The sequence below is a fragment of the Pseudomonas sp. W5-36 genome (assembly GCF_046540455.1).
GTDB lineage: Bacteria > Pseudomonadota > Gammaproteobacteria > Pseudomonadales > Pseudomonadaceae > Aquipseudomonas > Aquipseudomonas graminis_B.
Map to the genome: position 1 here is coordinate 568,511 of NZ_JAXCIQ010000002.1, position 56,748 is coordinate 625,258.

The 56,748-nt window shown below is 54.7% G+C and carries 48 protein-coding genes and 10 pseudogenes (2 of these 58 only partly in view); 28 read left to right on the plus strand and 30 right to left on the minus strand.

What is annotated here, in order from left to right:
* The 4 genes from SLW74_RS05550 to SLW74_RS05565 form a co-directional block, all read left to right on the plus strand.
* Positions 1 to 124: the final stretch of a flavodoxin gene (locus SLW74_RS05550; RefSeq protein ID WP_410928341.1), read on the plus strand. The gene continues 467 nt to the left of window position 1, outside the view; 124 of the gene's 591 nt are visible here — the last part of the coding sequence; its start codon lies beyond the left edge, outside the window; it ends in the stop codon at positions 122 to 124.
* A gap of 76 nt (positions 125 to 200) precedes the next feature.
* A complete protein-coding gene (locus SLW74_RS05555) occupies positions 201 to 1,193 on the plus strand; it encodes an aldo/keto reductase (protein ID WP_369317922.1) in 993 nt (330 codons plus the stop codon).
* 78 nt (positions 1,194 to 1,271) lie between these two features.
* A complete protein-coding gene (locus SLW74_RS05560) occupies positions 1,272 to 2,045 on the plus strand; it encodes an SDR family oxidoreductase (protein WP_369317923.1) in 774 nt (257 codons plus the stop codon).
* 181 nt (positions 2,046 to 2,226) lie between these two features.
* Positions 2,227 to 3,279 carry an aldo/keto reductase gene (locus SLW74_RS05565; RefSeq protein WP_369318161.1) on the plus strand — a complete coding sequence of 351 codons (1,053 nt, stop codon included), beginning with the start codon at positions 2,227 to 2,229 and terminating at the stop codon, positions 3,277 to 3,279.
* A gap of 48 nt (positions 3,280 to 3,327) precedes the next feature.
* On the opposite strand, the gene SLW74_RS05570 is transcribed toward SLW74_RS05565, so the two are convergent.
* The 3 genes from SLW74_RS05570 to SLW74_RS05580 all read right to left on the minus strand — a co-directional run bounded on the left by SLW74_RS05570 (position 3,328) and on the right by SLW74_RS05580 (position 6,204).
* Positions 3,328 to 4,380, minus strand: coding sequence for an alpha/beta hydrolase (locus tag SLW74_RS05570; RefSeq protein WP_369317924.1), 1,053 nt, complete (start codon positions 4,378 to 4,380; stop codon positions 3,328 to 3,330).
* Between the two features lie 36 nt (positions 4,381 to 4,416).
* Positions 4,417 to 5,169, minus strand: a complete 753-nt coding sequence (locus tag SLW74_RS05575; protein WP_369317925.1) for a YkgJ family cysteine cluster protein — start codon at positions 5,167 to 5,169, stop codon at positions 4,417 to 4,419.
* A 129-nt stretch (positions 5,170 to 5,298) separates the two neighbouring features.
* On the minus strand, positions 5,299 to 6,204 hold the full coding sequence (locus SLW74_RS05580; protein WP_410928342.1) for a LysR family transcriptional regulator: 906 nt from the start codon (positions 6,202 to 6,204) through the stop codon (positions 5,299 to 5,301).
* 101 nt (positions 6,205 to 6,305) lie between these two features.
* Here SLW74_RS05580 and SLW74_RS05585 point away from each other — a divergent pair, with 101 nt between their 5' ends.
* Together SLW74_RS05585 and SLW74_RS05590 are read left to right on the plus strand one after the other, a co-directional pair.
* Positions 6,306 to 6,782: a cupin domain-containing protein gene (locus SLW74_RS05585; RefSeq protein WP_369317927.1), complete on the plus strand. Its 477-nt coding sequence runs from the start codon at positions 6,306 to 6,308 to the stop codon at positions 6,780 to 6,782.
* Positions 6,779 to 8,182, plus strand: coding sequence for an MFS transporter (locus tag SLW74_RS05590; protein ID WP_369317928.1), 1,404 nt, complete (start codon positions 6,779 to 6,781; stop codon positions 8,180 to 8,182). Before SLW74_RS05585 ends, SLW74_RS05590 begins: the two co-directional genes overlap by 4 nt.
* A 15-nt stretch (positions 8,183 to 8,197) precedes the next feature.
* Here the strand turns inward: SLW74_RS05590 and SLW74_RS05595 are convergent, their stop codons facing one another.
* Genes SLW74_RS05595 through paoA form a run of 4 tightly spaced genes read right to left on the minus strand, consistent with a single transcriptional unit; the run spans position 8,198 to position 12,757 of the window.
* Positions 8,198 to 8,974 (minus strand): carboxymuconolactone decarboxylase family protein, encoded by a 777-nt coding sequence (locus SLW74_RS05595; protein WP_369317929.1) that lies wholly within the window; start codon positions 8,972 to 8,974, stop codon positions 8,198 to 8,200.
* An 8-nt stretch (positions 8,975 to 8,982) separates the two neighbouring features.
* Positions 8,983 to 11,184: an aldehyde oxidoreductase molybdenum-binding subunit PaoC gene (gene paoC / locus SLW74_RS05600; protein WP_369317930.1), complete on the minus strand. Its 2,202-nt coding sequence runs from the start codon at positions 11,182 to 11,184 to the stop codon at positions 8,983 to 8,985.
* Positions 11,181 to 12,137 (minus strand): FAD binding domain-containing protein, encoded by a 957-nt coding sequence (locus SLW74_RS05605; RefSeq protein WP_369317931.1) that lies wholly within the window; start codon positions 12,135 to 12,137, stop codon positions 11,181 to 11,183. The genes paoC and SLW74_RS05605 overlap by 4 nt, the downstream gene beginning before the upstream one ends.
* A complete protein-coding gene (paoA, locus tag SLW74_RS05610) occupies positions 12,134 to 12,757 on the minus strand; it encodes an aldehyde dehydrogenase iron-sulfur subunit PaoA (RefSeq protein WP_369318162.1) in 624 nt (207 codons plus the stop codon). Before paoA ends, SLW74_RS05605 begins: the two co-directional genes overlap by 4 nt.
* A 476-nt stretch (positions 12,758 to 13,233) precedes the next feature.
* Here paoA and SLW74_RS05615 point away from each other — a divergent pair.
* The 3 genes and pseudogenes from SLW74_RS05615 to SLW74_RS05625 form a co-directional block, all read left to right on the plus strand.
* Positions 13,234 to 13,425, plus strand: a pseudogene (locus tag SLW74_RS05615) (hypothetical protein); the annotation flags it as partial.
* Positions 13,426 to 13,876: 451 nt separating this feature from the next.
* Positions 13,877 to 15,070, plus strand: coding sequence for an MFS transporter (locus SLW74_RS05620; RefSeq protein WP_369317932.1), 1,194 nt, complete (start codon positions 13,877 to 13,879; stop codon positions 15,068 to 15,070).
* Between the two features lie 97 nt (positions 15,071 to 15,167).
* Complete coding sequence (locus SLW74_RS05625) at positions 15,168 to 16,355, plus strand: MFS transporter (protein WP_369317933.1); 1,188 nt, start codon at positions 15,168 to 15,170, stop codon at positions 16,353 to 16,355.
* A 390-nt stretch (positions 16,356 to 16,745) separates the two neighbouring features.
* On the opposite strand, the pseudogene SLW74_RS05630 reads toward SLW74_RS05625, so the two are convergent.
* Both SLW74_RS05630 and SLW74_RS05635 read right to left on the minus strand, forming a co-directional pair.
* Positions 16,746 to 17,025: pseudogene (locus SLW74_RS05630) on the minus strand (IS3 family transposase); the annotation flags it as partial.
* Positions 17,026 to 17,103: 78 nt separating this feature from the next.
* On the minus strand, positions 17,104 to 18,201 hold the full coding sequence (locus SLW74_RS05635; protein ID WP_410928343.1) for an alpha/beta hydrolase: 1,098 nt from the start codon (positions 18,199 to 18,201) through the stop codon (positions 17,104 to 17,106).
* A 405-nt stretch (positions 18,202 to 18,606) separates the two neighbouring features.
* On the opposite strand from SLW74_RS05635, the gene SLW74_RS05640 reads away from it, so the two are divergent.
* Positions 18,607 to 20,634: a TonB-dependent receptor gene (locus SLW74_RS05640; RefSeq protein WP_410928344.1), complete on the plus strand. Its 2,028-nt coding sequence runs from the start codon at positions 18,607 to 18,609 to the stop codon at positions 20,632 to 20,634.
* Between the two features lie 193 nt (positions 20,635 to 20,827).
* On the opposite strand, the gene SLW74_RS05645 is transcribed toward SLW74_RS05640, so the two are convergent.
* The 5 genes from SLW74_RS05645 to SLW74_RS05665 all read right to left on the minus strand — a co-directional run bounded on the left by SLW74_RS05645 (position 20,828) and on the right by SLW74_RS05665 (position 22,768).
* Positions 20,828 to 21,367 (minus strand): hypothetical protein, encoded by a 540-nt coding sequence (locus tag SLW74_RS05645; RefSeq protein WP_065986131.1) that lies wholly within the window; start codon positions 21,365 to 21,367, stop codon positions 20,828 to 20,830.
* Positions 21,364 to 21,729 carry a hypothetical protein gene (locus SLW74_RS05650; RefSeq protein ID WP_346631558.1) on the minus strand — a complete coding sequence of 122 codons (366 nt, stop codon included), beginning with the start codon at positions 21,727 to 21,729 and terminating at the stop codon, positions 21,364 to 21,366. The genes SLW74_RS05645 and SLW74_RS05650 overlap by 4 nt, the downstream gene beginning before the upstream one ends.
* A gap of 68 nt (positions 21,730 to 21,797) precedes the next feature.
* Positions 21,798 to 22,145, minus strand: coding sequence for a type II toxin-antitoxin system ChpB family toxin (locus SLW74_RS05655; RefSeq protein ID WP_083232973.1), 348 nt, complete (start codon positions 22,143 to 22,145; stop codon positions 21,798 to 21,800).
* The gene (locus SLW74_RS05660) at positions 22,142 to 22,396 is read right to left on the minus strand and encodes an AbrB/MazE/SpoVT family DNA-binding domain-containing protein (protein ID WP_110946599.1); all 255 of its coding nucleotides are present in this window, start codon (positions 22,394 to 22,396) and stop codon (positions 22,142 to 22,144) included. The genes SLW74_RS05655 and SLW74_RS05660 overlap by 4 nt, the downstream gene beginning before the upstream one ends.
* Before the next feature lie 99 nt (positions 22,397 to 22,495).
* Positions 22,496 to 22,768 carry a hypothetical protein gene (locus tag SLW74_RS05665; RefSeq protein ID WP_346631566.1) on the minus strand — a complete coding sequence of 91 codons (273 nt, stop codon included), beginning with the start codon at positions 22,766 to 22,768 and terminating at the stop codon, positions 22,496 to 22,498.
* A gap of 477 nt (positions 22,769 to 23,245) precedes the next feature.
* Here SLW74_RS05665 and SLW74_RS05670 point away from each other — a divergent pair.
* Positions 23,246 to 23,461, plus strand: a pseudogene (locus tag SLW74_RS05670) (integrase); the annotation flags it as partial.
* 305 nt (positions 23,462 to 23,766) lie between these two features.
* Positions 23,767 to 23,952 carry a hypothetical protein gene (locus SLW74_RS05675; RefSeq protein WP_065986125.1) on the plus strand — a complete coding sequence of 62 codons (186 nt, stop codon included), beginning with the start codon at positions 23,767 to 23,769 and terminating at the stop codon, positions 23,950 to 23,952.
* Positions 23,953 to 24,317: 365 nt separating this feature from the next.
* On the opposite strand, the gene SLW74_RS05680 is transcribed toward SLW74_RS05675, so the two are convergent.
* Positions 24,318 to 26,435, minus strand: a complete 2,118-nt coding sequence (locus SLW74_RS05680) for a putative bifunctional diguanylate cyclase/phosphodiesterase (RefSeq protein ID WP_410928345.1) — start codon at positions 26,433 to 26,435, stop codon at positions 24,318 to 24,320.
* A 108-nt stretch (positions 26,436 to 26,543) separates the two neighbouring features.
* Here SLW74_RS05680 and SLW74_RS05685 point away from each other — a divergent pair.
* Positions 26,544 to 26,693: pseudogene (locus SLW74_RS05685) on the plus strand (integrase); the annotation flags it as partial.
* Between the two features lie 83 nt (positions 26,694 to 26,776).
* Here SLW74_RS05685 and SLW74_RS05690 read toward each other — a convergent pair.
* Positions 26,777 to 27,127, minus strand: coding sequence for a hypothetical protein (locus SLW74_RS05690; protein WP_065986122.1), 351 nt, complete (start codon positions 27,125 to 27,127; stop codon positions 26,777 to 26,779).
* 697 nt (positions 27,128 to 27,824) lie between these two features.
* Here SLW74_RS05690 and SLW74_RS05695 point away from each other — a divergent pair.
* Positions 27,825 to 28,091 carry a hypothetical protein gene (locus SLW74_RS05695; protein ID WP_065986121.1) on the plus strand — a complete coding sequence of 89 codons (267 nt, stop codon included), beginning with the start codon at positions 27,825 to 27,827 and terminating at the stop codon, positions 28,089 to 28,091.
* Positions 28,092 to 28,376: 285 nt separating this feature from the next.
* On the opposite strand, the gene SLW74_RS05700 is transcribed toward SLW74_RS05695, so the two are convergent.
* Positions 28,377 to 29,963, minus strand: a complete 1,587-nt coding sequence (locus SLW74_RS05700) for a putative bifunctional diguanylate cyclase/phosphodiesterase (protein ID WP_410928346.1) — start codon at positions 29,961 to 29,963, stop codon at positions 28,377 to 28,379.
* 771 nt (positions 29,964 to 30,734) lie between these two features.
* On the opposite strand from SLW74_RS05700, the gene SLW74_RS05705 reads away from it, so the two are divergent.
* The gene (locus SLW74_RS05705) at positions 30,735 to 32,303 is read left to right on the plus strand and encodes a diguanylate cyclase (RefSeq protein WP_410928347.1); all 1,569 of its coding nucleotides are present in this window, start codon (positions 30,735 to 30,737) and stop codon (positions 32,301 to 32,303) included.
* 130 nt (positions 32,304 to 32,433) lie between these two features.
* Here SLW74_RS05705 and SLW74_RS05710 read toward each other — a convergent pair whose 3' ends face one another.
* The 4 genes and pseudogenes from SLW74_RS05710 to SLW74_RS05725 form a co-directional block, all read right to left on the minus strand.
* Positions 32,434 to 32,658 carry a hypothetical protein gene (locus SLW74_RS05710; protein WP_192175169.1) on the minus strand — a complete coding sequence of 75 codons (225 nt, stop codon included), beginning with the start codon at positions 32,656 to 32,658 and terminating at the stop codon, positions 32,434 to 32,436.
* 74 nt (positions 32,659 to 32,732) lie between these two features.
* Positions 32,733 to 32,909, minus strand: coding sequence for a hypothetical protein (locus SLW74_RS05715; RefSeq protein ID WP_407073279.1), 177 nt, complete (start codon positions 32,907 to 32,909; stop codon positions 32,733 to 32,735).
* A 36-nt stretch (positions 32,910 to 32,945) separates the two neighbouring features.
* A pseudogene (locus SLW74_RS05720) lies at positions 32,946 to 33,239 on the minus strand (methyl-accepting chemotaxis protein); the annotation flags it as partial.
* Between the two features lie 30 nt (positions 33,240 to 33,269).
* Positions 33,270 to 34,121: pseudogene (locus SLW74_RS05725) on the minus strand (PAS domain-containing protein); the annotation flags it as partial.
* Between the two features lie 349 nt (positions 34,122 to 34,470).
* Between SLW74_RS05725 and SLW74_RS05730 the strand changes: the two are divergent.
* Complete coding sequence (locus SLW74_RS05730) at positions 34,471 to 36,693, plus strand: putative bifunctional diguanylate cyclase/phosphodiesterase (protein ID WP_244656079.1); 2,223 nt, start codon at positions 34,471 to 34,473, stop codon at positions 36,691 to 36,693.
* Between the two features lie 132 nt (positions 36,694 to 36,825).
* Here SLW74_RS05730 and SLW74_RS05735 read toward each other — a convergent pair whose 3' ends face one another.
* The 3 genes from SLW74_RS05735 to SLW74_RS05745 form a co-directional block, all read right to left on the minus strand.
* A complete protein-coding gene (locus SLW74_RS05735) occupies positions 36,826 to 37,077 on the minus strand; it encodes a hypothetical protein (RefSeq protein WP_282372395.1) in 252 nt (83 codons plus the stop codon).
* A gap of 264 nt (positions 37,078 to 37,341) precedes the next feature.
* A complete protein-coding gene (locus tag SLW74_RS05740; RefSeq protein WP_346631552.1) occupies positions 37,342 to 37,710 on the minus strand; it encodes a hypothetical protein in 369 nt (122 codons plus the stop codon).
* Between the two features lie 52 nt (positions 37,711 to 37,762).
* The gene (locus tag SLW74_RS05745; protein ID WP_192174996.1) at positions 37,763 to 38,071 is read right to left on the minus strand and encodes a putative quinol monooxygenase; all 309 of its coding nucleotides are present in this window, start codon (positions 38,069 to 38,071) and stop codon (positions 37,763 to 37,765) included.
* A 362-nt stretch (positions 38,072 to 38,433) separates the two neighbouring features.
* Here SLW74_RS05745 and SLW74_RS05750 point away from each other — a divergent pair, with 362 nt between their 5' ends.
* Together SLW74_RS05750 and SLW74_RS05755 are read left to right on the plus strand one after the other, a co-directional pair.
* Positions 38,434 to 40,596, plus strand: a complete 2,163-nt coding sequence (locus SLW74_RS05750) for a PAS domain-containing protein (RefSeq protein WP_192174995.1) — start codon at positions 38,434 to 38,436, stop codon at positions 40,594 to 40,596.
* Between the two features lie 212 nt (positions 40,597 to 40,808).
* Complete coding sequence (locus SLW74_RS05755) at positions 40,809 to 41,066, plus strand: hypothetical protein (RefSeq protein WP_192174994.1); 258 nt, start codon at positions 40,809 to 40,811, stop codon at positions 41,064 to 41,066.
* Positions 41,067 to 41,495: 429 nt separating this feature from the next.
* Here SLW74_RS05755 and SLW74_RS05760 read toward each other — a convergent pair whose 3' ends face one another.
* Positions 41,496 to 41,855 carry a response regulator gene (locus SLW74_RS05760; RefSeq protein ID WP_192174993.1) on the minus strand — a complete coding sequence of 120 codons (360 nt, stop codon included), beginning with the start codon at positions 41,853 to 41,855 and terminating at the stop codon, positions 41,496 to 41,498.
* A 283-nt stretch (positions 41,856 to 42,138) separates the two neighbouring features.
* Positions 42,139 to 45,609: a response regulator gene (locus SLW74_RS05765; RefSeq protein WP_192174992.1), complete on the minus strand. Its 3,471-nt coding sequence runs from the start codon at positions 45,607 to 45,609 to the stop codon at positions 42,139 to 42,141.
* Between the two features lie 314 nt (positions 45,610 to 45,923).
* On the opposite strand from SLW74_RS05765, the gene SLW74_RS05770 reads away from it, so the two are divergent.
* The 7 genes and pseudogenes from SLW74_RS05770 to SLW74_RS05800 all read left to right on the plus strand — a co-directional run bounded on the left by SLW74_RS05770 (position 45,924) and on the right by SLW74_RS05800 (position 50,654).
* A complete protein-coding gene (locus SLW74_RS05770; RefSeq protein ID WP_192174991.1) occupies positions 45,924 to 46,148 on the plus strand; it encodes a DUF6555 family protein in 225 nt (74 codons plus the stop codon).
* Positions 46,149 to 46,310: 162 nt separating this feature from the next.
* A complete protein-coding gene (gene tnpA, locus SLW74_RS05775) occupies positions 46,311 to 46,628 on the plus strand; it encodes an IS66-like element accessory protein TnpA (protein WP_410928348.1) in 318 nt (105 codons plus the stop codon).
* Positions 46,625 to 46,960, plus strand: coding sequence for an IS66 family insertion sequence element accessory protein TnpB (gene tnpB / locus SLW74_RS05780; protein ID WP_044310765.1), 336 nt, complete (start codon positions 46,625 to 46,627; stop codon positions 46,958 to 46,960). The genes tnpA and tnpB overlap by 4 nt, the downstream gene beginning before the upstream one ends.
* A 51-nt stretch (positions 46,961 to 47,011) precedes the next feature.
* On the plus strand, positions 47,012 to 48,538 hold the full coding sequence (tnpC, locus tag SLW74_RS05785) for an IS66 family transposase (protein ID WP_410928349.1): 1,527 nt from the start codon (positions 47,012 to 47,014) through the stop codon (positions 48,536 to 48,538).
* A 92-nt stretch (positions 48,539 to 48,630) separates the two neighbouring features.
* A pseudogene (locus SLW74_RS05790) lies at positions 48,631 to 48,853 on the plus strand (transposase domain-containing protein); the annotation flags it as partial.
* 160 nt (positions 48,854 to 49,013) lie between these two features.
* Positions 49,014 to 49,796, plus strand: a pseudogene (locus SLW74_RS05795) (MCP four helix bundle domain-containing protein); the annotation flags it as partial.
* Entirely contained in the window at positions 49,791 to 50,654 is an 864-nt protein-coding gene (locus tag SLW74_RS05800; RefSeq protein WP_407073271.1) for a methyl-accepting chemotaxis protein, read from the plus strand. The pseudogene SLW74_RS05795 and the gene SLW74_RS05800, both read left to right, overlap by 6 nt.
* A 751-nt stretch (positions 50,655 to 51,405) precedes the next feature.
* On the opposite strand, the gene SLW74_RS05805 is transcribed toward SLW74_RS05800, so the two are convergent.
* Both SLW74_RS05805 and SLW74_RS05810 read right to left on the minus strand, forming a co-directional pair.
* Complete coding sequence (locus SLW74_RS05805; protein WP_192174990.1) at positions 51,406 to 51,819, minus strand: response regulator; 414 nt, start codon at positions 51,817 to 51,819, stop codon at positions 51,406 to 51,408.
* Complete coding sequence (locus SLW74_RS05810) at positions 51,810 to 53,786, minus strand: ATP-binding protein (RefSeq protein ID WP_244656078.1); 1,977 nt, start codon at positions 53,784 to 53,786, stop codon at positions 51,810 to 51,812. Before SLW74_RS05810 ends, SLW74_RS05805 begins: the two co-directional genes overlap by 10 nt.
* 570 nt (positions 53,787 to 54,356) lie before the next feature.
* On the opposite strand from SLW74_RS05810, the gene SLW74_RS05815 reads away from it, so the two are divergent.
* From SLW74_RS05815 to SLW74_RS05825, 3 genes and pseudogenes are all read left to right on the plus strand, one after another.
* Positions 54,357 to 54,863 carry a GAF domain-containing protein gene (locus SLW74_RS05815; RefSeq protein WP_197984230.1) on the plus strand — a complete coding sequence of 169 codons (507 nt, stop codon included), beginning with the start codon at positions 54,357 to 54,359 and terminating at the stop codon, positions 54,861 to 54,863.
* An 18-nt stretch (positions 54,864 to 54,881) separates the two neighbouring features.
* Positions 54,882 to 55,436 (plus strand): annotated as a pseudogene (locus tag SLW74_RS05820) (sensor histidine kinase); the annotation flags it as partial.
* Positions 55,437 to 55,586: 150 nt separating this feature from the next.
* Positions 55,587 to 55,718 (plus strand): annotated as a pseudogene (locus SLW74_RS05825) (integrase); the annotation flags it as partial.
* Between the two features lie 397 nt (positions 55,719 to 56,115).
* Here SLW74_RS05825 and SLW74_RS05830 read toward each other — a convergent pair.
* A complete protein-coding gene (locus SLW74_RS05830) occupies positions 56,116 to 56,544 on the minus strand; it encodes a hypothetical protein (protein ID WP_192174989.1) in 429 nt (142 codons plus the stop codon).
* A gap of 8 nt (positions 56,545 to 56,552) precedes the next feature.
* On the minus strand, positions 56,553 to 56,748 hold the 3' portion of the coding sequence (locus SLW74_RS05835; RefSeq protein WP_244656077.1) for a hypothetical protein. It continues 59 nt past the right edge of the window; the window shows 196 of its 255 coding nt (coding positions 60–255); its start codon lies beyond the right edge, outside the window; the stop codon is at positions 56,553 to 56,555.

The window sequence follows — 56,748 nt, forward strand, 5'->3', positions numbered from 1 at the left end:
CGTACTCACGCGTCATGCCCCTGGAGCGCTGCTGCAAAAAGGATTTGAGATGCAGGCTGATCAAGAGCGCAGGACCATGGACCAAGTCAACGGCTGGCTTGAAGATATACAACTACCCGCTTGAGCAAGGCAATGGCAGTGCGAGCTGCAAAGCTGTGTCTGCTACCCAAGCTCAGAGAGCTTTGATTCGAGGAGTCATTATGAAAACCCGCATGCTCGGTAACGGCCTGGAAGTCTCAGCCATTGGCCTTGGCTGCATGAGTATGACCGAGGTCTATGGTCCGGCTGCCAACAGCAAGGACATGATCGAACTGATACGCAGTGCTCACGAGCGCGGCGTCACCCTTTTCGACACAGCAGAAGCCTATGGTCCGCTCACCAACGAAACGCTGTTAGGTAAAGCCCTCGCGCCCATCCGGGACCAAGTCGTCATTGCGACAAAATTTGGCTTCAACATTGATCCGCAGACAGGCGCACGCGGCGCGGGCACCAACAGCAAGCCGGAACATATCAAGGCTGCGGTTGAGGCAAGCCTTAAGCGCTTGGGCACCGATCACATCGATCTGCTGTACCAACACCGGGTCGACCCGGAAGTGCCAATCGAAGATGTCGCTGGCACTGTCAAGGAGCTTATTGGGCAAGGCAAGGTCAAGCACTTCGGGCTCTCGGAAGCTGGGATTCAGACTATCCGTCGGGCTCACGCAGTTCAGCCCCTCACCGCCGTACAGAGCGAATATTCACTGTTCTGGCGGGGACCGGAGCTTGATTTGTTGCCGTTGCTTGGAGAGCTCAATGTTGGCTTCGTGCCCTTCAGCCCACTTGGAGCAGGTTTTCTAACCGGGCAGATTGACGAACATACGGTTTTCGCACCCAACGATTTTCGTAATCACGTACCGAGGTTCTCCGTCGAAGCGCGTAAAGCTAACAGCGTTCTGGTAAGACTCCTTACGGAGTTGGCAGAGCGCAAACAAGCAACCCCGGCTCAGGTGGCTCTGGGTTGGCTATTAGCACAGCAGCCATGGATCGTACCGATTCCAGGCACCACTAAGCTTCACCGACTGGAAGAAAATCTGGGTGCCGCAGAGTTGCGTTTAACTCATGAGGAATTGGCGGTAATCAATTCGGCTATATCGAAAATCGAGATCCTAGGCGACCGTTTGCCTGAAGCTGCAATGAAAATGGTTGGGCATTGAGCAACCGTCCCGGGTCAGCCTGCCCGCTGCTGCTTTCGCTCTACCCCAGCAAACGCTGATCTCGAAGGTGATACAGCTATGAATACCGATAATCCTATCGTGCTGGTCGTTGGAGCAAGCGGTAGCATCGGTCAGCCGACTGTCGCCGAGTCGCTGCGCAGAGGCTACCAAACTCGAGCACTGGTCCGTGATCCCTCTCAGGCCGAGCTGTTCGCCGAAGAGGTGGCCGTTGTGGTGGGCGATTTGACGCGTGCTGAGACCCTGGCTGAGGCTGTTGCCGGGGTAACAGGCGTCATCTTCACCCACGGCATCAGTGGTAATGATGCAAAAGGCGCAGAGTCGGTGAACTACGGGGCCATACTTAACGTGCTTACTGTGCTCAAAGCGCCGACTCGCATCGCCTTGATGACCACTGTAGGTGTGACAAAGCCGTCAGTAGGTCACGACTGGAAACGACGAGGTGAGCGGCTCGTCCGCGCCAGTGGACTGCCCTACACCATCGTGCGACCAGGCTGGTTCGACTACAACTCGCCCAATCAGCAGAAACTGGTGATGCGTCAGGGGGATACGCATTGGACTGGATCGCCCGCCGACGGCGTTGTTTCACGTAAACAAATTGCTCAGGTGTTGGTTGCTTCGTTGACCTCTCAAGCGGCAACACGCAAAACGTTTGAGCTCGTAGCTGATCCGGGCCTGGCTCAGACGGATCTGGAGCCGTTATTTTCGACCGTACCAGCAGACCTTTCAAGTGGGCAGGACGCCATAGGCGACCGGGACAGTCTTCCTGCGGCTAAAGAGCCGGATTCGGTGCTGCAGGCGCTTGCGGATATCAAGACCCGGTTCGCGCACTGATCGTATTCAAACTTCTTTATCTCCCAAGGGACCGCTCGCTGAGCACGGCTTGCTCGCAGGATTTTTGAGGATTACCCGAATGGTTTCTAAGGTTGAACTGAGTCGTCGCTTATTGCTGGGTGCAATGGGCGGCGTTGCCATAGCGCCGGCCTTCGCGAGCGCAGCGACGGCGCTTGGCGCGATGACTTCCGCGAGCGGGGATACCGTGCCTAGCAGCCAGCCTACCCTTGGAAGACGAAAGCTGGGCTCTTTGGAGGTCTCCAGTATTGGATTGGGCGTACAAAACATGAGTCGTACCTACCAGACGACCATCCCTAACCGTCCCGAGATGATCAACATCATTCGCACGGCTCATGACCATGACGTGACCTTCTTCGATGCGGCAGAAGCGTATGGTCCGCTCGAAGTGGAACGCATTTTAGGCGAGGGGTTATCCCCTATTCGAGACCAATGCGTCATTGCCTCCAAGTTCGGCTGGAACATCGACCCCATAACCGGGGAGCGTCGTCCTGGTCTGAATAGTCGCCCCGAGCACATCCAGAGCGCCGTTGAGGGTATGTTAAAGCGGCTGCGTACCGACCGAATCGATTTGCTTTACCAGCATCGAGTGGACCCTCAGGTCCCGATCGAAGATGTCGCAGGGGCTATCAAGAACCTGATGGCACAAGGCAAGGTCCTTCACTGGGGACTGTGCGAAATGGGGCTCGACACGCTACGTCGAGCACATGCAGAGCAGCCGGTGAGCGCCGTTCAAAGCGAATACTCGATGCTTTGGCGGGGCCCTGAGCAAGATGTTTTATCGACCTGTGAAAAGCTGGGGATTGGCTTCGTACCGTGGAGCCCTCTGGGGGTAGGCTTTTTGACAGGTGCAATCGATGCAAAAACCCGGTTCGCTGAGGGTGACATTCGCGGCATCGAAGGACGGTTTTCCACCGCAAATTTGGCACACAACATGGCTTTGGTAGACTTGCTGAACGCCTGGGCGCAGCGCAAGCACGCCAGCCCCGGGCAGATTTCGCTGGCGTGGCTGCTCGCCCAGAAGCCTTGGATCGTACCGATTCCGGGCACGACACAGATGGCTCATATGCTGGATAACGTGGGTGCGGTCAGTGTGCAATTCACGCCGGCGGAGATCGCCGAGCTGGATCGATCCGTGCGAGCGATTGAGGTCAAAGGTTCACGGTTACCCGATGCAGTACTGGCATTCTCTGGAGTGGAGGCACCTGTCAAATAGTCCGCTTCAACGAACGAAGCGGACGGGGGGTTACTTAACTCCGGGACCTTAGAGGGTACGCGTATAGAAGGTGTTGAGTTTATCGATGGCGGCACTCACGTATTTGGGAACCCAGTAGGTTTCGATGTGAGTTGCGCCGTCGAGTTTGAACAACTCCTTATCCTTAGTACCAGTCGCTTTGGTAAACGCATCCTCAGTCATGTAAAGACTGTCAGCCTTCGTGCCCGCAATCATTAGCAGAGGTTGCTGAATTAGCGCTATCTGGTCCGTGGCGTCGAAGCGCATCAAGTCAATCAGGCTGCTCGTCGTGTACTTGAATGTTGAGTTTGGGTGGGCATGGGTCTTCCAGTAGTACTCGTAGCCCTGACGATACAAGTCGAAGGGTAGTTTAGCGATTTGTTCATCGCTGAGATTGGCATCCCCTGAATACATAACAGCCCCGCCTGCCGCCTCTTGGGCCCTGGCCGCAGAAGCTTGCTGCAGCCGTACTTGTACCGAGTCAAGCTGTGAGTCGACATAGCCATTGCGGCGCACACGTCCCGAATTGAACATGCTCACCGTGGCAACCGCTTTGAATCGTTTGTCCGTTTCGGCGGCGGCCAACGAGTATCCGCCACCACCGCAGATGCCTAGCAGGCCCAGGCGCGTGCTATCGGCGCCATCATACCGAGTGATGAAGTCGGCCATGCCATGAATGTCTTCGATTCGGTAGGCAGGCTTGTCAACGCTTCGCGGCTCACCGCCGCTAGCACCCTGGTAAGCTGCATCGGCGGTGATGGTGAGGTAACCCACTTCAGCTAGACGTTGCGCGTACAGACCTGCAACCTGTTCCTTGACGCCGCCGTTTGGGTGCGCCACTACAATAGTTGGATAATGACCTTTAGGGTCATAGTTAGCCGGAATGTAGACGTTCGCTGCTATATCTAATCCATTAAGTTTATAGCTGACAGGGCGGATATTGACTTTACCCGGTTCGTTTTTAGTAATCGCACCGTCGTAGGCTAACGTGAATGGGTTCTTCTTGTAGTCGGCCGCAAGCAGATCTCCACTTGCTACACCCACCAGCGCTGCAAGCGCAGTATGTCGAAAAAGTTTGCTCATATACACTTTCTCCTTTTCAAGTATGCAGGATTGAAGTCATTTCAGGGCATGAAAGATATAGTTGGGATGTTCGGCCTCATCCAACGCAAGTTGCCCATTCTTCAGCTCATTGCAAAGCGCGGGGCTCGCTACCCGGAGCATCCATGCCCCTAGGTCGCTCTGGTCGCCTTGAAAACTAGACGTTTGGCCATTAACGGCTTCGAGGAACTGATCACGTTCGGGAAAGTGGATGACGAAGGCTTCGGCCTTCCATGCAGCGACATTGATGCCCATCTGATTACAGATCGATATCTTCAGGCCTGCGTCATTCTGGTCTGCCAGCCGAGATGCCTGGATCAGCGAGCTCAGCGCAGGATCTGCGGATGCATCGCTGATAATGATTGTGTTCGGTTCCCACGCTTCGGGCGGGCAATCTTTGGCTTGCGGCTCAAGCTCGATGAAAGGATTGATCTCCATCGGGTAAATACGGCACACGAGCGGGCGATTTTCGTAAATACCGCAAAGGTCATCACGTTGTAGATTGGGGCACTGGGTAAGAGCGTGGGCAGCGAAAATGGCTGTGACCTGCACCTGCGTAGCGCCACATGACACCTGTGCCGATCGCAGCAGACTGTGCTGGTATTCCTGTTCTGAAACCGGCCAATGCGGACGGCTAAAGGCCTCAAGCAGGATTGCCACATCATCGCCACGCTCAAGCCATTGCCTGGTCTCCCCCAGCGTGAGAGGAATGAAGCGTCCTTTGCAGCATGCTCCGCAACCGACACAACTAAAGCGGGTTGGATAGTGCATGTGGACTCTCCGCGAAATAACGATTTCCTAGTACCTCTGGTACCTGTGCAGGAACCCTACGGCATACTAGGGCCAGTAGCATCGTTTGATTAGCCGCTGCGCTGCGCTAGGAGTTATGAGTCGACATCATTAATCAACCAAAGTAGGTCGATAGCGCAACGCTTCGACTAGTAAAGCAAAAGCGGGCGACGCTTGCCGTCTACTTGGGTAGTACAGATGAAATCCTGAATACCAAGGGCTCCAATCTTCAAGCACTACCTGCAGTTGCCCACTGGCGATATATGGCGCTGCTATGTCCTCAGGGATGTAGCTCAGACCGAAGCCATCCAACGCGGCATCCAGCAGTTGATAAACGCCGTTATACGTGATCTGTCCGGCTACACGCACATTCAGTGTTTCCTCATCCTTCTCGAACTCCCATGCATACACTCCCCCGTTAGTCGGCAGGCGCAGGTTGTTGCAAAGATGCTTGGGCAGACAGCGAGGTGTGATGGGTTTTTCCCGATCAGCGAAATAGGCTGGTGAGCCTAAGACCAGCATGCGCAGATCGGGGCCGATGCGCGTCGCAATCATGCCGTCGGCAACCGCCTCGCCGAGTCGTACGCCTGCATCGAAGCCCTGCGCAGCAATGTCGACAAAGCTGTAGTCGCAGCAAACCTCGACCGAAATATCGGGATAGTTGGGCAGAAAGTTTTTTAGAACAGGGCGAATGACCAGCTCCAATGCATGGTCCATGGCATTGATACGAATGTTACCCGCAGGTCTGTCACGCAGATCGCTAAGCGCTGCCAAGGCAAACTCAATCTCCTCAAAGCTAGGCCCTACCGTACTGATGAGTCGCTCTCCTGCCTCAGTCGGTGACACGCTTCGCGTGGTCCGGGTCAACAGCCTCAAACCTAATCTCGCCTCCAAGCCGCGAATCGTATGACTGAGGGCCGACTGGGACACGCCTAGCTTGCCGGCGGCCTTCGTGAAACTGCGTTCCCTCGCTACCGCCAGAAAGGCGAGCAGATCACTAGCATTTTCGCGAAGCATTAATGAATCTCACTCATTGATTTATGTGGATTCTAGTGACTAATAGAATTTACATGTAACTGATAGATTACAAATCTTTGCAAAAGCCTCGGAGATTCGTGATGAAGACACTTGCCGCAGCAGCGCTCTCACTGTCTCTGCTTACCGCTGAAAGCGAAGGTGCCCAGCCCATAAACGTTGTCGTGACACCCGCAGGTTCTCAGCCGTCGGTCGTAGGACCGGCGGAATATTTTACCGGGAAGGTCCGCGTTGATACGCCTTTCAAAGGCACCGGCGGCGCACGTGTAGGTGGCGCAACCGTGACGTTCGAGCCGGGTGCTCGAACTGCCTGGCACACCCATCCGTTGGGTCAGACGCTGATTGTGACTGCAGGAGCGGGGTATGTGCAGCAGCAAGGGCAGGCGCCACAGCGGATCCGTCCGGGCGACACTGTCTGGATACCCCCGCATGTTAAGCATTGGCATGGTGCAGGGCCGGATACCGGGTTGAGCCATATCGCGATTGCCGAGGCATTGGACGGCAAGACCGTCGACTGGCTCGAACAGGTCAGCGATGCGGATTATGGTCAGGCGCAATGATTCCACTGTCTCGCAGCCAGTGGAGAATCCTGCTGGTCATCTTGTGCAGCTATCTGATGATCGTACTGGATACCTCCGTGGTCATTACCGCGTTGCCGCAAATTCGCCAAACGTTCGCGATGAGCACCACAGGCCTGTCATGGGTGCAGAATGCCTACACCCTGGCCTTTGGCGGCTTATTGTTGCTCGGCGCACGTGCCGGGGACATACTCGGTCGCCGCCGCATGTTCGTCACGGGCCTGGGCGTGTTCATGCTCGCCTCGCTGCTGGTGGCAATGGCGCAAAGTCAGTGGTTGCTGGTTTCTGCGCGGGCTCTACAGGGCGCGGGTGCAGCGATTCTTGCGCCGTCCTCTTTGGCGTTGTTGCTGGTCAATTTTGAAGGGCAGCAACGTACCCGTGCGATCGCCTGGTATGGCGCTACCGCCGGCGTCGGCTCAAGTGTCGGCCTGCTTATCGGTGGCGTTCTGACCCAATGGGCATCATGGCGTGTGGGCTTCCTGATCAACCTTCCGCTTGGCTTGGTACTGATATGGGTAACGCTGCGCGTCGTCCGCGAAACGCCTGTGCAACCAAGCACATTCGATTTGGCGGGTGCGTTGCTGTCGACGGTGGGCATGACCAGCCTGGTCTTCGGCATCGTCACTGCCGCCCATGCAGGGTGGAGCGATAAGCACACAGTAATAGGGCTGATCGTTGGCCTCGTTCTACTGTCGATTTTTAGCTTTCATGAAGCGCGAACCCAAGAGCCGATATTGCCGCTGCGTCTGTTCCAGCACCGGGTACGCGCCGGTGCGTACAGCGCTCGACTGTTGTTCCTGGGTGCGATGATGAGCTTTTACTTCTTCACAACTCAGTACCTGCAGGAGGTGCTTGGCTTCAACGCCAGCGAGGCAGGGTTGGCCTTTCTACCGACTACCTTAGCAAACTTCTCCGCCGCCTTGGCCATACCGCGGCTAACCCGCCTGTTTGGAAACGGAGCGTTATTGGCAGGCGCGGTGGCTATGGGATGTGTCGGCATGGTGTGGCTGTCTGGAATACGCGCCGACAACCATTACCTTAGCGTCGTGGTACCGCTGCTACTGATCGGCCTGAGTCAAGGTGCCTGCCTCAGTCCGTTGACCACTGCAGCGATGACCGATGTGCAATCGGCCGACACTGGCGCAGCATCAGGTTTAGTCAACGTCAGCCATCAACTCGGTGGCACCTTAGGGCTCAGCGTGCTAACCGTTGCCTACAGCTATGGAGCGCGTTCCTCGGACTCAATCGAAGCGGTAACGGCGGGTATTTCCATGGCCTTCGTTTGGAGCGCTGTCTTGCTGGTATTGGCGTTGATCGTGGTGCTTGCTCTCATCGTGCGACAAACCCCTGCAAGCGCTGCAGTTGTTCAGGAGCGCGGATAGCTTATAGCCGTATGCTCAGCTCTTTGCCCGGAACTCGAAGACTTCCTTGAATACCGGCACTGCCGACATTGCTTTTGGCCAGCCGACGTAGAACGCCAGGTGTGTCACCACTTCAGAAGCCTCGGTCTTGCTCAGGCCATTGTCCATCGCGCGGTTCAAGTGGAACGGCAACTGTGCGGTCTGGCCCTGTGCGACAAGGGCGGCGACGGTGACCAAGCTACGGTCTCTAGCCGTCAGGCTCGGATCACGCCAAAGGTCTGCGAACAAGACATCGTTGGTGTAATCGCCCAGCTTCGGTGCTACTTCCTCGGTCGCCGATCGCACAGCGGCACGCCGTTTGGCTTCGCTATCTGCGTCCAGACTTAGGGGCTCGGTGATTGCCGGCACGATTTGGTCATGGGCAATGTTGCGCTCGGTAAATACCTGATGGGCCACCCCCGCTGCTGACATCGCGTTCGGCCAGCCTGCGTAAAAAGCAAGATGGGTAATGAGGGCGCTGATCTCGCTCGGCTTTAGACCGTTGTCCAAGCCTAGCTTGATATGGCCAGTCAGCTGTGCACTCTGGCCGTTTGCAATAAGGGCAGAGAGGGTGATCAGACTCCGGTCGCGGCTCGCCAATTGCGGACGCTTCCAGACTTCCCCAAACAGCAGCTGCGTGGTGTAGTCATAGAGCTTTGGCGTGACCTCCTGCACATGGGGCGCAGGCTTGGGGTCCGGCTTGGCTGAGCTAGCTCCAGCCTCGGTCACGGCAGCAAGACACAACGTCGCGAATACGGGTGCAATCAGTCTCATGGTGCCTCTCAGGTGATAGCAATCGGTGGCAGGTGATCAAGGAATTTGTCCAAGGTGATTGGATATTCCCGAACCCGAACTCCAGTGGCGTTATAGACAGCGTTTGCAATGGCCGCAGCGACACCTGAGATGCCAAGCTCCCCTACGCCCTTGGCTTTCATCGGTGATGAGTAAGCATCTACTTCGTCGATGAAAATGACTTCCTGATGCGGAATGTCGGCGTGCACCGGTACTTCATACCCGGCAAGATCGTGGTTAACGAAGAAACCGTGACGCTTGTCGACCACTAATTCCTCCATCAGCGCCGCGCCGGCACCCATGGTCATGGCGCCAATGATCTGGCTGCGCGCGGTCTTGGGATTGAGTATGCGACCGGCAGCGCAGACGGCCAGCATGCGGTCAATACGCACCTCCCCGGTTGCAGCATCGACTCGGACTTGAACGAAATGCGCGCCAAAGGTCTGGTGCTCGCGCTCTTCACGGGCCTTGCCGAACTCCAGGATATCTTCGGCCATCAACGTGCCGTGGCGAGCGACTTCTGCAAGAGACATGCTTTTGCCGCCGCCTCGCACCTGGCCATCCGTGAACTGCGCAGTGGCGGGGTCGATACCGATCGTTTCGGCAATAAGCGTGCGCAGCTTCATGCTGGCGGCATACACTCCGGAGGTGGATGAGTTAGCACCTCGCTGGCCAGCGGAGCCTGCCGACGTAGGGAAGTTAGAATCACCCAGGCGAACCACCACCTTGTCCAGGCTAACACCCAGAGTCTCGGCGGCTGTCTGCCCGAGGATGGTGTAGCTGCCAGTACCGATGTCGGTCATGTCGGTTTCGACTGTGATGAGGCCATGAGCATCCAAATGCACGCGCGCCGCGGAATCGCGGATGGGATTACCGCGAATCGCCGAGGCCATGCCCATGCCTATCAGCCAGCGACCATCGCGCTGGCTGCCTGGAGCGGACGAACGCTGATCCCAGCCGAAATGCTGCGCGCCTATCTCCAGACACTTGATCAGCTCGCGTGTCGAGAATTGCCGGGAAGGTTCTCCCGGCACCACCTGCGTGTCGTTCAAAATGCGCAGTTTGACTGGGTCAATATTCAGGGCCACTGCTAATTCATCCATGGCGCCCTCGAGGGCCATCATTCCAGATGCCTCTCCTGGTGCACGCATCGCATTGCCTTCAGGGAGGTCCAGCACGGCCAAGCGAGCGCGGGTCATGCGGTTGGCACCGGCGTATAGGACTTGGGTCTGAGTGACCGCCTTTTCGTACGGTCCGCCTGGGAGATTGCCGGACAGGGTTTCGTGGCCGATCGCTGTGATAAGTCCTGAGCTATCGGCACCCAAGCGCACGCGCTGGATCGTGGCAGGCCGGTGAGTGGTGTTGTTGAACATCATGGGCCTGGTGAGCGCAACCTTAACCGGCTTGCCGAGCTGACGTGCCGCAACCGATGCCAAGACCGCGTCTGCCAGCACCGATGCCTTTCCCCCGAAACCGCCACCGATGTAAGGCGAAAGCAGGCGGATGTTTTGTGGTGGCACGCCGAGGATCTTCGAAAGGTCGCGCTTGCTCCACGACAGCAGCTGAATCGAGCACCATAACGTCAACTGGTCCCCCTGCCATCGCGCAACGGATGCATGAGGCTCCATCATCGCGTGGGCTTGGTCAGGCGTGGTGTACGTCACGTCGACTTGCACGGTCGCCTGGTTGAAGGCCTGATCGAACTGGCCGATGTCCGTATCGGGCCCGCTTTTAGGAATCTGGGCATTAGGGCGTTCAGCCTCCAGGTCAAATCGGCCTTGGCCTGGTGCATATTCCACTTCGATCAACTGCGCGGCCGAGCGCGCCTCCTCGAAAGTCTGTGCGACCACCATCGCAATTGCCTGATGGTAATGGTCGATGTCCGGGCCACCAAGCGCCCTGGCAGCATTGAACTCACTTTTCCCGAGGGGGCCGGCATTTGCTGCGGTAATGACAACCAGCACGCCCGATGCTTCCTGCGCAGCGTCTGTCTGTATTCGGGCTATACGACCTTTGCCAATACCAGCACCTACGATATAACCGTACACAGCGTCCGGGACCGGCTCATGATTCTCGTAGGCATAGCGAGCAGCGCCCGTAACCTTCAACGGTCCTTCGATTCGATCAAGGGGCTGGCCAATGACTTTCAACTGGTCTATCGGATTGTCACCCGTCGGCGAATCGAACTTCATGACTGAGCCCTCGCTTGGGATAGTACCGACGCCAGTGTTCGTTCCGCCAAGACAATCTTGAAGGCATTGTCATGAGCAGGAGCGGCACCGGCGAGCAGTCTGTCCATGACCGCCTTGGCACCTTTTGGCATCAGCGCGTCAGCAGCTTCCATGCGCCATGGCTTATGAGCGACACCGCCCAGCGCTACCCGGCCGGTTCCGTCGGGCTGAACGATGGTCGCCACCGAGATCAGGGCAAACGCGTACGATGCGCGGTCGCGCACCTTGTGATACAGATGCGCGCCACCTAGCGGCTTGGGCAGCGTAACAGCGGTCACCAGCTCATCTGGGAAAAGGGCTGTTTCGATATTCGGCGTGTTGGCGGGCAGCCGATGGAAGTCGGCTATTGGAATGGAGCGGACACGACCGTGAGCCCGAACAGTCTCAACCGTGGCATCCAGCAAACGCATCGCTACCGCCATGTCGCTTGGATGGGTGGCAATGCAGTTACTGCTCGTGCCGATGATAGCGAGTTGGCGGCTAACCCCCCCAATGGCTGCGCAGCCAGTGCCGGGCTTGCGTTTGTTGCACGCCATGTTGGTATCGTAGAAATAGGGGCAGCGTGTGCGTTGCAGTAAATTGCCTGCCGTCGTCGCGACGTTGCGAAGTTGTCCCGAGGCACCTGCTAGCAGGGCTCTAGAGAGCACCGCGTAATCTTTTCTTACGCGAGCGTCGGCAGCCAGATCGGTGTTGCGTACCAAGGCCCCAATACGCAGCCCGCCTTCGGACGTGGGCTCAATGGTGTCCATCCCCAGTCCGTTCACGTCAATCAAATGCGTGGGGGCTTCGATCTCGAGCTTCATCAGATCCACTAAATTGGTACCCCCGGCAATGAAGCGTGCGCCTTCAAATTGGGCGGCCTGGGTAGCCGCTTCTGCCGGAGATCCGGGGCGCAGATAATTGAACGGCCTCATACGGTCTCCTGCGCGACTTCGGTAATCGCCTCGATAATGTTCGAATAGGCGCCGCAACGGCAGATGTTGCCGCTCATGCGCTCCTGAATCTCCCGGGCGACAAGTCGCGGCGCTTCGGTGAGGTTTTCACTGACATGGCTGGGAATGCCGGCGCGAATCTCTTCAAGAACCGCTACCGCTGAGCAAATTTGCCCTGGCGTGCAATAACCGCATTGATAGCCATCATGTTTGATGAAAGCTGCCTGCATGGGGTGTAGTTTCTCGGTACTGCCCAAGCCCTCAATGGTGGTAATCCTGGAACCTTGATGCATAACGGCCAGCGTCAGACATGAATTGATCCTGGTGCCGTTGGCGATGACGGTGCAAGCGCCGCATTGACCGTGGTCGCACCCTTTCTTGGTGCCGGTCAGGTGCAAATGATCGCGCAATGCATCCAGCAACGTCGTTCGGGTATCAAGTACAAGCGCCTGTGTCGTGCCGTTGATATTGATAACGAGCTGCGATTTGTTTGGTTGCGCGGCGTTGGCGGCACTGGCCTTTGCAGTGATAAATGGGGGCAGAGTAATGGTCGCAGAGGTGACTACCCCTACGATAAGGAATTCGCGCCGGGTCAACGGCATCCTGTCGATCGTATCCACGGTCAGTATTCCTCAGGAAAGCTGTATGGCCTGTTCATGAACAGAGGGGCACGCGTAAAATCGCTCGCCATTGCATCGGTTTCATAGGTGCGTATATCTACCGAACTTAGCGTCTTGTGTGGCTAGCGACTATGCCGTAACCGCGTATAGGCCCATGAGCACCGTTCATGAATGGTTGATGACGCGGTTTAAGCTGGCAATGTGCATGAGATAATTGGGCAAAGTACCGGGCGCGGTCGAGTGATCTGGACACTTCCCAAACACGACATGCATTGAGAACAAAACCACCTAGTTAGGGTTTCACTTAAACCCCACTAGGTCATGGCGCGCCGTCGCTTAGGACAATCATCTAGCCGCATCGGGCGATTGAGCGATACGATTACGGCATAGTGCTATCTGTAACTGGACACGAGCACTATCGGCAAGAAGCCGTTAAGCATGGCCAACAAGGAGAGAACATGAGTCAGCCTTGGCCATACGCCGGCGCCCGCTGGTAGAAATTCGATTTTCATACGCATACCCCAGCATCTAGGGATACGAGTGCTTGGCAAGCTGCGATTAGCCCCCTAACAAGCTGCCCCCCTGAAAAATGGCTACTTAAGTACATGGCCGCCGAAATGGACTGTGTAGCTGTCACCGATCACAGTAATCGGGCGTAAACAGAATGCGACTTCGCAAGCTAGGCAGGGCGAAGCCATCCGGATATTCCACTTACGGCCAATGGCGCGGCACTCAGTGCCAGCTGTTATCTGATTTGGCAACCCCCTACGCTGGTCGAACAGATGAGGTGAGTTGCTATATTTCCATTTGTCGCAGCCGTTATGAATTCCCGAATCACACATTCAATGTCAAGGTTCAGAGATAATCAATGCGCCGTAGTGACCGAGCCTAGAGGTCTCCTTGAATACAATCCGTACACAGGTTGGAGAATAGGGGGCTTGACGCCAAGTCCTGCGGCAAATTGTTCCATGGCTTGAAGCAGATGATGTCGTTTGGGTATATTCCCCAGTAGACATTGTGCTCTACAGCGCTTTGCGTAAGCGTTAACGTCAACCAACGCAACCATAGGGCAAATCCGTCCTTAAGTTGTGAGTGGTCTCTATGACGTCTTCCTCGTCGGCCGTTCGGGCCGGTACATCTGTATTAGCATCATCCTTGCTGCTCGGCATTCTGCTGATCGCTGCCAATTTGCGAGCGCCTATTACGTCGCTTGGCCCAGTATTGGATCAGGTGCAACATTATTTTTCTTTGAGTGCGGCTGCCGCGGGTTTCCTGAACGCGCTTCCACTTCTGATGTTCGCTTCTGCGTCGCCACTGGCTCCATGGCTCACGAGACGCTTCGGCCTTGAACAGGCTTTGTTTGGTGCGCTGTGTCTCATTGCTATGGGCTGCCTAATCCGGTCTAGCGGTACAGCTACCGGACTATGGGTCGGTACGCTTCTCATCGGCGGAGGTATCGCTACAGCCAACGTGCTCATTGTGCCCCTTGTGAAACGGGACTTCCCAACTCACGCAGCGCTGTGTATCGGTCTTTATGCTGCAATTATGGCGTTGATGGCTGCGCTTGCGAGTGGACTGTCAGCGCCTCTGTCCTCGTTATCAGGCTACACGTGGAAGGTATCCTTGGGAGTGTGGTTTGTCCTCGCCCTCGTAGCTATCGTTTGCTGGTTACCTCATCTCCGGCAGGCCCGCGGGCGTGTGGCGATACCAGCGCCACACGCCGCAAAGTCAGTCTGGGGAAGCACGATCGCATGGCAAGTCTCGATGTTTATGGCTTTACAGACTGTGACTTTCTACACCGTGATTGACTGGTACCCCGCGATGGCAAATTCAATAGGAATAGGGGCATCACAGTCGGGCTTGCACCTCTTTGCTTATCAAGCGGTCGCTGTCGTGGCTAACCTTTCCACTTCCGTCGCAATCAAGCGAATGAAAGATCAACGCCTAATGGGATTTCTATGCTCGCTGGCGGTGGCGATCGGTATGGCAGGGCTTGTGTGGGCTCCTTCAATGTCTTTGGTATGGCTGTTGTTTGCAGGCGTCGGGGCAGGTGCGTCTATGGTCACATGCCTGACTTTATTTGGTCTGCGCGTTCGTGATCACCACCAGGCAAGTTCGCTTTCGGCTATGGCACAGTGCGTAGGCTACGGTTTGGGGGCCGCGGGCCCATTCTTGGCAGGCTGGCTTCACAGCGTTTTCGGCACCTGGCAGGAATCGCTTTGGATGCTTTTGGTGGCGGCAGTTCTACAAATCTTCTTTGCCGTAATGGCGGGCCGTAATCGATTCATTGAGTAAAAGCATCACTGGTGCGGGGAGAGGGTTTCAAGGCTCTTCCGGACCGTGGATCCGCGCTCATTTTTCCTATTCTTTCTTCAAGATCAGAGCACTTCATATGTCTATCCAGCAAACACCCGCTTATGTTTTGCCTGTGCGTGCCGCGGTCAAGATGGAGGCTGCCATGGCGTTGGGCAGTTTCGCCATTGGTACGGGTGAGTTCGCCATTATGGGGTTGATGCCAGACATCGCCAGCAATTTGCATCTCAGTGAGCCTCAAGTGGGGCATGCCATCAGTGCCTACGCGTTGGGCGTAATGGTAGGGGCACCGTTGTTGGCGATCCTTGGTGCCAAGATGTTGCGTAAGCATCTTTTAATCCTGCTAATGGTTCTCTACGCGGTGGGCAACCTTGCCACTGCGTATACGCCGACGTTTGGTAGCTTGGTTGCATTTCGATTCATCAGCGGATTACCACACGGAGCGTATTTCGGTATTGCAGCAGTGGTGGCTTCAAGTATGGTGCCGGCGAATAAGCGTGCTGGAGCTGTAGCGCGCGTGATGATGGGGTTAACCCTAGCGATGCTACTTGGTAACCCTGTAGCTACATTTCTGGGGCAGTTCTTCGGCTGGCGTTCGGCGTTCGCGCTCGTAGGCGTCATTGCAGTTGCTACCATTGCCTTGGTGTGGCTCTTTGTTCCTGATCGTCGAGACGAAGTCCGTAGTGATCCACGTAAGGAGTTACAGGCGTTCAAGAAACCTCAGGTTTGGATGGCTCTGTCCATCGCTGCAATCGGCTTTTCAGGTATGTTCTCGGTTTTCAGCTACCTAGCGCCGACGATGCTTGAAGTAACCCGGACGTCCCCAGAGATGATTCCATTTGGGCTCGCAGCATTCGGCTTGGGCGGTATCATCGGCAATATCGTTGGCGGCAAATTGTTTGACCGTTTGCAATTCCGTGCGGTAGGGGTTGTTCTCGTATGGTCTATAGCCGTATTGATGTTCTTCCCTTTAGCCGCAGAATCGACCTGGGGGGTGATGCTGGGTGTTGGTCTAGTCGGGACAATGATTGCTTTAGCCGCTCCGCTTCAGATTCGGTTAATGGACATAGCCCACGAAGCGCCTAGCTTGGCGGCAGCGTCTAACCATGCTGCATTCAATCTTGCAAATGCGTTAGGCCCGTGGTTAGGGGGAATGGCGATCACAGCTGGCTTTGGCTGGACGAGCACTGGCTACATCGGCGCTGCGACCGCACTTGCAGGACTGGCGGTATATCTGATCGCTCGACGCATGAGAGGGGGCGAGTGACAGACTCATGGTTGGAGTTGCCGCCTGATGCAGGCCACATTCAGTAACAGCCACGAGTGCTTGGAGGGCTTGGCGGCCGTCGAGAGGTAAGGCTGCGTGGAACACGTGAGCCGCCCCTCCGCCCCCTGCGCAAGCCAGGCGATGCATTTAGAGATTTCATTTAGAGTGGGCAAAGAAAAAGGCAGGTAATACGCAGTAGGGATGATGGGCGGGGTGCCCGACTGCTGCCGACGACGAAGGGCTGCTTTGGGTCGAAAGCAGCCGGTTAGTTGGACTATGACTGGTCAACGGAGCCCGGGTTGCCGGCCACTAACAACCCTCAGCCTGCTGCAATCTCACCAGCCGGATGAAAATAGGCATTTAACGTAAACCCCGTTATGGAACGCGACATAAAAGCTTACGATCATAAGAGATACGTTTTTGTCGGGCAGATTGAGGCTCGCCCAGCCAGGCGTAGGAGCCGCTGGGGTGCACCCTGAGAGTTTGGCAAAGGCGCCGTACCGGGTAATCAGTTGGGTGCTTCTTGATGAACGCGTACTTCGGCCGCACTCTTTTGCATAGTAGGCGGCGGCTTTTTTTAGATGTCTCGCTCTTCATTCACACGCTTGAGTTCAGAGCGAAGTTGACGCATCTAGGCTTGCTGGTCATCGTCTTGCTGACGCTGCTCTTGGATGAGCTACGATTTGACCCAGCTGTAAGCCAAGGTGCTGACTGCTACGGTTTGACATCGCAGCAGCCAGAGGGCTGGTTAGAATGCTGCCTTCAGGCGAGCGCCGGCATAGGCCTGTGCTTCCTGAGCCTTTTCCACCACCGCAGCGGTGCCGAAAAACTCGTGGGTCACGCCGTCATACAGCTTGCGCTCCACGCTTACGCCCTGGTTTCGCAACGCCTGCTCCAGTTGCGCACCGTCATCACGCAGCGGGTCGATCTCGGCGTTGATCAGAGTCACTGGCGGCAGACCGTGAAGGTTGGCGTGCACAAGATCCAAACGTGGATCCTTCAGATCGGCAGAGCTCTTGGTCACATTGGCCACGAACCAAAGCATCATGGGGCGATTGAGTGGCTTGGCGTCAGCGTACTTCAAGTACGACTCAGTGTTGGTCGTGGTCTGTCCCACTGGGTATACAGCAATCACACTCTTGGGCGAGGTCAAGCCCTGGTCGCGTGCAGCCACAGCAGTGGCGAGCGCCAGATTGCCCCCGGCGCTTTCGCCGGCCAACGCTAGGCGCTTAGAGTCTCCGCCAATGCTAGCCGCGTTGGTAGTGAGCCAGCGGTAGGCAGCAACAGCGTCTAGATGGGCTGCCGGGAATTTATATTCAGGCGCGCGACGGTAGTCCACTGACACCACGATAGCATTGGCCTGCTTGGCCAGGCCGCGGGCGCCACCGTCATACACGGTGCGGTCCGCGATCACCCAACCGCCGCCGTGGAAATACAGTACTACCGGGAATGGTCCGTTACCAGCAGGGGTATAGACGGTTGCTGGCAAGTTCCCTGCAGCACCGGCTACGGTGATCTCACGGGTTGTCACGCCCGGGACCAGTGCTGTGGGGCTGCTGTCACGCTTCTGGTCGGCCAGTACCTGCTTTACACCATCTGCCACAGTAGGCTGCTTACGGGCTTCGTCCGGCGTGGTTTTTTCAATGGCTTTAGGATCGAAGGCCGCTTGGGCGTTGAGCACTTTCTGCATGTCGCTGTCAGTGCGGAACAAGCTCTTGGTCGAGCTGACAGCTAATTCCGACAAAGTAGGTTTTTCCGGATCGCGAGCGCAACCGGCCAAGGTTGCCAAGCTGACGGCGGTTACTGCAGCAACCAGGGCACAACGTATTGGATGGGAAGAACGCATGGTGAATCCTCGATGGGTGCAGCTATGGCCACGAAGTGGCGGCGGGCGCTGCAGAAGCCGCGCCTACGCTTTGTCCGAGGAAAACAAGTAGTGTTCAAGGCAGACAGCGTTTATACGGATCAGCGGTAGGGAGCTAAATCCAACGCTGCTGGCCGACTTTTCCCACGACGCGGTCGGCCACTAGTTGCCGTTTTCTAATCTTCCAATGCCAGGCTTTCCATACAGCCAGGGCATACCGCACGCCCGGTAATGATCACCGATTGCGGACCGATTCAGGTGGGCTGAGATAAGCCAGCCTCGCGCTCGGTTATGACTTCCTCAATCAGTCGGCAATCCAAACAATTGCACCTTAAAAGTTATGTTATAACATGTCCGATATTTTTCATTGTCCCCAAGGAAACCTGCATGTCTCGCTGCCCCAAATTGCAATTCTGGCGCCTCCCGCCCATTGCAACAGCTTTAATGATTGCATCGCCGGCCTACGCCATAGAAGTAGATCCACAAGTGATTACCGCGAATCCACTAGGTAGCGAGCAGCTGGCTTTGCCGAGCACTGTCCTCACCGGAGATAAACTGACCCTTGCGCAGAGGGGCAGTTTGGGCGAAACCTTGAACAATCAACCAGCCGTGTCGTCGTCTTATTTCGGACCAGGCGCCAGTCGGCCAATCATCCGCGGGTTGGACGGCGATCGAATCAGGATCTTGCGTAATGGCGTTGGCGCACTGGATGCGTCGTCGCTTTCTTACGACCATGCGGTGCCGCTGGATCCTGTCAATGTTGATCGCATCGAAATCGTGCGTGGCCCCGCTGCATTGTTATATGGAGGCAGTGCCATTGGCGGCGTGGTAAATACATTGGACAACCGCATTCCTGTTGAATCCATCGAAGGCATACACGGTTCCGGTGAATTGCGATATGGCGGTGCCGACACCACGCGTAGTAGCGCCGGAAAGCTGGAAGCCGGCAACGGTCAATTTGCGCTGCACATCGATGCCAATGCTCGTAATTTTAATGACCTGCGTATCCCGGGCTACGCTCGCACCTCTGATCAACGGACCCGCGAAGAGGGAGACGATGAAAAACATCGCCTCGGCAACAGCGACGGGCGCCAAGAAGGTGGTGCCGTAGGTGGCTCCTACACATGGGATGACGGTTATGCCGGAGTGTCCTACAGCAATTACGACTCTAACTACGGATCGCCTGCCGAGCAGGACGTACGCATCCGCATGGAGCAAGATCACTACGCGTTTGCTTCTGAGGTCCGCAATCTGTCCGGTCCCTTCACATCTGTGAAATTAGACGCAGGGTACACAGACTACAAACACATGGAGATTGAAGACGGCGAGATAGGCACCACCTTCAAAAACAAGGGTTATGAGACTCGGGTGGAGGCCCGCCATCAGCCGATAGGACCGCTTAATGGTGTGGTGGGTGCGCAGTTGACGCGCGGTGAGTTTTCCGCGCTTGGTGACGAAGCATTTGTGCCGCAGACCGATACCAATGCTGGAGCTCTGTTCATTCTCGAAGAACTGCAATCCAGTGACCGACTCATGCTGAGCTTGGGCGGTCGCCTGGAGCACACGACAGTCGATCCGGATGCTAAGGGCAACATGCGGTTTAATAGCGCTGATCGCTCTAGCAGTTTTACTACTGGTAGCTTGTCGTCAGGCGCGGTGTATACGCTTACGCCGGTCTGGTCATTGGCAGCAACTCTGGGCTATACCGAACGTGCGCCAACGTTTTACGAGCTGTACGCCAACGGTGCACACGTTGCCACAGGCACTTACGAGGTAGGTGACGTTGACTTATCCAAGGAAAAAGCAGTGTCCAGCGACTTGGCGCTACGGTTTGACAATGGCGCCCATAAGGGCAGCGTAGGCGTATTTTATAGCCATTTTTCGAATTACATTGGGCTATTGAGTAGCGGCCGATCGCTCAACGACGAGGGTGAAGAGGACGCCGACGGCATCCCTGAATTCACCTACTCAGGCGTACGTGCTCGATTTGCCGGTTTCGAAGCACAGGATCATTGGAAGCTGGCTGAGACTCGCTACGGTAACATTGCGCTGGAGCTTTCCGGTGACTATACCCGCGCTAAGAATCTGGACACTGGCGAGGCTTTGCCGCGTATCGCCCCCCTGCGACTGAACAGTGGGCTGCTGTGGGAGCTGGACAAATGGCAGGCCAGGGTCGACGTCGAGCATGCGAGCTCGCAGCACAACGTGCCGGATAATGAATCCGGAACTGACGGCTATACGACTTTAGGCGCGAGTGCAGGGTACAAATTTGACCTGGGCGGTAGCCAATGGCTGGCATTCGTTAATGGTGAAAACTTGACGAATCAGACTGTGAGGTACGCCAGCTCAATTCTTCGCGATATTGCGCCTGCTCAGGGAAGAAGTGTCGAAGTTGGTTTGCGAACAAACTTCTAACCTGCTTTCACCCAACCGCCGATACCACGTATCGGCGACCTGAGCTCAGCATGTAAAATGGTCCGCACGCGACGGCCACTCTCTCAAGCTCTGTTCTGATTGCATTCAAGATGTTTCCATTGTCGCGGAGCTGGTAGTGGGCAAGGTGACTTTTCGCCCTAAAAGGCATCAGCCCGCAAATCCTAGGACACATTTATCTGACTTCAAGCTCAGCCACCGAGCTTAGCTCGCCTCTGAGAATGCTTTGATGAAGCTGATTGATGTGCTCGACCGCGTTCTGACCTTGTGCCAGATGGTGCACGTAGATTTCGCTTGTCTTGGTAAAACGGTGGCCAATACGCACGGTATAGGAGCGGAACATCCAGCTGAGAAAACCTGTGTAATACATAGCATCTTCAATGTCCCGCCACTTCACGCCACGAACCCCTTTGCTCCAAGGCAAAATCCCCCGGTACAGCCAAACTCCAACGTCATCCGTGTAAACCCGCACGCTTCTGAGAAAGAGGATTTTGTAGATACAGAGAGGCAGCGAAACTACCAGAACAAACACGCTCACTGCCATGCCGAGCCGAAAAGCAGCATCCGTTTGCGCGTTGTGTAACGTCCACCCGCCAATGCTAATTGAAACAGCAATGAAAAAAATTATCGTCAAGACGGTGCTGACATAGGCCAACCAGGACAGTCGATACCCTGCATGTGCAGACTCAATGCTGGGGCTTTCGTATCCATTCATGAGGCATTCCTTAACAAGTTATGTGTGCCCTGCCCTTGGTTACAAGGGTTGCCAGTACCCGGGGCTTGGGGTGCAGCAAAGTGTCTTTTCATCGGCCAATCCGCGTCTTGCATTGAAGAAGCCGCGCTGCGCTCGGCCTTGCCAATAACGTGGTGGACAATAGGAATCAAGGCAGATTGGGCATCTTCGTACGCCTGCCCGGTTTGGCTTATGGCTTCGTAAGTGCGCTGTAGCCCACCTGCGTCATGGGGGTGATGATTGCGCTCCCGTGCATAGGCTTGGCCAGCATCACTGTAAGCCGCAAAAGCAGCCTGCACTGAGTCGATCGTAGGCTTGATTTCGTCGGGGTCGATCATCGGCATGACATTGATCCCTTGTTACAAGGCAAGATAGAAATGCAATTTTGGTCAGGCGTTTGATCATTTTTTCTTTACTCAATCAGCACTTGAATGCGGGCCAGTACATCGTCCATCACCACCTCGGGGACCGCCTCTACGCGCTTACCCCCACGGGCCTCAAGGTCAACGGTGCGGATTTGATTACACAACACCACACCTTGCGTCTCGGTGCCGGAACCGCTCAGTGGCACGGCAAAGCCGGCATATCGGGCAAAATCCCCGCCTTGGGTGATGGGCGCGATCAGGACCAAGCCCGACACGTTGAACGCCGCAGGCGAAATGATCAGCGCCGGACGAAAATCGCCTTGCTGCTCACGGCCAGCGGTGGGATTCATGTTCAAGCGCACAATATCGCCACGGTTTAATTTGGCTCGCTTCACGCTTCACGCCCAACGGCTGACATCGCATTCCACGCTGCCATGTCGGCAGGTTCCGGCGCGCTCAAGTCACACTGCGCCATGAGCTCGGCCAGCGCGTAATGCGGCTTGGCCTTCGCAGGCTTGAGCGTCATAACCTCGGCGGATACATCGAGTTTCAACACATCGCCACTAACCAGATTCATCAGCTTAAGCACGGTTGCAGGCAAGCGTATCGCCGCGCTATTGCCCCACTGCTGCACTTTGACTTCCATAACAGCCTCCTAAAAAGTATACACATTGTAGATACCAAAAACACTAACCGCAAGCTTTTTGTATAAACATAGTATCTACAATGCCAGCTCCAAAGCGCGTCAGTGACCTCGTGCCTTAAGGGCAGAAATGCGCTCGATCCATACGCCATGCACCTGAGCCTCGAGAAATAGGTACACATCGGGTTCGATTGCCTGCATGTCCTGCAGGGCCTGGATAAAACCGCGACAGAACTGATAGCCATATTCGACCTGAACCTCGGTCTGGCTGCTATACAGGTCGCGCAGGGCCACGCGCCAGGTGGCATAGGCCTGCTCACTCAAACCACGCGGCAGATCCGAGGTGTCCAGAAAATCGAGATCGGCAGGTGGCATAACCAGCTCCTAGGAGGAAAGGGACCAGGGCGCAGCAACAGGGCGGGCTTATGGTACGTCAATCCCAAGGCTTGTTACGTCTAGCAAGCAGCAAAAAAACCGCCTAGGCGGGTCCTGATGTGGGACCAACTAAACATAGTACCCGACATATCTAACCGCGATCAGTGGCCGTTTTGAGCATGTGCCTAGCTGTCTGAACCAGCTGGTCCAAACTCCAAGGCTTTTGCAGGAACGCGACTCCGGCAGGCAGATCATGACTCACTTCGGCTTCGTAGCCTGTGGTCACTATAAATGAGGGACTGGCATCTGGAGATGGCCGCCGAGCTGGAACGCTGCGGTAGGTTCCAGCAGGCCCGCATTCATATAACGCTCGCCAGTCTGTTAAAGCCCGCTGTGACACTTCCTGCCGTATGAATCAGTACAGAAAGCAGGCAATCGAGGTGGCTCAGATGGCAACAAGATCCGGTATGCGTTTGCGGCCATGATCAGCAGGACAGCACGGCTCCCCTCTTCCACCCGCTGCGCGGCCGCGCAACGGGTGCAGGGATCAGCGCCGACGGCCTCTATGCGGTGGTAGGGCACTACGCCAGAGCTGCAGGGGTAGAGGTTGCGGGACTCGTACACGGGCTGCGCGCAACGGCAGCCACCAATGCCCTGGAACACGAGGCGGATATCGCCAAGGTGCAGCCATGGCGTAAGCGGATGGCGAACACACCTACCGAACTCTAGCATTAAAGGCGATCGGGTCTGCCCGAGGGGATGCGCTTTATCTGCACACCGTCTCGAACACACCGCCATCTCGGCGACTTTGCTGCATTCAGCTCCGCCATCCTGCGCAGGGATGCAGCGCTGAGATGCACCTGTTCCAGAAATTATCGGGCGCGTCGGCGGCAAGGAAAATTAATCTCACGCCCGCGCGTGGGAGGTGAGCATTATCCTCGCGATCAGTTTTTTTCTGGAGCTTTGATATACCCAGGCACAGCTAAGGATGGGGCCTGATGGCGATCTTCAGAAGCTCGGGCTTCATGAGCCTCAGCATAGTCCTTATCAGCCTGAGCCTTCTCATCAGCGGCCTGCCCGGGATTACCCTCAACCTGTTTCTGATCAGACGCTTGTTAATGCTTGTTGGCATCTTGCGTGTGGTCTTCGGACGATTTTTCACAGCCAGGCAAGCCAAGCGCTAATGCGAAGAGTAAAGGTAAGGGAAGTGCCTTGATCATGGAAATGCCCTCTAGGTTATCAATAACCTATTGATCTGCATGGCACAATCTTAGTTCAACATACGCTTTACCTGATGAACGGAGTACTCGTAGTGCCAAACGTTCAGATCAGGCCCGATACGCTACCACGTGGTCCATTCGCACACCGCAAATCCACGGCAAAGTGCCTAGCGAGTAGGCTGAGGCGGCTGAACACAAGAACCACTTCCTAAGTGATCCGGCGGTTGCACTCTCTATTTGGCATCCGATACAACAGTATGTGGGGTAGCAAAAGGAGCGGACTTTAGATTATCGAGAACGTCGACTAATAATCTTAGCAGTAAGTTCAGTCAGTTACCTAACACTATATGAAGATGACAATGGGGCGCCAGCGACTGCGTGGGGGGTAACGAGTCACAAGAAAATGTATTCGGTTGAGGACGTCCAAGATAATACCCTTGCGCATGGTCATAGCCTAGAGTACGCAACAACTCGAGATCCTGAGCAGTCTCAACGCCTTCCGCTAACACTTTGAGATCAAATGCATGCCCCAGTTTCAAAAGGGCCGTCAACACCTCCTCGCGTTGGGCTTTGTTTTCAATTCTGAGTACCTGACGGTCAACCTTCAAACAATGGAATGGAAGCTTCAGTAAATAAGCCAAGTTGGCATGACCTTGACCGAAATCGTCCAGAGCCAGTCGTACGCCCAAGTTGCAGAGACCGGAAACTGTACTCAATAGTTGATCATTTATACGCAGAGGCACGCCTTCGGTTACTTCCAATATTAGCCGATGGCTCGCGAGACCATGTTTAAGTAATGCACCCGCCACTTTCATCGGAAAATCTGTGTTGGCAAGCTGTATAGGTGAAAGGTTCACTGATATGTTGACAGCGTCATGCCAGCGGCTGGCCGCTTCACAGGATTTATCCAAAACCCAGTCACCTACAGCATTAATCAGCCCGCTGCGTTCTGCCATTGCGATGAATAAATCAGGTGGCACATTTCCGAGCTTGGGATGCAGCCAGCGAATAAGGCTTTCGTATCCAGTGAGCTGATAAGGTTCGAGTTGATACAGCGGTTGGAAGTGCAGGTCGAATTGGTCTGTTGCTAACGCCTCTCGGATATCCTCCGGGGTTAGAAGCGACTCATCGTTTTGAGAAAAAATAAATCCCGTATCCTCTAGACGATTGCGGCCACCTCTTTTAGCTCGATACAGAGCTTTGTCAGCCTGATCCAGAAGTGAGGTGCTATCGGTTAGCGCACTACTCGCACTGTGCGCTAATCCGATGCTGACAGTGATGACCGAGATGCCGTCTGTACGTCCCAGATGGGCGATGTTTAGTTCACGTATGGTTTGCAATACGTGGTGAGCGATCCTGCGGGCCTCATCATGAGAGGTATCTGGCAAAACGGCAATGAACTCTTCACCGCCGAATCGTGCTACGGCGCAAGGCGAAATGAAGCAACTGCCCAGAGCCGTGGCAACAGCTCTCAAGCACTCATCGCCCATAAGATGTCCATAATGGTCGTTAAAGCGTTTGAAATGGTCTATATCGATCAAAAATAATGCGCCCTCGGACTGTCCATCCAAATGCTTTGCCGTAAGCGCATCCAGTTGCGGTTGTATGTGCCTACGGTTAGCCAGACCGGTCAGCGAGTCGGTCTCTGAAAGGCGTTGCAAGTCACTATTGGCATCTGTGAGACTAGAGGCTCTGGTTTCCTCACGTAGCCAATACAGGTAACTTCGTCTGGCTTCGGCGTTGGACCAGTAGTTGCCGAGCAATGAGAAAAAAGATGAGGATCCTATAGCGGTCATTATCAAGCCGCCAGCACTCAGGGAAATCGGGGCTGTATGCACACCCCAAGCTGTGATGGCTAAGCAAAATATGTTGTATATCAAAGCAATATTAAAAGGGCTTTTCATGCACGTATTGACATAAATAAGCATCAGTGGCCAACAAAACATGAACAGTGACTGCTCACCCGAAACAGGTTGTTCACCGTTAATTACTACGTTGTAAGCGGCTATAAATCCGGTGTATGAGGGCAACATGGAGACGTATTCTCTCCAGTGCTCCGATAACTTCTTTAGAAGCAACACACCCAGTAGAGTGCTTGGTACACATGTTCCGACCATCTGCAAAATTGCTGATACCAAATCCTTCGGATTTATGATGACCATCCATAGTGAAAAACTACCGAATGTGAAACCTCCCAAGATCAAGCACAGAATCAGGTGGTGCCGGCGGGTAGTATGGATATCGCTCTGATAACGTAGCTCCAATTGCTCAGAGAAGCGTGCAGCGCTAGTTGTTTTCTCGAGTTCTCGTTCAATCTGGCTAGCGTCTAACATAGAAAATTCCACAGCATGCACTAATGAGGCCTTGTCATGGCTATAAGCCACCATTCTACCTTGCTGCGGGTGTCGAGCCACTGGAATCTGCCCGGCGGTGATCTCCCGATTCATCTCCTGTGAAAACGAGCCTAGTTGAGATCTCGTCGATCAACTGACCGTCCGGGTGCACATTTCGCGAAACTGACTGAAGACACCGCCAATGATCGTGACTAATTCGAGCTGGACAATCCCCGGACAAGCCGTGCCTATCAAAATGACCTGGAAGGCTTTTGAGAGTTTGTCGATCTGGCTTTGACCGATGAGTTTCGTGCGGTGACCCGAACGCACGTGCTCGCTGGGCGCGCCCAGCTCAAACATCGCGGTTTGGCTATTACTGTAACCGTCGTGAGCGATTCATGTTTAGTCGAGAGTAGGTACGTCCCACATGACAGATGTCATGAGACGCCTGGTGATCAATTGCCGGTTCGCTGCAACCCCCGAATCGGGGGTTTTTCGTGCCTCCTAGGGGTGCAGTGGCCCAATTGCGCCAAGAAGAAATCGTGGTCGGCCCTGTGCAGGGCGCCCAGCTCGAGCGCTTCGCGCAACACCATCGTCAGTCGGCTGTGCCATTCCCCGCTCTGCACTAGGGCCACGTCCATGACCTTGTCGAGGCGCATGACCAGATCCTTTCTGCAGCGACCTTGAAGCTGTTCTTTGCAGATGTAGAAAAAGTACCGAACACGCTGTGGGTACAGCACATTGGAATAGACCATCATGGCTTGCATCGCTTCACTTGCGCCGAGGTCCAGCGGGATCACAAACACGTTTGACTCCTTTGATGGGTCATTTTTCGGGCAAGTCTAACGTTTCACTGACCGACCCATACCGAGTGCGGCGCTGGCTTCAGAAAGATTGACCTTTTGGGGCTCTATTCCAGAGTGCGACCTGGCGTCAACTATAGGAACCTTGGGACAGTGCTGGACAGCAGCTGCAATCGCCTGCAGGCAGACTGCCACGACGCTACCAATGATGCTGTCGTTCCTGTCGGGATGCGATTTCAAAATGCATTCATTCATTGAAGGCAAGAGTCTGCAACTGACGCTGGGGGTATTGATTATGACGTCATCTCCAAGCCTAACATTCCGACAGATCTGGCCAGGAAAGTCCCGCAAGTCATGCAGGCTCCCAACGGAGTAAGCTAAACGGAATGCTTCAGTGTTGGTAGTGTGCCCTGGAGATGCGAGCTCACCACGACCCGAAACGACCTAAGGGAGGGCAGCTCTCCGCCATAACGCCTCACTACCCTAGAGTGATCTATAGCGTTATCGGGCCTTAGCAGTACGAGACCTAGCCCGCCAGGCCTTCCTGCCTCCCCTGGCGGGCTCCTTCCTTGATGTTTCTTGCCTACAGATCCAGACATGTCGCCTGCCTGCCCTGCCCTACGTGCATGAGGTTGTTGTAGCAACACATCTCGCTATGCTTTTATCTATATAGCGATCAATTGTGGTGACCAATACTTCGATGAGCGACAGAACCTACCCCTACACCGCATGGCTGCTGACACGGAATTTTCAGTTGCTGGAGGTCGAACTCGTGGACCAGGGATTCGCTAACAGCGCATATGACCGCACTGACAAGGGCCGCAATTACCACGTTGACGAACTTTTTCTTACGAAAGCCAGGGCCATTGCGTTCGGTGAAGCCAAGCTTGCAGCGCTTGCCAAGGAGCTGGAAAGACGTCAAAGAGGGTTACTGAAGCGACGATTGGAGTTGCAAAGATGCAAATGAAATTGTCTTGCACAAGCATCCGCAAGGGTAGATAGCGGGGCCCTTTGGTAGTCTCTGACCGGAGAGATATCTTGAGCTTGATGGCTTTTTCTAGCAATCGGGCGGTCAGGTGCGCATCTGGTCGGACGTGGTTGAGACCACGACAGTCTGCATTCACCTGCTGCGGTATCTGGAGGAAACTCCCAAGTTCCGGGCAAATCCAGTTGATCAGTGCGCGGTCAGCTTGTGGCAGATGGCTTGCAGCTGAGTCAAGGTGAAATGTCAGCAGTTTTGCTGCTTGACCAACTACACCCGCGATAGAACTGTTGAATCAGGAACTCCAGCGACGGAGCGTGAAACGTGAGCCTGGGGCCGACCGTAGTGATACCCCTGAGCATAATTACACCCATTGCTGGCCAGCCAAGATGGAAGGGAGGGTGAGTGAAAATCCTCGATGCCTTCCGCGGTTACTTTCATATTCAGGCTACGTGCCATCCCTAAAATGGCTTCTACCATTGGACGATGATCAGTCTTACCGATCTCAAAAAAAGATCGGTCTATCTTGATTTTATCAATGGACAAACGTGTCAAATGATAAAGACCTGAGTAGCCAGTGCCGAAGTCATCAAGTGCCACTGTGATGCCATGTGCGTGAAGTCTGTTCAGGTTGCGCTCGGCCGCTTCGATATTGCCGACCAAGGCCTCTTCGGTTATTTCGACCTCAAAGCGGTCAAATGGAAACTGCTCATGGCGCAACTGCTCCAGGAACCGATCAGGAAAAAGCTCATCGGTGATCATTGCTGCACTGACGTTCAGCGAAAGATGAAGGTGATCGTCCCAATCCCTGGCAGCGTTACAAGCTTGCTTAACGAGAGATTGAGTCATCATGGGGATCAACCCTAGGCGTTCAAGCGCTGGAATAAAATCAGCAGGCATCCCAGTGCTCCCATCTGGCTTGAGCCATCTGGCCAAGATCTCAAATCCGACGACTTCCTGAGAAGGCAGTGCAACAATAGGCTGATAGAATGGAACGATCTCATTCAGTTCCACTGCCTGTTTAAGCGCAGCGTCTTCATCGATTTGAGCCTGATATTGGAGCCCATGCTCTGTTTCGTAAAAATGGTAGGTTGAACGACCCGTAACCTTACCCCTGTACATTGCTACATCTGCGCAGTGCAATAGCGCTGAGGTTTCGGTAGCGTCGACCCACGAACGAGAGATGCCAACTGTAGCTCCCTGTCGGAAGGGTCGAAGCTTCTCGAGCATAGGGGCCCCTATTCGCGAAATCACATCTGCGGCAATGAGGCCCAGCTCGCGTTCCTCTCTACGGCTGGTAAATACGACGCAGAATTCATCGCCTCCTAGACGCGAAGCGATGCAGCCGTACTTGATTGCAATCTCCTCCAGTCGTTTTGCTACCTCAATGAGCACTGCGTCACCCGTTGCATGCCCGCGCTGATCGTTAACCGCCTTGAAATAGTCAAGGTCGATCAGCATCACAATCACAGGTTCCAGCTGAGCGAGTTGCTCGTTTACAAGCTCCATAAAGGCACGCCGATTGAGCAGGCCGCTGAGTGAGTCGTACCTTGCCAGCTTCTCTGTATGGGACTGCAACCCTTCGAGTTGAAGGTAATTGCGTCGGGCATTACTGATCATCTTCATGAGCATCACTCCCGGCCCGATCAAGGCGATTAGTGAAAAACCCGTAGATGTCAGTACGAAACGTAACCTTTCTCCTTCCTCAAAAATGCCGTCATAATGAAGGCCAAGCCCCCGCATCACCCATGCCTTCAGCTCAAACTCCCAGAGAATGGAAAGGGCCATGACGGTAAGCAGGGTGAGAAAAAGTAGCTGTATCAGACGGTATGGACTGGGTAAGCGTAAATAGGTCATGGGCAGCCTCACAGGCCAAGCTAGCAGCACGTAATATCAGATGGCCATCTTCCCATAAGGCCATGGCGTCGGTTATAGAACCTGTTTATTCATTCAATAGAAAAGATTGCTTTTTCTAGGGAGCTTCATCTTTATGGGCATGCCAACGGGGGTTGGCGCTATCGCCGAAATAGCGTACGGCCCATTAGTTTGCCCTGAGATACTGCGCCTTGTGGGCAGGCCACCCAGCCGACCCGCTCTTTATTAAGCATCAGACAGCGCCCGTCGCAGCTTCCACACAATGGTTGATCGGCACTGCTGCGTCCAACTAACCGCCATGGGTCCAAGATCCCGATTCACTCTTGACTTGCTCAAGAGTCCTCATCGGCTTTTCTCCTTGCAGGATTCTCGTTTGTGACCGGCAGATGGACATCCCGGACACTCGCATTGTCATGAAATGCTATCGACGGGACGAGGGAAACCTTGAGTATCTCCCTCAGAGCAGCGCACTCGGCGGGCAGGTTTAGGTTTGGATCCTCTGACTCTAGCCAAGGCGCTCTTCGTAGCTCGGTACTATTCGTAGCTCAGTCTTGGCGGCTTGCCGCTGGCGGAGGGTCATGTTTGGGCGGTCGCGGCATGACTCCGTCCTTCGATTTAGTCGACGCCAAAGCGAAATTGGTTCTGCTACCTCGGTCCACCGCGATGGCCTGGAGATGCTAGCTCGGCGCCAGTCCACGCAGCTCGGGTACAAAAACTGCATAGGCCATTTGACCGCCAATTTGATGACAACCTATGAAGCCTCCATATTTTACCTTACCGAGGCTTTCACCCTCGGCGCTCACCAGGGCGCTGATTGGCTTCATCGCGCTTGTATGTTTATCGTTGATGCTTGCTACAGCGTGGCAGATGAATCAATCCAGGCTTGAGCGCATCGCTAATGCCAAAATTGCAGTTTCAAACATTGTTCTAGCTGCTGAACAGCAAGCTCAGGACACAATACGCCAGGCTGACAATACGCTGCGCGATCTTGTTGAGCGTGTGGGACACGATGGTGTAGCGGGAGAACAGTTGTTACGACTGACGAAGCTGATGGCTCAGGACGTGATAAACGTGGAAGGACTTCAAGGGCTGTTTATCTACGATGCCCAAGGTCAGTGGGTCGCCAATTCCTTTGCGCACAGTGTGCAGGAAAAAAACAACGGCGACCGCGCCTATTTTGCCTATCACCGCGACCACACCGATGAATCAATTCATGTTGGCTCAATTGTAAAAAGCCGCAATACGGGAGATATGGTTATCCCGATCAGTCGGCGTATCAATACTCCTGATAGGGAGTTTGCAGGTGTCGCCTTGGCGACGGTCCCGGTCGCATGTTTTCAAGCGTTCTTCGAGCGAATGGATGTAGACGACAAAGGCGTTATCTTTCTCGCATTGAACAATGGTGATCTGCTGGCTCGCCGGCCAACATTGACTGCACTGATGACGACCAATGTGGCCAGGGGGGATATATTTACCCGCTATCTGCCATACAGCGACAATGGCACTGCCGTAATCAAGTCTGTGGTGGATGGCGTGGAAAGGATATATGCCTATCGACGGGTGTCCGGCCTACCCATCGTTGCAGCTGCAGGTGTGTCGTACCAACATGTCTTCGCGCCCTGGTGGGCTTATGCGTACAGATCCATGGCTTTGATCGGCATGATCACGTTGGCTCTGTGCTTGCTGGGCATTCTGTTATACCGGCAGATCCAGCAGCTAATCACCGCGGAGGGTGAGCTGAACGTCGCCAGAAATGAAATGGAGATTATCGCTCAGACTGATAGCCTGACACATCTGGCCAACAGACGGCGTTTCGATGCTACCTTGCAGCAGGAGTGGGGGCGGGCCAGGCGAAATAACTCAACCATAGCGCTTATCCTGTTGGACATTGACTGGTTCAAACAATACAACGACCACTATGGCCATCTGCAGGGTGACGACTGCCTGAGGCAGGTGGCAGAAATCATCGGGACCTGCGTCAATCGTCCGGGCGATCTTGCCGCACGGTATGGTGGGGAGGAATTTGTGGTCCTGCTGCCTGAGACGAATCTGGCCGGCGCTTTTAGCGTCGCCGAAAATGTCAGGTTGTCCATCGCCAATGCACTCATTGATCACGCCGGCAGCTCGCTGGGCATCTTAACGATCAGTTGCGGCGTGGTGGCGATCAATTCACCTGCAAAGGATTCCTATACAGCCGCCCTGGCAGAAGCAGATCGACTTCTCTATCTCGCTAAAAGCAAAGGTCGCAATGCTGTAGAGGGTCAGTCAATGCCTGATACTTACCGGCTGCATCAGACAAACGTTATCGACCTGTCTCGATAGCCGAGCATCAGGGCATACTTGAGAAGAAGATCAACCACAACTGCGGCAGCTGAATTGAACGAGGATCGCTCATTCAGTCGTCGGTCCTGTCTCGAAAAGCCGCACCTGGCGAATTGGGGTCAAAGGAAAATCAACTTGAAGCGGAGCCCTTGATGCGGCAACGATTCACGCTGCGAAAGCAACGTGAGCGTTCGTTTCGGACATCATAGACCAACTGCATGGCCTGCTCGTCAGTCACAACACCTGTTCTTCGAGCTTGCTCAATCCTGATGAGTAATGCATCACATTCATCTTCAAGGCTGGCCCAGTGAGCCAGGTGCAGAGTACGAATGGATTGTTTGAGAGCATCGAGCATAGGATCACCTGGATATCGCGCATAACCGAGTGGTAAATGCGAATTGCTGGGCAAGCCTGATTTTAAATCCATCACTATCTGGCTTGGCCCGAGAACTGCTCAACGGCTGCTACCACACTGTTGGCACTCTGCTGAATGTCCTTGATCACCTCGTCCGCCTCGCTTGCCAACTCCAGCGCCGTACCGGCCTGCTGCTTACTTTTTCCGATCATGTCCACCGCAGTGGAAGCGAGGATCTGATTCTTTTTCACGACCTCAACAATCTCTGCCGTTGCCTGAGTGGTTCAAAGGGCCAGTTGCCTGACCTCGTCAGCGACTACAGCAAATCCCCGGCCCTGCTCTCCGGCGCGTGCTGCTTCGATTGCTGCGTTCAAGGCCAACAGGTTGGTCTGGTCCGCGATGCTGCCAATGGTTTTGACAATGGTGCCGATTTCCTGGCTCTGGGCATCCAGAGCCTCAATGCCATGCGCCGCATCTTCCATCAACGCCGAAAGCGTGTTGAGGGTTGTAACGGTATTCTGGATAACTCCGCGGCCTTGCTGTGCACTGGCGTCTGTTTGAACAGACGTATCGTGGGCCATGCCGGCCGCCTCTGATATGGCGCGCTCACGGTTGACCTGGTCAGTGATTACGGTAGCGAGTTTGGCTATCTTGTACAGCTTGCCGTTGGCATCTACGATCGGATTGTAGGAAGCCTCGAGCCAGACCTCCCGGTTAGATTTATCCAATCGGCAAAACCTCCCGGCGACGTACGAGCCCTGTCGCAGGGTCTGCCAAAACTGCTCATATTCTGTTGAACCGACATCAGATGGCAGGCAAAAGATCCGGTGATGCTGGCCTTGGATTTGGGGCAATGAATAGCCCATGGCGTGCAGAAAATTCTGATTGGCCGTCAGGACTACCCCATCCAGAGAAAACTCGATGACGGCAGTGGAGCGCATCAGGGCCCCCACCAACGCTTCATTCTCCCTTGAGGCCTCAATGGTCCTGGTCAGCACGCTGCAATACAAAACGATGCGTTCGACCCGTCCGCTCTCACCGGCGAAAGGTATAACCATTGCCCGCAGCCAGACATGACGACCCTCACGACTGCACAGGCGCAAGGTACCGCTGTAATGCTTGCCCTTGGTAATTGCCTCCAAAGCGCGGCGCTGATGGACATCACCGTGCAGCTCAGCGGGGCTGAATTCCCGCAGGGTCCGACCGGACAATTCAGCTTGAGTGAATCCCAGCTCTTTTTCGAACAGAGCATTTACCTCCAGGATTACGCCTGCCGCATCCAGCGTCACCGCCACGGTTTCGAGATCCAGTGTCGCCTTGACCTGCTCCAGAGCTCCCAGCCGTTTTTCCAACTGCTGGATTCTGTTTTTCAACCGGTTATTGAACATGACAGTCACTCGCATTGATGAAAATACTATCGACGGGACGAATGAAACCTTGAGTATTCCCCTCAATGGCAGCATGCATGGCAGTTTCAGCAACAAGCGCTGACGGCGTGGGTTGTAGCGACCAAGCGACCATGCAATGTCCGGCCAACGCTTTTACCGGCATGGCTGCGTTTCGGTAACACGCCGTGCAGTTGTTTTAAACAGGACAATCAAGTTTTTACTTGAGCAAAAACATGGCTAGCGAACCCTAAAAATCATGTTGCATTCAACCTGGATTCGTCTTCACTGAACACGTTGGTTCAGAGGCCGGCCACCTCTGAATCAGCGGGATAGCCCGGTGCTTGCAAGACAGCTATAACCAATCTCATCGACTTGGTATTGGCCTTATCTGTACCACTTTCAAGCTCGCTTGCAGGTAATGCACATGCCCTCAGATTCTTGCCCCGGCGTGGATGAAAAGACAGCTCTCGATAATTTCGTAAGCGCTGCTTCCTGCCTAGAAGCTTGTTCAGGCGCCGTTTTGGTTTTGCACGAAGGCGTGCACTGGCGCATCGCATCCACCTACGGATCCGCGCCAGACTTTAAGATCGAAAAAGCTATCGATGCCTGGCTGAAATTCGTGTTGTCTTACGACGACGTAGTCGATCTCAATGAAATTATGGTCGGCAACGCCGTTCTCCCTATAGGTTTCGAGCGGGGGATCGGCGATTTTCAGGTCTGCATTGCTATCAAAGATGCTGCTGAGCGTCTTGCTGGTGTGGTGCTGATGACAGTCCCGCTACCCCGCAAGGGACTTAGCGCCGCGCAGATCTGCTTTCTGCGAACTCACGCTGCCGACCTCTATGCCGCCCTCCAACCAACGCGGGTAAATGATTCTGCCGCACGCCTGCGCTTATTGGAGTCGGTGGTGGTCAATTCAAAGGACGCCATCCTGATTACAGAGGCCGAGCCCATCGACATGCCGGGGCCGCGCATCGTTTATTGCAATCCGGCGTTTCTGGCGAATACCGGTTTTTCCCTCGAAGAGGTCATAGGGCAGACCCCTCGCATATTGCAATGCGAGGAGAGCAACCGCGACACGCTTCGGCAATTGCGAGCGTCGTTGCAACGATGGGAACCCATCGAAGTTGAGCTGATCAACGCACGACGCGACGGGACTCGATTTTGGGTACAAATGAGCATCGTACCGGTGGCAAACGAGAACGGCTGGTTTACTCATTGGGTGTCTGTGCAGCGAGACATCACTGAGCGAAAAGAAGCTGAGGAGGCATTGCAACAAGCACAGATGGATCGTGAGGAACGCGTGGCGCTCCAATCACGGCTGGTGGAGCGCGAGAGAATTCAGGAGGAGTTGTCCTACGCTGCATTTCACGATGAACTCACAAGACTCAAGAACCGGGCGTACTTCACAAGCCACATCGAGGAAGCCCTAAGTAGAAAGGGCGACGGCAGCCGTAGCACGGCTACAGTTTTGTATATGGACCTCGACCGGTTCAAATACGTCAATGACGGCATAGGTCATCACGCTGGTGATGTATTGCTCAAACGGGTTGCGGAGCGGTTGCATTATTCCATTGACGTCGAGGCGGTGGTTGCGCGGATTGGCGGCGACGAGTTTGCCGTTCTACTTACTGGCGAAGACCACCAGAAACAGGCTGTCGAGACTGCCGGACGAATTATACAAGCGCTTGGCCTACCCATCGAGATCGAAGGCCAGACGCTGTTTACCTCCTGCAGCATTGGCATCGCGACCCTGGATAATCATCACAATACAGCTGAGGACCTGATTCGAGATGCGGATGTGGCGATGTATTCGGCCAAGAAACAAGGGCGTGGTCGCTTTGCGATCTTCGATGTGTCGATGCGGCAGGCCTCGATCGACATGTTGATGCTGCAAAGCGCGCTCAAGCATGCGATCACAGCCGATGAGTTCTACCTGGTATTCCAACCGATCTTCTCTGTAGAAACTGAGGCCATCGTGGGGGTTGAAGCCTTGATCCGATGGCGCCATCCGATCTGGGGAAATGTCACACCGGATGTTTTCATCAGCGTGGCAGAGGACATTGGCGTCATTCACGAGCTTGGTCAGTGGGTAATGCGCAATGCTTGCCGTGAGGTCAGGAGGTGGCGCGACAGCTTCCCGAAGAAAACCATCAAGCTCAACGTCAATGTGTCGGGGGTCGAGATGAACCGCAAGGGCTTCGCTATTCAAGTTGCCCATATACTTAACGAGACCGGATTTGACCCTTGCACTCTGCAGATAGAGATCACCGAGTCGGTCTTTCTGCATGAACCGGATGTTGTGCTCCAGACTCTGGTAGCCCTTCGAGCTCAGGGCATTCGCGTCGCGTTGGACGATTTCGGCACGGGCTACAGCTCCCTGAGCTATATCGACCGCTACCCTATTGATGTCATCAAAATTGATCGCTCATTCGTCTTCCGTATGATGAGCCATGAGCGCAGCGTTGCCATCGTCAAAAGTATTTTGTCGTTGGGCCAGGTGTTGGATCTGGCAATCGTGGCTGAGGGGGTAGAGACGCAAAGCCAGATGGCTCAGCTCAGAATTCTAGGCTGTCCTTATGCTCAAGGCATTCTGCTGAGCACACCCTTGCTTGCGGAGGACATGCATGCACTGCTCTCGGATTGATGGCCCAGGGCGCTCGGTCCATAGGTCAACCGACGAAGTCCGAGCCTTGCTCGGACATGCCACCCCACATTTGACTTCCAGTCGGAATGGATACGGGACAGATTGCTTTTTCGTACTCATCGACCTTCCCTACTAATTTTTTTCAAAAACAGCCGCTACCCAGCATTTTGCACCGTTGTATTCATCACCGCCTTCGGCAATGAAAATGTGATCTGTTTCATTCACAGCGTATACGCCTGGGCTCTCATCGCTCGCGTCACGCAAGGAGTCCTTCCAGCCGTAGACCGCGCCTTGCCAGATCAGCACGACGCCGCCACGGTGATCCTGGTTAGCATTTCGCCATTTTCTGGCAGTTGCACGAAGCGTTTCACTAAGATTGGTCACGGCTGATTTTCCTGCACGATCTGAGGTCCGATAATGCCCTGTTGCTACTGACAAAGCCCGCACGGGGCGGGCTTGTGGATGAAGCGACATTTTGGTTATTTGTGTAGCTGGTGGTGGAACGGGTGACTTGTCGCCGTGGTTACCATCAGCCATCAAGCCCTCAGGCGCAATAGCCGCTTTTCCTGCTCGATTAGGGGTACGATCACGGTATTCTTCTACGGCCACAGCCCCACTCGTGCCGGATTGAGCGTTGTTCAGTTTTTCTTACCTACACAGCTGCGTCGCAATGGCATCGAACTCACGGTCAAAACTAGCTTTCTCTGCCGCGCTCAAGAAACCCTGCTGCTCGACGAACCGATTAGTTTCATTCCGGACGTTCTCTACACGCTTCACCATACGCTGTGCTTCAACCTCGGTAATACGACGGACTTTTCTTGAGGTACTGATATCGGCACTTAGAACATTGGCTCTTACTGACATATGTGCTTGTCCTGGATCGCTGATCTGCGCTCCGGTCTCGCCGGCTATTTCTTGTTGGTTTTGGATGTCACAGCTTGGAAGATTGAGGCTTTGCTGTGCAGCTGCAGCGGTCAGGCTAAAAGCAAACAACGAAGTGAAGAAAATATGTTTCATGACTCATTCTCTTTAATCAGATGTCAATCCCGCGTGCATGGCATACCACGACCTAGACGGTGCTACCCGGCAATTGATTAAGGCGAATCTGCTGCATGGGCTCGGCTAGGATATTTTCCAGAACCGGCATAGCGTTTGTCAGGGTCGGAGCCATCATGTGCGCTTGCAGTGCCGCTTCACTGTCCCAGCTTTCGTAGGAAACAAAGCGGGTGGGGTCTTCAATATCCGTCAACAGCGCATAGGCCTGGCACCCAGGCTCCTGCTGGAATTGCGGCAGGGCTGATTGCAGCAGGTTTTTCAATTGCGCTTCCATGCCTGGCTTGGCTTTCATGATCGCTACGACGTTAAGAGGTGAAGTCATGTGGGGAGTCCTGACAATGCCGGCGCCGGAATGGAGCCGTCAGCGCATGAGACATGCCACGTAAGATATTCATTCAGAAAAAGCAGGGAGGCTATTGAAATCGCTTTGCACCTATTGGCTAGGTGGCAAGGGTTTTTTTAAGGTGCCAGCCTGCTGCACACCGCAGGCACTCCAAAAAGCCTTTGTAGGTTCCCACGCGTATAGCATTTGATGCGCAAGCCATTGGTGTAGCATGCTGAAAAACCACTCTTGGTCCTCAGTCGCGTGACATCCATGGCTAACAGAAAAACCACTGTTTTCGCGCTCCAGAGACGTGCCTGTCTCTCCAGTACCTACCATTTGGCCCACTATGGTGAGTCGAAATGACCGACAAACCGTCGGAAATCGAGACCCTTCGCTCTGAGGTTGAGAGTCTGCGATCACAGCTGGCTGAGACACGTTGTCTACGCTCATACGAGCTCTTGGCGAATAGAGGCATCGATCATGTACACCTTGCGCTCAAGGCAGGCGGAATCGTAGGCACTTGGGCTTGGCACCCAATCCGGGACAGTTTCTCCGTGGATATTGGTTTTACCGAGGCGTTTGGGCTTGATGAAAGCCTTGTTTACAAGGAAGTGACCATCAACGAGGTTCTTGAGAACGTTCACCCAGAGGACCGACCAGGATTAGACACTGCGATCGCAGAGGCCGTGATACGCGGTGGCGCCTATAGACATCAATACCGAGTCAAGCGCGCTGATGGTCGGTATTACTGGCTTGACGCCCATGGCAGCGTCGGCTCCGATGAACACGGCGTACGGACCAGCTTTCCCGGATTTGTGATTGACATCACCAAGCAAAGGGCCGCCGAAGAACGGCTGCGGGTCAGTGAAGCGCTGACCAAAGAAAACGTGCAACGTGTGCAGCTTGCGCTAGCAGCTGGAGCCATCATTGGTTGCTGGATATGGGACCTGAAACTGGATCGTTTTACGGTGGACGAGGCATTCGCCGTGGCGTTTGGCTTGGACGCTGCTTTGGGCAAGGAAGGAATCCCACTGGCTCAGATCTTAGAGAAGGTTCATCCCGATGATCGCCCCGGGCTGATCGAAGCGATTGATCAGGCCATTGCTCGCGGCGGCAGATACGCTCATCAGTACCGAGTCAGGCGAGCAGACGGCAATTACTATTGGTTGGAAGCAAACGGTCGGGTCGATTGCGATGCGGATGGCATACCGGTGGGCTTTCCTGGCGTGTTGCTGGATGTAGAGGGTCGCCGTAGTGTTGAAGCAGAACGCGACCGCGCCATTGCTGATTTACAGGCACTCAACGAGAATCTGGAGAAACGTGTCGCCGAGCGCTCTGCTGAGTTGCAGGATGCGCAGGAGAGACTTCGGCAGTCCCAGAAAATGGAGGCGGTTGGCCAATTGACCGGAGGCCTTGCGCACGACTTCAACAACCTGCTGGCCGGCATTTCTGGGTCACTCGAATTGATGCAGGTTCGAATGATGCAAGGTCGTATCAATGACGCGGAACGCTATATAGGCGCAGCACAGGGGGCCGCAAAGCGTGCTTCTGCCTTGACCCATCGGTTACTGGCTTTTGCGCGTCGCCAGACCCTTGACCCACGACCGACCGACATCAATCGGCTGGTAGTTGAGCTGCAGGACATGATTCAGCGAACCGTCGGCCCCAGCATTCAATTTGAAGTGGTAGGTATGCCTGGGTTGTGGGTCGCGTTAGTGGACGTCCCGCAGCTTGAGAACGCGTTGCTGAATCTGTGCATCAATGCTCGAGATGCAATGCCTGCAGGCGGCCGTATCGTCGTCGAGACAGCCAATAGGTGCCTCGATGAGAAGACCGCAAAGCAGTATCAAATTCCAGAAGGCCAATACCTGGCCCTCAGCGTAACGGACACCGGATCCGGAATGCCACCGGAGGTGGTCGCGCGAGCATTCGAACCCTTTTTCACGACAAAACCTATTGGTAAAGGGACCGGCCTGGGACTGTCCATGATCTACGGATTCGCCCAGCAGTCGGGAGGACAGGTCAAAATTCATTCCGAAGTGGGACTGGGTACAACGGTCTGCCTGTACCTTCCTCGTCACTATGCAGAAGCGGAAAGTGAAGTGGAACAACCAGAGCGTGCCGCCATAACACCCAGTGACCACAGCAAAACTGTGCTGGTGGTAGACGATGAGCCAACGGTGCGCATGCTGGTCATGGACATCCTGGAAGACCTCGGATACATGGCTATCGAGGCAGGTGACAGCGCAGCAGGGCTGAATGTACTCCAGTCAAATGCGCGTATCGATCTGCTGATCAGTGACGTTGGGCTACCGGGCGGGCTGAATGGCCGTCAAATGGTGGACGCAGGTCGCGTCTGCAGGCCAGACCTGAAGGTCTTGTTTATCACCGGTTATGCGGAAAATTCTGTGCTGGGCAGTGGTCGGTTGGCACCTGGTATGGCCGTGCTGACAAAACCGTTCTCCATCGAAACCATGCGCTTACGCATCCACACAATGGTCGAGAACGCCAAGTTACCGTGAAAGCATTTGATCGAATGGCCTAACTGATAAGTCATAGCGCCAAGGGGTAACTCACAAGCGTGGTTGAGCAGGCATGGCCGTCAATAACTGGCCGCTCTCAGCGGGCTTACATGCCACCTCTACAGCCAGCGCGAATAGCTTAGTGCCTATGTGCTCGACAAAGCGCCCCACGCGAAAAGGCTCGCAGACGTGAATTGGCCTGGCCATTTGTCGTGGTGCCGACTGCCGAGCACCCCGCGCCCGGCACCACCTTCGAACATGGCCTGCAACGTTTACTTGAATTCCGCTGCGCATCAGTGAGCTCGTGCCTGGAGGGCGGAAATCCGCTCGATCCAGAGGTCGTGCACCTGAGCTTCAAGAAACAGATACACCTCTGGTTCAACAGCCTGCACGTCCTGCAGAGCCTGGATAAAACCGCGACAGAACTGAAAACAGTGTTCGACTTGAACCTCTGTTTGACTGCTGCATAGGTCGCACTCAGCTGCTGGAGGTCGAACTCGTGGGTCAGGGATTCGCTAACAGCTCATATGACCGCACTGACAAGGGCCGCAATTACCACGTTGACGAACTTTTTCTTACGAAAGCCAAGGCCATTGCGTTCGGTGAAGCCAAGCTAGCAGCGCTTGCCAAGAAGCTGGAAAGACGTCAAAAAGGGTTACTGAAGCGACGATTGGAGTTGCACAGATGTAAATGAAATTGGCTTGCACAAGCGTCCACAAGGGTAGCGGGCCCCTTCGGTAATCTCTGCCCGCAGGGATGTCTTGAGCTTGATGACTTTGTCTAGCAATCGGGCGGTCAGGTGCGCGTCTGATCGAGCGTGGGTGAAGGAAACGACAGTGTGCATTTACTTACCGCATTATCTGGAGAAAATTTCCGAGGCTCCGGGCAAATCCAGCTGATCAGTGTGCGGTCAGCTTTTGGCAAATCGCCTGCAGCTGATTCAAGGTGAATGGCTTGTTCAACCAGTGCACATGATCATAGTCCAACGTGTTTACCGCAGCATGGAAACCTGACGCGACGACTACAGGCACCTGAGGTAGCAGGTCATGCAGCCTTTGGACCAGCTCGAGCCCGTCGATACTGCCAGGCATTCTCAGGTCAGTGATCAGCAGATCTGCATCGAAACCATTATGCTGAATGTGACTCCAGGCAGAATCTGCCTCGCAGAATGCTCTGACCCTATGACCTTCCATTTCCAGAATTTCGACCATGATGGTCAATATGTCCTGCTCATCCTCGACAAGAATGATGATGCTCATGAGGTAATTCCTGTCGTGACGATCAGACCTGTCTGAGCGATGTCTGAGCATTTGAGTGCATGTAACTGATTGGACACACCGATCTAGAAATCGAGCCTTCGCTCCGATGAGCGGGGCAAAAAAGGGAATTGATTTCTACACGGGCCGGCGGGCTTTAGCAGACCACTCCCCCACGCTGATTCTTCGACCTCTCTAACCAACGTTAGGCCTGCGACGGCGCAGCGACTTAATAGCGAACATGGATTGTCAGTTCAGTCTCCCATCAGTGCCTGACCGTGAGCTCTTAAATTTTTGGCATCCACACCTGAATTAATGAAAACAGTCGCCCAAGCTCAATGGGTTTTGCCAGATAATCATTGGCACCTGCCGCCAAGCATCGGTCTTGATCTTCTTTCGTTGCTTTGGCAGTCACCGCGATGATGGGTAGCTTTCGCCAAACCGGGTTTTGCCGAATACGCCGTGTGGCCTCGAAGCCGTCCATCTCCGGCATCATGATGTCCATGAGCACAAGATCGACATGCTCCGCTCCTTGGAGTCGCTCAATAGCTTCAACACCATTGCGAGCTACCACAATCAAAGCCCCCCTTTGCTCCAAGGCGCTGGTCAACGCAAAGATGTTTCGAACATCGTCGTCCACTACCAATACAGTGCGACCCTCGAAGGCTCTATCGCGGTTGCGTGCCACCATCAGCATCTTCTGCCGATCACTAGAGAGGGTATTTTCTACCTTGTGCAGGAACAAGGTCACTTCATCCAGAAGGCGTTCAGGAGAGCGTGCCCCTTTGATGATAATCGTCTGGGAGTAACGGAGTAATTCTGCTTCCTCTTTCCGGGTGAGAGATCGCCCTGTGTAGACAATCACCGGCGGCGAAGATGGCAAAGCCTCCATAGACATGTGTTTGAGCAAGTCGTTGCCCGTCATGTCTGGCAGTGCCAGATCGATAATCATGCAGTCAAATGCTTCTCGGCGCAGGAGGACAAGCGCATTTTCCCCCGACTCCACCGCGCTGATTTCAACATCATCGTCGCTGATCAATCTGACTACGCTCTCGCGCTGGCGGGCATCGTCCTCAACCAGAAGCACCCGCTTGACCTTTTGAGCAAGTTTTGACTCCAGTCTGGCAAATACCTCTTTAAGTTCGACCAACGTTGCTGGTTTGACTGCATAACCGACAGCGCCAAGCTGCATGGCAGTCATCTGTCGTTCTTCAACGGATATTACGTGGACCGGAATATGCCGCGTGGCAGCGTTTTCTTTCAGGCGGTGAAGCACAGTGAGCCCAGAATGATCTGGCAACCGCATATCCAAAAGAACGGCATCCGGAAAGAATTTCGATGCCAGTTCAACCCCTTCATCTGCACCGTGGGCCACCAGACATTGGTACCCTTGCTCGTGAGCAAGATCATAAAGAACCTGAGCGAAGCGTGCGTCATCCTCCACAACTAGGATCACGCGCTTGTCGAACGGCGCGTATTGGCGATCGTCTGCAAAGGTGGGGATCGAAGCAAGTGAAGCACGGGTATCGCTCGCCGGTGGCGAGGCCGGCATCGCTACTGAAATTGCCTGCACGACCATGGCCGGGAGAATCTCGCCATCGAAACGTTCTGGGATCGTCAACGTGAAGACACTGCCCTTGCCTGGAGCGCTAGTCACGGTGATAGTCCCCCCCAGCAGTTCAGCTAGCTGACGGGAGATCGACAACCCCAACCCAGTGCCGCCAAAACGCCGGTTAATTGAACCGTCTCCTTGATGGAATGCCTCGAAAACACGCTCGATTTGATCAGCTGCAATGCCAATGCCTGTATCGGATATAGCAAACGCGACGCCCCCGCCTGGCTGAGACGAAACCGTCGTCTCCACACGACCGCTCTCCGTAAACTTGATCGCGTTGGCCAACAAGTTTTTTAGTACCTGCTCCAAGCGCTGCTGATCCGTGTATATGATCGGCGCTACCCCCTCTTGCAACTCAACGGAAAATTGGAGCGCTTTCTGGCCCGCGAGTGGCTGAAACGTATTTTTCAGATTCTCGACTAAACGCGCAGTGCTGATTTCGCTGGGAAATAAATCAAATCGGCCCGCTTCGACCTTCGCAATGTCAAGAATGTCGTTGATCAGATGCAGCAAGTCATTGCCCGCAGAATAGATCGACTCAGCGAACTTGACCTGTTCCTGCGTGAGATTTTCACCAGCGTTATCGGCCAAAAGTTTAGATAAAATCAGAGAGCTGTTGAGGGGGGTGCGCAGCTCATGTGACATGTTCGCAAGAAATTCGGACTTGTATCTGCTCGCACGCTGCAGCTCTTGCGCCCTGGCTTCGAGCTCTGATTGAGCCAGCTGAAGCTCTTCGTTTTTCCTATCAAGACTGTCGCGCTGCCGGGCCAGCTCCAGCCCTTGGTTGCTCAACTGCTCGTTGGTCTGCTCGAGCTCAACCTGCTGAACCTCTAGACTGGCTTGAGATTCTCTCAGTACGTGAGACTGCTGCTCCAGTTCTTCATTGGAGGTGCGCAGCTCTTCCTGTTGCACCTGAAGCTCTTCGTTCAGCTGCTGCGTCTCTTCGAGGATTTCCTGAATGCGTTGCCGGTACCGTGCAGACTCTACCGCTACCCCAACATCATGCATCACCAGCTTCAGCAGCTCAGCGTCTTTGGGTTCCAAAGCTCTTAGGAAACCCAGCTCAATGACGCCGTTGACCCCATCATCGTTGGCTACCGGCGCGATTAGTACGCTCGTAGGTCGGGCATCGCCCAGGCCGGATTTTACTTTTAGGTAATCTGGAGGAAGATCATTCAGCGAAACGATGTGATTTTGCTCAGCAACTTTTCCGATCAAGCCTTCCCCCAGTTGAAATGCCTGGCCCATTGAAGCTTGCTCGCGTGAAAACCCAAAGTTCGCCACGCGTACAAAATCGCCGAACGGCTGCCGGACATAAACGGCAGCGACCACAGCGCCCAAGTATTCGGCGAAAAACTCCAGGACATTTTTTCCAACCGAATCCGCAGATAGCTCGCCTAGCACACGCTGGGCGAGCTGGCTCTGTCCGTCTTTGAGCCAAGCGTCGTGCTCCAATCTGGTTTTGCTTTGATTTTGGGCGTCCACGATAGTGGTATACGAATTGGAAAGCCGTATGAGCTCTCTACGACCGAAATAGGCAAGAATAAGGTTTGCGGCCAAGGTGAATAAAACGAACGTGCTGATCGTAATGAACGTCGTGCGATGTACCGATTCAGTTCGCAATATTCTCAGCCCCTGCTCCATCGCGATCAGGTCACTGAACTCCGAACGCATCTCATCACCGAGCTGCTTGCCTTTACCCATTCGCAAAATACTTTCGACATCGCCGTTGCTACGCCGTATTTCAATGATCCGCTGCGCCCGATCTGCCCAGGCCGCTTGCAGCGCTCCGATGCGCTGCAAGCGATCCACTTGAGAAATATTGTCCGACACCAAGGCCTGAAGCGCCTTAATATTCCCGGGAACACGGACTCGGGCAAGCTCATAAGTATCGAGGTAACGCTCATCACCGCTAAGAAGATACCCTCGAACACCACTTTCCATGTCCACGGCGAGTTTCTGCGTTTCATGGGCATTGTTGATCACACGATCCGTGTGCTCGACCCAGTCAATTTGATCGAGAAGATAGGCAATCAAGGAAACGAACAGCAAGATACTAAAAAGGCCAAGCATCACTGGCGCTGCGACATTGCGTCGCAAAATTTTACGGAAATTACGCTCGTCAACAGCTCCAGTCGGCATGTCGAAAATCCTTCAGGGGGAAGGCGGGAAGCTTATCTGATAATTTGCCATTACTCACCGTCCGGCTACTGCCCGCCATGTGTAATGCGCAAAGCTTGTGTGGACTCCGTCTATTGCAGTGTGCCGGCTTTGGCATGGCGCTAGGCGGCACACTCTGAGCGGCAATCTCAAGAGACTGGTGGACGCTCCTGAGTATGAGTCGAGACGAGCTGCGCTTGATGACATTGTTCCACCGAAACAGGCTGCTGGAACTACGGTGGCGTGCGACTTTCGGAATAGGCGCAATCCGCAGCTTTCGGGATAAGGAACAACCCATGGCACAATCTGCCCATTATCGAATCGACTACATCTATAACGGCGCGTACAAGAGCTTTTACGTCAACACGGAGACGATGACCAATGCCGAGGCGTGGCACTGGGCTGCTGTAGACTCAGGGGTTGCACAGATCCCAAAATACCGTCGCGACAAGGTCCAGGTTGTCAGCAAATCCCTCGCTGAACGGCATGGAATTGCCGAAGTACAATGGTCTCAGGCCTAATAGCTTGAGACGCCCATGAATGGAGTTTGCGCCGTCGGGCACCGCTCAAACTGCTCATACGGTGTAACCGTCCGGTGATGTCACCTACCGAACTCCAGCATTAAGGGCGATGGTGTCCGCGTATTTTAAGCGGACGCGATCGCCCTTATCGCCAGGATTTCCATGCGCCAACGAAGCTCTTACCCCAAACCATTCAAAGCTCAGGTCGTCCAGGAATGCCTGCAACCCGGAGCGACGATTTCCAGCGTAGCCATCCATCACGGTATAAACGCCAACGTGATCCGCAAGTGGCTATCGACTTACCGGGATCAATCGTCTGCAACCCTGCCGGCTTTCGTTCCGGTAAAAACGTTACCAAGGCGAGCATCAGAAGAGATGGTGATCATCTCGCTGCCTTTGGGTGATAAGTCCATCACAGTTAAATGGCCAGCCTCGGATCCGGACGGCTGCGCGTGTTTCATTCGTGGCCTGGCCCAATGATTCGCATCGATGCCATCTGGCTCGCCACCGAGCCCATGGACATGCGTGCCGGCACTGAGACTGCGTTGGCCCGAGTGGTCGCGGTGTTCGGTGCGGCGAAGCCGCACTGCGCTTACCTCTTTGCCAACCGTCGGGCCAATCGGATGAAAGTCCTGGTGCACGACGGCGTCGGTATCTGGCTGGCGGCACGGCGCTTGAACCAAGGTAAGTTTCATTGGCCAGGCCTCCATCGTGGAACGGAGGTCGAACTCGACTCCGAACAACTCCAGGCGCTGGTAGTGGGATTACCCTGGCAACGAGTCGGTGCGGGCGGCGCAATTACATTGCTTTAAATGTTGCCTTTTAGCTGAAGCAGTCGGGCTGCTTTGGTAAAATCCACCCCCATGACTTCCTTGCCCGATCTCGACCAAATGCCCCCCGAACAACTGCGCACACTGGCTGCGCAGTTGATGTCCAAGGTCGACACCCAGAGCCGAAAGATCCATCGTGACGAAACGATTATCGAGCAGCTCACTCACGAGATCGCCATCCTTAAACGGCACAAGTTCGCCAAGCGCAGCGAGCAGATCAGCCCGGCGCAAGGCAGCTTGCTTGATGACCTGCTCAATACCGACCTCGAAGCCATCGAGGCGGAGTTAAAAGCCCTTCATCCCGCACCCGCGCAGGCAGAGCCACGCCAGCAACCCAAGCGTGCGCCGTTGCCACCGCAGTTCCCACGCACTGTGATTCATCACGAGCCGGACAACACCCAGTGCGCGTGCGGCTGCCAGCTTCAGCGCATCGGTGAGGATGTCAGCGAGAAGCTGGACTACACGCCGGGCGTCTTCACCGTCGAACAGCATGTGCGTGGAAAATGGGCCTGCCGGCAGTGCGAAACACTGATCCAGGCCCCGGTGCCGGCGCAGGTGATCGACAAGGGCATCCCCACTGCCGGCCTGCTGGCGCATGTGATGGTGGCGAAGTTCGCCGACCACCTGCCGCTGTATCGGCAGGAAAAGATCTTCGGCCGTGCCGGTCTGTCCATCCCGCGCTCGACACTGGCGCAGTGGGTGGGCCAAACCGGCGTGCAGCTTCAGCCGCTGGTTGATGCGCTGCGCGAAGAGGTGCTGGCCCAGCGCGTGGTTCACGCCGATGAAACGCCGGTACAAATGCTGGCGCCCGGCGAGAAAAAAACCCACCGTGCTTATGTCTGGGCCTACAGCACTACGCCATTCTCGGCCCTCAAGGCCGTGGTCTACGACTTCAGCCCCAGCCGTGCTGGCGAACATGCGCGTAACTTCCTGGGCACCTGGAACGGCAAGCTGGTCTGTGATGACTTTGCCGGCTACAAGGCCAGCTTTGAGCTGGGCATCACCGAGATCGGCTGCATGGCGCATGCGCGCCGCAAGTTCTTCGACCTGCATGTAGCCAATAAAAGCCCGTTGGTGGAGCAGGCGCTTCACTCGATTGGCGGGCTTTACGAAGTCGAGCGACACGCCAAGGACATGAGCGACGAAGACCGTTGGCGATTACGCCAGGAAGCAGCCGTGCCCATCGCTGAAAAACTGCATGAGTGGATGCTGGCCCACCGCGAGCTTGTGCCCGAGGGCTCGGCTACGGCAAAGGCCTTGGATTACAGCCTTAAACGCTGGGTAGCGATGACGCGCTACCTGGAAGATGGTGCTGTGCCCATCGACAACAACCAGATCGAGAACTTGATCCGGCCATGGGCGCTCGGGCGGTCGAACTGGTTGTTTGCTGGGTCGCTGCGCAGCGGCAAGCGGGCGGCAGCGATCATGAGCCTGATCCAGTCGGCGCGCATCAATGGGCATGATCCGTATGCTTATCTCAAGGATGTGCTGACGCGGCTGCCGACGCAGCGGGCCAGCGAGATCGAGCAGCTGCTGCCGCATCAGTGGATGCCTGCCTGATCTGTGCAAGGTTTGTTTGCTGGCCGCTTACCCCTGGGTCAGTTTTCAATCAGTGCCAGCGGTAAAGCTCCACCAAAGTACAAGCACCTCAGATCGAGAATTTGATCCGGCCGCGTGCAATGGGGGGTAGAGCTGGTTGTTCGCTGGGTCGCCGCTCAGCGGCAAACGGGCGGCGACAATCATGAGTTTGATTCAGTCAGCGCGCGTGAGTGGCATGACCCATACGCCTATTTGAAAGATGTGCTGACGCGGTTACCGACACATCAAACCAGCAAAATTGGGCTGTTGCGACCGCATAAGTGGATAGGTGCCTGACTATCGCGAGGGATTTTCCTCACCGCTTAACGTAAGCCTCGTCGTGCATCGTAGCAAGGTGCATGACTTTGTGAGTATTAAAGTTTACTTCGCCCCTGCCGCTATTCTGTTCAAGGAAACGACGCCCCTAACCCTTTTTACCTCCTAATGAGTAATCCTTATGTCTTGGCTGAGAAGCCTGAAGCTGAAGTCCAAGCTGCTAACTGCATTTGGTCTATGCGCGTTGATCACGGTTGTTGTGGCAGTACTGGGTCAGTCCGGCATCGCCAAGCTGTATGGCCAACTGCAAGATACTGTGACCAACAACCTGGTATCGATCCAGAAAACCGACGCAATCAAGGCACACGCCATTGGCACCAACCGTGACTTTTTCAAGGCCATTGTGCTGACAGCTACGAACGCCAGCGCTGACGATATCAACGCCGTTATCCAGTCGTACCGCGATAATCAGTCCCAGGCTCAAGCTGCATTCAAAACTTACCGTGCCACCCCGCTAGACGCAGACGAACGGGCTGCGGGGGACGATTTCGAACGTGACTGGCCGGCCTACATTGCTGCTGTGGATTTGGGTTTCGCTGCGCTAAAAAGTGGCGATATGGAACAGGCTCGAAGGCTCGCTACAAACAGCGTTACACCGGCTTACCTCAAACTCGTTGCTGAGATCGAGATCATGATCGAGTCCAACACTCGCCAAGCTCTCGATGTCGCGAAAGCAGGCGAAAGCACTAACAACCAAGTGACTTGGGTGCTGATCGTGGGCTGCCTGATCGCCATGCTGTGTGCCGGCGTACTTGGAATGATCGTCACTCGCATGATTACCCGTCCGATTTACCTATCGGTCGAAGGTGCAGACCGCGTAGCTAAAGGCGATCTGACTCAGGCCATCGAGGTTCGGGGCACCGATGAAACTGGCCAGTTGTTGCAGTCTCTGTCCGTTATGCAAAGCAACCTCAAAGACACCGTGCAGCAAATTGCCGACGCCTCGAACCAACTGGCTTCCGCAGCTGAAGAATTGACTGCGGTTACAGAGGACAGCACGCGTGGACTGGTGCGACAAAACGACGAAATCCAACAAGCTGCTACTGCGGTCAACGAGATGACGGCTGCAGTGGAAGAAGTGGCGCGCAACGCAGCCAGCACCTCTCAGATCTCCAGCCAGACCGCTGAAGACGCATTAAAAGGGCAGAAGCAGGTACAGCAGGCTGTGACGGCTATCAATACTGTGACGGAGGAAATTACTGATTCCACAAAGCGAGTCGAGGCATTGGCCGGACAGATCTACGACATTACCAAGGTATTGGACGTCATCCGTGGTATTGCTGAGCAGACCAACCTGCTTGCTCTTAATGCTGCGATTGAGGCCGCACGTGCTGGTGAGCAAGGTCGTGGTTTTGCTGTAGTGGCCGACGAAGTACGTGCTTTGGCACACCGTACCCAGACATCCACTGGCGAGATCGAGGCTATGATCAGCAGGGTTCGTGGCGGGGCTGACGATGCGGTGCAGGCGATGGGGAAAAGTCAAAACCTCGTGCGCAGCACTCAATTACTTGCCACTGAAGCCGGCCTGGCACTAGAGCGGATCAGTAAAGGCGTCAGCCAGATTAATGAGCAAAACCTGGTGATAGCAAGCGCAGCAGAGGAGCAGGCTCAAGTAGCGCGAGAGGTGGATCGCAACCTGGTTAACATTCAGGACCTATCGACGCAGACGGCGGCGGGTGCCAACCAAACCAGCGCTTCTAGTCACGAGCTATCGCAGTTAGCAATTTCGTTTAATACATTGGTAGGGCAATTCCGATTGTAAGTCAGCACAATAAAAGTTTGTATTGTGTCCGCTTAAACGTGGGCACATTTTCATTCATGAATGTGTGAGTTCCGAAGGTGTGTTCGCCATCCGCTTACCATACGGTCACAGTGACCATACCTTGAATTGACATCGTCAGCTGCGAAAGCTGGAGGGTCGGGCTGACTGGCCTGTTGGCTTTCGCGAGATGATGTCAAACCCATCGGAACGCTGCTTCGTTACGGGCGGGAAAAGGCCATCATCAAATGAGCATCTCCCGGCCGGTACCAGGCTATGGTCAAGGAATGCGCCGGTTGCTCAGCATTACAAGGCGATCGTCGAAGGCCCGCTGATAGATCTCACCCAATAGGTTGAAATGCGTACGGGTAATAGCGTTCACCATCCCGAAGCCGGTGCTCAGACCTAGGGCACGGCCATGAGCGTGACTCAGATCTATGATGTTCTGCGCACTCATGATCTGTTCAACACATGTCTGTAGACCCTCCTGCAACTCCAGGGGCAGCCCTATCGCTCGAATCATACGTCGGGGATCATATCTGGAATTGAGCAGGCGGCAGACCACGGGCTTCTCCTATTCATTTAGGCTCACAGGTGGACGGTTACACCACCGCAGCACATGCTCTGCACTCGCTAGACCTTTGAGGTAAAACACCACACCGCTTAAATCTTCAACGGTTCTGCGCAGTAAATTACCTTGCGCATTGCCGTGCTTAAATATCCATAGCGGGATTTAACGTAAGTCCCTAAATGTCTAGCTGCGATTAGTGGCCGTTTTGAGCATATGCCTGGCTGTTTGAACCAGCTGATCCAAACTCCAAGGCTTTTGCAGGAATGCGACTCCGGCAGGCAGGTCACGGCTCACCTCAGTTCCGTAGCCGGTGGTCACTATAATCGCGGTACTTGGCCAGCGCTTATGCACCATCATCGCGAGTTCCTTGCCATCAAGCTGACCTGGCAGAGTAAAATCGGTGATCAGCAATGCACAGGGAATTTTGGACTGCAGGAGGCGCATCAAGGCTTCGTCAGCGCTGAAAAATCCAATGGAGTCAGCACCATGGTCAGTAAAGATTTCAACGATCAACCGATGCATCAAGGGATCGTCTTCGACAATCACCACGCTACCACTGACGGGCTCTTCCTTCGATGAAAACGAAATTATGGGCATTGCGTTTCTTGCCTTGTCGCGCTGAGCACCTGTTGAAGTACGCTCGATAGCTGCTCTACCGAGTAAGGCTTATGCACAAGCTCAAAACCTGTGGCGCCATTCTGCGCAAGTACATGGCTGTATCCGGTAGCCAGCACAACCGGCAAGTCTGAGTACAAGCGCTCAATTTCCTGCCTTAATTCGATACCGCTCATGCCTGGCATGACCACGTCAGAAAACACGATATCAAATTGGTAGGCATCCTTTGCCAATTCGGCAAGTGCCTCCTGGGCGTCGTGAGCCAGGAAGGGAGCATAACCGAGGTCCGTGAGCGATTGGACCGTAAAGGTGCCCACATCAACATTGTCTTCAACCACCAATACGCGTGTCCCATGTCCGTTAATGAGCGCAACAGAAGCAGGAGCGTTAGAGCTTTCAGCTGACTGGACTACGCGAGGCAAATAAAGAGTGAATGTGCTGCCTTGGCCGACCGTACTTGTCACTACGATTTCGCCGCCCGATTGTTTCGCGAAACCAAAAACCTGGGACAGTCCAAGCCCGGTCCCTTTGCCTACGCTCTTGGTGGTGTAGAAGGGCTCAAAAATTTGTTCCAGATTTTCTGGGGGGATACCGGAGCCGGTGTCACTAAGCGAAACAGCAACGTAGTCGCCAGCAATGGCAGGATGCGATCGCACAGCAGGCAATTGCTTTGCAGCGTGGACTCGCAACGTGAGACGCCCTTGGCCTTGCATGGCATCCCGAGCATTGAGAGCCATGTTTACCAATGCGGTATCAAACTGATTGGGGTCGGCACGGATAAAATGATTTTGCTCGGGCAGAGCAAGGCTGATCTCTACTTGAGACCCCACCATGGTACTTATCATCCCAGCCAAGGCTTTTACGCTGTCGCAGGCGACAAACACTGATGGCTTCAATGCTTGACGCCTGGCAAAAGCCAAAAGCTGTGAAGTTACTTTCGCCGCCCGCTCAACGGTGTCCGAGATAACGGACACATACCGAGCCCGACGCTCATCGGCAATGTCCGGCCGTTTGAGCATATCCGTAGAGGATTTGATCACTGTTAACAGGTTGTTAAAGTCGTGGGCTACACCGCCAGTGAGCTGACCAATGGCCTCGATTTTCTGAGATTGGCGCAATGCTTCTTCTGCTTTAGCCAGAGCCTGCGCGGCGTCATATTCAGCCGTGAAATCACGTCCTACCGCGTTAATTTGCTGGTCATCCGGCTGGGTTGACCATGAAATCCTTCGGTAACTGCCGTCCCTGTGACGGAAGCGATTGTCGAACCGACTGTAAGCATGTCCACTAGCCGACATGTTTACTGCTTTGATTGTATGGTCCAGGTCCTCGGGGTGAATCAGCTCGAAAATGGTCCGACCAATCAACTCATCCGTCTGCCAACCTAACAAACCAGTCCAAGCGGGGTTGACAGCGGTGATCAACCCTTCAAATGTGCACCGAATCATGATATCGGAAGACAGTAACCACAGCCTGTTTCGATCCTCGGTGCGCCGATTAACTTCTGCTTCGAGCCGAGCATTCAGCTCCTTCAGCTGGACAACTGCCTGCGCGCGAGCCCCTTCGGCTTTATCCCTCTCACGATCGGCCAGGATCTGCTGAGTCATTTCAGTAGCAAGAAGCAGGACGCCGGCAAACCCACCGCTCTCGCCCTGTATGGGGGAAAAGCTGTAGGTCCAGACGGTCTCCTCATCATGGCCATGCCGGTTCATGGTCATGGACAACTTCTCGATGGCAAACCCTTTACCAGTCCTCAGCACTTGGGCAACTTGAGGACCAAGGACGGGGCCAATGTCCGTTAGGACGTCAGGCATAGGCTGTCCGAAAGCCGAAGGATGCCGATCCCCTAACGCGAGACCATAGGCATCGTTGTACAGAAGCCACTGCCGTTCTCCCCAATATAAAGCAGCTATGCCTTTGGCGTTCAACACCAGCGACAGTGCCGTGCGCATAGAGGCTGGCCAGCGGTTGTAATCACCCAAAGGGGTTAGAGACCAATCAGTCCCTCGAACCAGGTCACCCATTTGGCCCCCACCGATCATGGGTGGAACGTCAGAAGTCAGCTTCCCCCTTGAGGAAGAAACAAATTCATCAGCAGGGGGTATGGGCATGCCGGCTCAATCCAAAGAGGTAGGGTGACATTACGAGCAAAGGCTGCGCAGCGGTGCGTCCGTGTAGTACAGGCGCCGAGAAGGTATAGGGTAAACGAATATCTGCTAGCAGACCCATTCTAGACGCCAAGGTTCGGGTAAAACCTATTTGCCTGGATTTACGGCCCAAGCGCATCCCTTTAAAATCCCTCGTATTCGTAAGGCTTCACTGCTAACTCCCAGGACGGATCTGGACGGCCATGACAAAGGCTCTCAGTCGAAACGAAGGGAACCCCCGTCATAGAGGTCATTGATGTCCGCTGATCATTACAATGCTGTGCCCCTCCCCCAGAGCAAGGAGCGGCCAACGCCGAAGAGTTGGCTTACCGACTCCGTCAACAGCAGCTGACGGCAGATTTTGGACTGCTCGCCTTGAAAACCCACGATGCAGGGCTGTTGCTTCAGGAGGCTACCCGTCTGTGTGCAGAGGGCATGTCCACCCTGCTTTGCAAGGTCATGGCGTTTCAGCCGCAAGAGGGCGACTTTCTAATGATCGCCGGTGTGGGCTGGAAACCTGGATACGTAGGTCATGCACGCGCAGGAGCCGATCTGGAAAGCCCGGCGGGTTTCGCTTTTCAGACAAGACGAGCGGTCATTTCAAACCACCTGCAGGCAGAAGCGCGTTTCCGCACACCACGAATCCTAGCTGACCACAACGTGAAGCGAGCGATCAACGTGGTTTTACTAGTCGCGGATGAGCCCTATGGCGTACTCGAAGTGGACAGCCCGCTCGATGGCCGATTCACCGACGCTGATCTGGCATTTATGCAAGCCTTTGCCAATCTCCTGGGCGTTGCGTTGCAACGTCAGAGCTATGAAGACGCAATGCGGGCTAACGAAGAGCAATTACGGCAAGCCCTTGAATACCAGCATGTGTAGACGCAGGAGGTCAGCCATAGGGTCAAGAACAGCTTGGCGATTGTGGCGGGGTTGCTGCGCGTGCAGAGCAACAGCTCACCGTCCGAAGAACTTCGCCAAGCACTCGGCGATGCAGAAACACGCGTATTGACCATTGCGCAACTGCATGACCGTTTATGGCAAACGGGCGAAGTGCGAAGCCTGAACCTGGAGGATTTCCTGAGGGAACTTTGCGAGAAATTCAGCAGCTCTGCGTCGACCAAAATCCTGACGTACGAAGCTCCTCCTGTAATGATTCCCACAGATGACGCAATTCCTCTAGGCCTGCTGGTGAACGAGCTGGTCACCAATGCAGTGAAATACGCCTCTCCACAGAAACCAGGCGATGTAAGCATCAGCATAAAGTCCAACGGCGATCGTCTACGATTGGAAGTTCGTGATCGTGGCCCGGGGTTACCTGAGGATTGGCAGCAGAGGAACCCCGCTAGCTTAGGCATGAAACTCATCTCTCGCTTGAGCAGGCAGCTGGGAGGTGAACCTCAGTGGGAAAATGCTCTTCCTGGCTCACGCTTTACTCTGGAATTCTCTGCTTGATTATTCCGAGGTTCTGCCGGATTGCCTCAGACTTTCTATGCCGAACCATCAAACAATGGTTCACGATTTTCAAAAAATCGCGCGATGGTGTTAGCAGTAATTCTTCAGCAAAGAAATCATGTAATTATCGAGCGCAGCCTGCTCGCATATGCCCTGGAGCACGAGGCGGATATCGCCAAGGTCCAGGCTTGGCTGGGCCACGCCAATATCAGCACGACGCGGATCTACGATCGCCGGCAGAACCGGCCAGAGGACTCACCCACGTTCAGGGTGAAGTATTGAGTTGTGTGTGCAGCGCGGAAAAGTTAAGGTTTTAGGTAACGTTACCATTAATAGGCGGGCAGCAAGGCAAAGCGGGGTGCGGGTGAAATCAACCCGGGGCTCCGCTCACGCCGTCAGGATCTTGCCGGTTTTGCGGTCCAGTATTCGATATGGCGAATCGTCCTTCCCCTCTGTAGTCCGCGTGAGATCTGCCAGAGCGGCGGACTTCGTCTTGTAAGTCCACTCTGATCCCATTCGAAACCATTCGCCGTCAAAGCCACTTCGATCCTGAAGTTCATAGCGCGCCTGCGCTGCAGCTTTTTTAGAGCCAGACGGCTGAGCAGCGGCTAAAAACCGTTCAAGCTCACGGACACGTGCTCGATCTTTTTCGCCAAGCTCGAATTCTACCCGGGCCTATCTACAGTTGTATGAGCGAACTCGCTAAATGCTCCCTGCGTTCAGACCAAAAAAGTTGCATACCAACATCGCTGATCTGGTCCAGGTCAACAATGTCAGTTTCATTGAGCTCACCATTACCAGCACCGGTGTCAATCAGCGACTGAATCCTTGCGCGGCGCTGATTGAGCAGCTCAAAACAGGCTGCCTTGATAGTGATCGGGACACCGACCACACACATGGTTTCGGCAAGAAGAAAAGTGACGATCATGCATTCACGCAGGCGGTTCTTCACCCGAAATCGGCCTTCCGCCAATTCGGCAGTAATGTGAACACCGGGTAGGCTGTAGCACACCTTGTTGACTAGGCCCTGGTCATCGCACTGGGCTTTTAGCTCGGCAGCAACCCGTGCTAGAAGTGCACGTTTTTTAAAGTAGTAGAAAATCCGCACTTTTGCTTTTACCTCAACTTTCCGGGTTGTAGCCGGTACAGCCCTTTTGGGGGAAAATCAGATGCCGATCGTCGACGCCATGAGCCTTGCGCTCCCGCAGATTCATCACGACCAAAGCCCCCTCTTTCAAAGCGCTCGGTGAAGGCCCCGATTTCGTAAAGCTGCTCCAGCAAGGCGTCGAACATGTTGTGAGCCAGGCTAATT

What these genes read in the sequence shown, in the direction of transcription:
- SLW74_RS05650 (WP_346631558.1), bottom strand. Translation starts at nt 21,729, where the DNA reads ATGCCGATGATCGACCCCGACGAAATCAAGCCTACGATCGACTCAGTG.
- SLW74_RS05605 (WP_369317931.1), bottom strand. Translation starts at nt 12,137, where the DNA reads ATGAGGCCGTTCAATTATCTGCGCCCCGGATCTCCGGCAGAAGCGGCT.
- SLW74_RS05635 (WP_410928343.1), bottom strand. Translation starts at nt 18,201, where the DNA reads ATGCGTTCTTCCCATCCAATACGTTGTGCCCTGGTTGCTGCAGTAACC.
- SLW74_RS05705 (WP_410928347.1), top strand. Translation starts at nt 30,735, where the DNA reads ATGAAGCCTCCATATTTTACCTTACCGAGGCTTTCACCCTCGGCGCTC.
- SLW74_RS05660 (WP_110946599.1), bottom strand. Translation starts at nt 22,396, where the DNA reads ATGGAAGTCAAAGTGCAGCAGTGGGGCAATAGCGCGGCGATACGCTTG.
- SLW74_RS05710 (WP_192175169.1), bottom strand. Translation starts at nt 32,658, where the DNA reads ATGCTCGATGCTCTCAAACAATCCATTCGTACTCTGCACCTGGCTCAC.
- SLW74_RS05640 (WP_410928344.1), top strand. Translation starts at nt 18,607, where the DNA reads ATGTCTCGCTGCCCCAAATTGCAATTCTGGCGCCTCCCGCCCATTGCA.
- SLW74_RS05740 (WP_346631552.1), bottom strand. Translation starts at nt 37,710, where the DNA reads ATGAAACATATTTTCTTCACTTCGTTGTTTGCTTTTAGCCTGACCGCT.
- SLW74_RS05695 (WP_065986121.1), top strand. Translation starts at nt 27,825, where the DNA reads ATGAGCGACAGAACCTACCCCTACACCGCATGGCTGCTGACACGGAAT.
- SLW74_RS05750 (WP_192174995.1), top strand. Translation starts at nt 38,434, where the DNA reads ATGACCGACAAACCGTCGGAAATCGAGACCCTTCGCTCTGAGGTTGAG.
- SLW74_RS05680 (WP_410928345.1), bottom strand. Translation starts at nt 26,435, where the DNA reads ATGAATCGGGAGATCACCGCCGGGCAGATTCCAGTGGCTCGACACCCG.
- SLW74_RS05805 (WP_192174990.1), bottom strand. Translation starts at nt 51,819, where the DNA reads ATGCCCATAATTTCGTTTTCATCGAAGGAAGAGCCCGTCAGTGGTAGC.
- SLW74_RS05700 (WP_410928346.1), bottom strand. Translation starts at nt 29,963, where the DNA reads ATGACCTATTTACGCTTACCCAGTCCATACCGTCTGATACAGCTACTT.
- SLW74_RS05590 (WP_369317928.1), top strand. Translation starts at nt 6,779, where the DNA reads ATGATTCCACTGTCTCGCAGCCAGTGGAGAATCCTGCTGGTCATCTTG.
- SLW74_RS05745 (WP_192174996.1), bottom strand. Translation starts at nt 38,071, where the DNA reads ATGACTTCACCTCTTAACGTCGTAGCGATCATGAAAGCCAAGCCAGGC.
- paoA (WP_369318162.1), bottom strand. Translation starts at nt 12,757, where the DNA reads ATGCCGTTGACCCGGCGCGAATTCCTTATCGTAGGGGTAGTCACCTCT.
- tnpA (WP_410928348.1), top strand. Translation starts at nt 46,311, where the DNA reads ATGCGCCAACGAAGCTCTTACCCCAAACCATTCAAAGCTCAGGTCGTC.
- SLW74_RS05595 (WP_369317929.1), bottom strand. Translation starts at nt 8,974, where the DNA reads ATGAGACTGATTGCACCCGTATTCGCGACGTTGTGTCTTGCTGCCGTG.
- tnpB (WP_044310765.1), top strand. Translation starts at nt 46,625, where the DNA reads ATGATTCGCATCGATGCCATCTGGCTCGCCACCGAGCCCATGGACATG.
- SLW74_RS05765 (WP_192174992.1), bottom strand. Translation starts at nt 45,609, where the DNA reads ATGCCGACTGGAGCTGTTGACGAGCGTAATTTCCGTAAAATTTTGCGA.
- SLW74_RS05675 (WP_065986125.1), top strand. Translation starts at nt 23,767, where the DNA reads ATGGCGATCTTCAGAAGCTCGGGCTTCATGAGCCTCAGCATAGTCCTT.
- tnpC (WP_410928349.1), top strand. Translation starts at nt 47,012, where the DNA reads ATGACTTCCTTGCCCGATCTCGACCAAATGCCCCCCGAACAACTGCGC.
- SLW74_RS05665 (WP_346631566.1), bottom strand. Translation starts at nt 22,768, where the DNA reads ATGCCACCTGCCGATCTCGATTTTCTGGACACCTCGGATCTGCCGCGT.
- paoC (WP_369317930.1), bottom strand. Translation starts at nt 11,184, where the DNA reads ATGAAGTTCGATTCGCCGACGGGTGACAATCCGATAGACCAGTTGAAA.
- SLW74_RS05800 (WP_407073271.1), top strand. Translation starts at nt 49,791, where the DNA reads ATGCAAAGCAACCTCAAAGACACCGTGCAGCAAATTGCCGACGCCTCG.
- SLW74_RS05575 (WP_369317925.1), bottom strand. Translation starts at nt 5,169, where the DNA reads ATGCACTATCCAACCCGCTTTAGTTGTGTCGGTTGCGGAGCATGCTGC.
- SLW74_RS05555 (WP_369317922.1), top strand. Translation starts at nt 201, where the DNA reads ATGAAAACCCGCATGCTCGGTAACGGCCTGGAAGTCTCAGCCATTGGC.
- SLW74_RS05620 (WP_369317932.1), top strand. Translation starts at nt 13,877, where the DNA reads ATGACGTCTTCCTCGTCGGCCGTTCGGGCCGGTACATCTGTATTAGCA.
- SLW74_RS05570 (WP_369317924.1), bottom strand. Translation starts at nt 4,380, where the DNA reads ATGAGCAAACTTTTTCGACATACTGCGCTTGCAGCGCTGGTGGGTGTA.
- SLW74_RS05760 (WP_192174993.1), bottom strand. Translation starts at nt 41,855, where the DNA reads ATGAGCATCATCATTCTTGTCGAGGATGAGCAGGACATATTGACCATC.
- SLW74_RS05585 (WP_369317927.1), top strand. Translation starts at nt 6,306, where the DNA reads ATGAAGACACTTGCCGCAGCAGCGCTCTCACTGTCTCTGCTTACCGCT.
- SLW74_RS05645 (WP_065986131.1), bottom strand. Translation starts at nt 21,367, where the DNA reads ATGAATGGATACGAAAGCCCCAGCATTGAGTCTGCACATGCAGGGTAT.
- SLW74_RS05810 (WP_244656078.1), bottom strand. Translation starts at nt 53,786, where the DNA reads ATGCGCACGGCACTGTCGCTGGTGTTGAACGCCAAAGGCATAGCTGCT.
- SLW74_RS05565 (WP_369318161.1), top strand. Translation starts at nt 2,227, where the DNA reads ATGACTTCCGCGAGCGGGGATACCGTGCCTAGCAGCCAGCCTACCCTT.
- SLW74_RS05730 (WP_244656079.1), top strand. Translation starts at nt 34,471, where the DNA reads ATGCCCTCAGATTCTTGCCCCGGCGTGGATGAAAAGACAGCTCTCGAT.
- SLW74_RS05560 (WP_369317923.1), top strand. Translation starts at nt 1,272, where the DNA reads ATGAATACCGATAATCCTATCGTGCTGGTCGTTGGAGCAAGCGGTAGC.
- SLW74_RS05770 (WP_192174991.1), top strand. Translation starts at nt 45,924, where the DNA reads ATGGCACAATCTGCCCATTATCGAATCGACTACATCTATAACGGCGCG.
- SLW74_RS05625 (WP_369317933.1), top strand. Translation starts at nt 15,168, where the DNA reads ATGTCTATCCAGCAAACACCCGCTTATGTTTTGCCTGTGCGTGCCGCG.
- SLW74_RS05580 (WP_410928342.1), bottom strand. Translation starts at nt 6,204, where the DNA reads ATGCTTCGCGAAAATGCTAGTGATCTGCTCGCCTTTCTGGCGGTAGCG.